Genomic DNA, 57,671 nt, shown 5'->3' on the forward strand with positions numbered 1-57,671 from the left:
GCGAAGGCACGCGCCTCGCCAAGCGTCTTGTTCATCTTCCAGCTCGTGCCGATCCAGACGTGGGGCATCTCAGTCATCGTTCCTTCGGTGACAGCGAGCGGGATGCGAGTGGGTGCGGCATGGCCATCAATCGCCGATACCGTCACGGATGGCCGAGAAATAGCGATCGGTCCCGACCTGCCCGCCCTTCAGCGCCACCTCCAGCCCGTCGATCGCGGTAATGCTCGAATGGGCGACGCATAGCGGCGAGCCGGGCGATGCCGGCAGCGGCATTCTCACCGTCAGCGCGTCGACGCCCATCTGGCCGAGCGCGTGGCTGGAGGTGTCGCCGCCGGCGATGATCACACGCTTCAGCTTCTGGTCCACGGTCAGCGCGCGAAGCAGTTCGCCGAGGGCGCGGCCGAGCTTGTGGCGGGCGCCTTGCTGGCGATCGATCTCGGCGCCTCGGTCGGCGGCGGGGCCAAGTGCGGTGTAAAGGATCACGCTGCGCCCGGCCTCGAGGCTGGCCTTGCCGGCCGCCGCCGCGCGCGCGATTGCAGTGTCGGAATGCTCCGATACCAGCTCGACCGGGTCTACCTCCACGCCGTCGAAACCGTCGCTCATCGCATGGCGGATCTGCCGTTCCGTCGTCGGCGAGCAACTGCCCGATACCACCGCGATGCGGTCGGCCGCTCCAGGCGGCGGGAAGCTCGTGCTTGCCCCCGTATTCTCATGCAATTCGGACAGCAGCGCATATTCGATGCCGGAGGAACCGACGACGAAATATCCGCCCGGCTTGCGGGCGCGCCAGATCTCCTTGCCGGTCAGCGCCTGGCTTTCGGGGCTGTCGACGTCGATCAGCAGGATCGCTGAACCGGCAGCCAGCCTGTCGAAGGCGGCGGCCCGGCCGGGCGAGCGCAGCGTCGCCAGATCGAGCAGTCCGGAGGCAAGCTCGGTCTGCCGCGACAGATGGACCAGCAGGTCGGATTCATCCATCGGCGTCGCCGGGTGGCGGCTCATCACCGGGTGGCGGTCGATGCGGTAGTATCTGTCGCGATAGGCCGCGAAGAGGTGGCCGAATGCGGTGTAACGCTTGAGCTGCGGCGCGCCGACGACCAGCGGCACGCAGGCTTGCGCGAAAACCGCGCGACCGATCTCGATCGCCCGGCCGATGCTGCCGATCGTCGGGCTGGAATCGAAGGTGGAGCAGACCTTGTAGTGGCAGATCTCGGCTTGAAGCGTCTTCAGCCAGGTGAAAGCATCTTTCAAATGCGTGTCCATCCATTGCGGGGACTCGCTGCGGCTGGTGCCGGCGAGCCCGACGGCACGGCAATGCGCGAAGCGCGCCATCAGCCCGGCATCCGGCTTGCGCATGAAAAGGACGGTCGGCACGCCGCCGAGCTCCAGAGCTTCCATGACGTCGGTCGAGCCGGTCAGGTCGTCGCCGTAATAGCTGAGGAGCAGGTTCTGCATGCTCAGGCCGCCTTGCCGTCGGCGAATTTCTCGATCGAACGCGCCAGCTCGACGTGGCTCTTGGCGAAGTCCTCGAGCGGGACGCCTTCGACCGCTGCCTGCCAGGCCTGCCGCACGGCGCGCACGCCGGCGCCCGGCCCGTCGGGATGGCTGACGATGCCGCCGCCGCAGAGATAGAGGAGATCGACCGTACGCCCGGTACGTGCGTAGGTCTCGGGCGCCTGTCCGCCCCATTGGCCGGAGCCGGCCACCGGCAGGGCGCAGTCATCAGGCGAGAACAGCGGCGTCGTCACCGCTTCGAAGGAGCGGATGAAGGAGTCGTCCGGTTCCCAGTATTTCGAGGCGATGCCGTTGATCTGGAACTGGTCGACGCCGAGCAGCCGCCAGAACTGCTGCCAGACCCTGAAATCCATGCCGAGGCCCGGATGACGGGTGAGGATGTCCCAGCCGTTGCGGTGCGCGTGCAGCACCAGGCCGGATCGCTTCCTGAGGAAGGCCATGCCGCCGAAGCCGATGGAGTTTATGTTGAGGACGGCGCAATTGCCGCCGGCTGCGAGCACCAGGTCGTGGTTGCGCATCATCTGGTCGGGATCGGCGTGCGAGATGCCGAAGGCGTACATCACCTTCTTGCCGGTCTTCTGCTCATGATCGAGGATCAGCGGCATGATCGCCTTCACCCGCTCCGGCAGCGGCGAATAAGCCGGGCTCATCAGCTTCTCGTCGTCCTTGATGAAGTCGACACCGGCCTCGATCAGCTCGCCAACCATCTCGGCCGTCTCATGCGGTCGCAAACCGAGCGCCGGCTTGACGATAGTGCCGATGATCGGACGGCCCTCGACGCCGGTCAGCCTGCGGCTGCCGGCGACGCCGAATTGCGGACCGGGATGGGCGCCCCTGAATTCCTCCGGCAGCTTCATATCGACGACGCGGATGCCCGACAGGCCCCTGATCGAATAGGTGCCGCCGATGGCAATCGTCATCAGCGCCGCTAGATCGGTTCCGATCGCGTCGAAAGGAAAGGTGATGTCGACATCGGCGCGCTTGAAGGGACCGCTGCCGGCCTCGGGTATCGAAGGTTGCGCCGCGTCCGGCAAATTCCGGATCGCCAACACGCGCGCCGCTACACGTGCCTTCAGCTCCTCGGTCTCGCCGGGCAAGGCGACGAAGGTGCCGGTCGACTGGTCACTGGCGATCTTGCCCGCCAGCGCCTCGATGCTGCCCGAGGTCTCGATGCGATAGGTGAGGGTGATCATGGCCGGCAATACCCAGTCGAGAAGGCAGGAAAAGAATTTTCTGCTCTTGAAATCTGGTATAATGAGTACATAAGCATTGCAAGCAATATCCTGCCCGGCGGGGCGGTCTGCGAATGACGGGCATTCCGGAAATTGCGGCTACGGTGTTAGATTGGGACTCGATCAAGGGAGTGATTCTCGGCGATGAACCGTTCGGAACCGATCGTCCGGCGCAAGCTTTCCGATGAAGTCTTTGCCAGGCTGAAGCGGCTGATCACCAGTGGCGAATTGCTGCCGGGCGACGACATGCCGTCGGAGCGCGAATTGATGGAGCGCTTCGAGGTCGGCCGGCCGGCAATCCGCGAAGCCATGCAGGCCCTGAGCAACATGGGGCTCGTCGCCATCTCGCATGGCGAGCGCGCCAAGGTGCTGCAGCTCACCGCCAAGTCGATCATCAAGCAGGTCGACGGCGCGGCCAAGATCATCCTGTCGTCGTCGAAGGACACGCTGGAGCATCTGAAGAACGCGCGCATCTTCTTCGAGCGCGGCATGGTGAGAGAGGCCGCCGAGAAGGCGACGCCCGAAGATGTGCAAAGGCTCAAGGCAACCGTTGCCGAGCAGCGCGCCGCCCGTGGCGACGCCGAGGCGTTCATCTCCGCCGACATGCGTTTCCACACCCAGATCGCGGCGATTTCGGGCAATCCGATCTATGTCGCCGTCAGCGAGGCGATGCTCGGCTGGCTGAAGGAATATCACACCGAGATGCTGATCTGGACCGGCAAGGAAAAGTTCACGCTGACCGAGCACGAAGAGATCATCGGCCGCATCGAGAAGAAGGACGCCGAGGGTGCCGAGAAGGCGATGATCAAGCATCTCGAGCGCTCGCGCGCTCTCTATGTGATGAGCTCGGAGAAATAGCTTCGTTCAGCCGATCCTTGCTATGGCGTAAGCCGGCATGGTGAAACGCCCTGAAGCCGCACTCCGGTCAAGAACGCGTTTACTTTCTACGTCCCAGATCGTAACCGCTCCTGCCGCTTGGCCGACAGCCGAGGCGTCGACCGGGACGTCGTCCGACGTGAGGTTTGCCAGCAAGGTTGTGATGGCGCCAGTCGGTGAACGTCCTGCAAGCACCGCCACGCGGTTCTCATCAGTTGAGCGCGCGGCGATATGCGTGTAGCCAGCCAGAGCGGCGAGGCCCCGCACTGCGTGGAAGATCGGTTGCGGTGTTCCTTCGCCAGCGGGTTCGTCTGCCGCCAGCACGCCGAATGACCCCGTGAAGCTGGAGAGCGTCAGCATCTCAAGCCCGGCCGGCGCCACGCGCGCGGCATAGCCGATCGTCCAGGCGGCCGCGAACAAGCCGGCATGGCGCGGATCGCGGTTGGCCATGGCGATGCGCTGGCCGTCACAATTGTCCTTGGTTGCGCCGCCATAAGGGTTCTGCCGCATGGCGATGGTCGAAGGGCCGATACGGTAGGGCTTCGTGCCGTAGATCGCCCGTACCGACTGGGTGATGAAAGGGAGCGCCTCCAAGGATTGCATGACGCTGAGATCGTCGGCGGCGTGCACGATCGGGCAGGTGCAATGGGTGACGAAGTCGAGCGCGCCCGCCGGAACGCGCTTGCGGTTGAGCTCGGTGAAATAGCTGAACATGCCGCCGCCGAGACAGATGTCCGGAAAGGCGCGGCGGGCCGCTGCATAGACATCCTCGAGCGGCGGGCAGGCCGGCCAGACGCTGCCGGGCGGCGTCGATTGCCGGTCGACCGAAGGCGAGACCGCGACGGCATCGAGCCGCAGGCCTGTCCTGCGCACCATCTCGGCGACATCGGAGAGTTCGCTGTCGAGATCGCCGGCGCAGGCGACGACGCATTCAAGCGTCGTCTTGGCAGGGAATGCGGCGGCGAGCTTGGCATGAGCCTGTAAGGCGTCCAGGCCATGGCCGTGCGTCGGATCGTAATGGAGGAGAAGCTGCTGCGGGCCAAGCGTATTGAGCAGCGACAGTTTGCCCAACGCCGCTTCGATATCTTCCGGATAGATCACCACGCCGACATCGGGCAGCTTCGCCCCGGCCTCGCCGGGCTCGATGCGGACCGGTGCGGCTCCGGTTGCCGCGTCAGTCACTTTGGGGCCGCCCGTTACGCGCAGGGTGATCGTCTGCCGATTGGTTTGTCCGGCTGGCAGCACGTAGGGCCATGGCAGAGCCAGCGGCCGGACGTAGGTCTTGTAGGAGGCGTCCGACCAGTTGCGCTGGTCTTCCATCTCGAATGTGTCGCCCTCCATCCGGCATTCCGCCGTGGCGCCCGGCCGGACCTGATGCGTGATGGCACGCATGTCCTTGAAAGGCTGCCAGGGATCGATCAGCAATGGCAGGTTGGTGTCCACCACGCTGCCGTCGGTGTGCTCGACCTTGACCGGGCTGCCGGCGAGGCCAGCGATCGGATGCAGGATGCAGAAGCCGCAGCGGTTGGTCTCGAAATCGCGTTCGGGCAGCGCGCTCACATCGAAGCTGAGACGGCCGTCGGCATGGCCCTCGATCTTGGCGTCAAAGCTGAGCCGGCTTCCGCCCGGCCCAGCGCAGCTTGCCGAATAGCGCACCGAGAAGCTGTCATCGCTCTTTTCGATGATCAGATCCTCAAGCGCCGGTTCGTAGGTGCCCCAGTCGCGATCGCGCACGATATAGGCGATGGCGCGCAGCACCTCGATGCCGCCGTGCCGGATGGTGCGTAGATTGCCGTTGACGAAATCGGCGCTGAGCGGTCCGGCGCTAAGCCGAACCGGTTCGACCTCGACCGCGCGCGTGCCGTAGAGGAGAAAGGGATCCTTGGTCATTTGAGCAGGTCGTCGATCCGCACCGGCTGCCGGCTGGCAGCGCCGGCATAGGCGGCCTCGACCAGCGCGAATGTCTTGAGATTGTCGGCGCCGGAGGTCGCCGGCTCCCTGGCCATTGTCAGGCAGTCCACCCAGTGCTTCTGGATCGCCAGGACGCTTTCCTGGATGTTGTGCCATGGCCGCGAGGCCCAGGAGAGCTGCGGCGGCGACACGTCAGTGACCTTGGTGCCGCTCTTGCCGGTGACCGTGAGTTGGTAGCCCTGCGCCAGCCGGATCGTGCCGTCTGAGCCGTCGAGCTCGATCAGCGTCTCGGGAAACGGTTCGGTGGTAAGCCTCGTCGCATAGCTGCAATCGACCACCGACGTTGCGCCGCCTTCATGGTCCATCAGCATCGTCGCCACGTCCTCGCCGGCGATGGCGGGATTGATGCGCGCGCTGCGGGCGGTGAGGCTCGACACGTCGCCGAGCAGGAAGCGGGCGATGTCGAGGATATGGATGCCGAGATCCTCGATGATGAAGCGCTTGCCGGTCGCCAGGTAAGGCTGGCCGGAAAACACGTCATAAGCGGAGCGGAAGGAGATGCGGCCGAAGAACGGCTTGCCGATCTCGCCGCTGTCGAGCACGGCGCGCACCGCCTGGATCGGCGACTGCCAGCGGAAATTTTCATGCACCATCAGCGGCACGCCGGCCCCAGCGCAAGCCTTCACCATGGCCTTGGCGTCGGAAAGCGTCGGCGCGAACGGCTTTTGGCAGATTACCGGAATACGGTTGGCGGCGGCCAGTTCGACCAGCGGCCGATGGCTGCCGACAGTGGTGGCGATATCGACGAAGTCGAGTGTCTCACCGGCAAACATCAGGGCCGCGTCGCTGTAGCGCCGCGCGATGCCGAACTGGTCGCCGACGATCCTCAGCCGCTCCGGATCGCGGTCGCAGATGGCGACGATCGAGGCGCCGTCGATGTCGCGCCAGCCATGCATCTGGTTGACGGCGAAGAAGCCGCAGCCGATCAGCGCTCCGCGCAACTTGGCCATGGTCAGCCCACCTTCGCCATCTGCATCAGCGTCACCCGGCTCTGCAGCCGGCGCTGCGCCTGGTCGACGACGACCGCGACGATGATGACGAGGCCCTTGATCACCATTTGCCAGAACGAGCTCACCCCCATCATCACCAGCCCGTCGGAGAGGATGCCGATGACGAAGGCGCCGACGATGGTGCCGCCGATCGTGCCCCGCCCGCCCGACATCGAGGTGCCGCCGAGCACCGCGGCCGCAATCGCATTCAGCTCGAAGCTTTCGCCTGTTGCCGGATGCGAGGCCATCAGCTCGGACGAGATGATGAGGCCGACGATCGCCGCGCAAAAGCCGGAGAACATGTAGACAAACATCTTGACCATGTTGACGCGCACGCCCGAGATGCGCGCCGCGCGCTCGTTGCCGCCGACCGCGAAGATGTGACGGCCGAGCGGCGTGTAACGCGCGAGATAGGCCGCGCCCAGCGCCACCACGAGGAGGATCCAGATCGAGACCGGGAGGCCGAGCAGCTTGCCGGCGCCGAGATAGCCGAAGCCGGTGGTGCCGAGGTCCGGCTTGCCGACAAGGTTGGGGAAGGTGCGGCCGTCCGACGACAACAGCGCCAGGCCGCGCGCGACATAGAGCGTGCCGAGCGTGGCGATGAAAGGCGCGACGTTCAGCCTCGTAATGAGCAACCCGTTGACGGCGCCGATCAGAATGCCGACGACAAGCGTGATCAGCGCGATCTCGACGACATTGAAATAGACGGTGTAGCCGATCTGCAGGTCGATGCCATTGAGCACCAGGTAGCCGGCGACCATGCCGCATAAGCCGACGATCGAGCCGACCGACAGGTCGATGCCGCCGGTGATGATGACGAAGGTCATGCCCATGGCGAGGAAGGCATTGAGCGCCACATGCTTGGCCATCAGGATCAGGTTGGCGGCGGAAAGGAAATTCGGCGCCGCGACCGAGAAGAACACCAGCACGGCGATCAGTGCGATGAAGGTCCTGAGCTTCATCAGCGTCAACAGAACGGATCCGCTGGATGCGGATGGCGCGGCAACCTTGGCTGGAATGTCGGTCATCGGCGTTGCTCTCCATGCACAGGTCCGTGGCCAAGCGCCGACGCGGCAACGATCGCCTCCTCCGTCGCCTCGGCGCGATCGAACATGCCCGTCAGTTTTCCGTTGCTCATCACCGCGATCCGGTCGGACAGCGCCATCACCTCGTCGAGGTCGGAGGTGGCGAACAGGATGCCGAGCCCATCGCGGGACAACTTGCGCATGGTGCGGAAGACGTCGGCCTTGGCGCCGACATCGATGCCGCGGCTGGGCTCGTCCATCAGAAGCACTTTCGGCCCAGTGAGCAGCGCCTTGCCGATCACCACCTTCTGCTGGTTGCCGCCCGACAGCGACGACACCTCCTGCGCCGGATCAGCGACCTTGATCGCCAGCTCGCGCACCATCTGCGTGACGGCCTGCCGCTCAGCGGCGCCGCGGATATGGAACAGGCTGACGAAGCGCGACAGGCTCGCCAGCGTCAGATTGCTGGCGACGGATAGGATCGACACCAGGCCCTCGCGCTGGCGGTCTTCCGGGATAAGCGCCAGACCCCGCTGGATGCGCCGCGTCGTGTCGCGCTCCCTGACCTGTTTTCCGTCGATGAAGATCCTGCCGCTCGCCTGGCCGTGGCGGCCCATGATGCAGTCGAACAGCTCGCTGCGTCCGGCGCCCATCAGCCCGTAGATGCCAAGGATCTCGCCGGCGCGCAGCGACAGCGACACATGGTCGACCGCAAGCCCGCCGGTGACGCGCGGCAGGCAGATCTCCTCGGCGCGGAACACCTCGTCGCCTGGCTGATGGCCGTCGGCCTTGGCGAAATCCTTGGCGTCGGAGCCGATCATCTGCCGCACGATCCACTGGGTGTCTACTCGTCTCATCTCCTCCTGGCCGGTGATGCGGCCGTCGCGCAGCACGGTGATGTAGTCGCCGATGCGGATCAGCTCTTCCAGCCGGTGCGAGATGTAGACGATGGCGACGCCGCGCGCCTTGAGGTCGGCAATCACCTTGAACAGGATCTCGACTTCCGCCGCGCTCAGCGCCGAGGTCGGCTCGTCCATGATCAGGATGCGCGCGTCCAGCGCCACCGCCTTGGCGATCTCGACCAACTGCTGCTGGCCGATGCGCAGGTCCTCGACCAGCATGTCCGGCCTGATACCGGCTTCGAGCTGTTCGAGGAATTCGGCGGCGCGCCGCTCCTGCTCCTTGTGGTCGATCTTGCGGAAGGCGTTGGTCAGCTCGCGCGTGGCAAAAATGTTCTCGGCGACCGAGAGATTGCCGAACAGGTTGAGCTCCTGGAACACCATGCCGATTCCGCGGCTGACGGCGTCTCCGGAAGACGAGAAGGAAACCTCGTTGCCGTCGAGCAGGATGCGGCCGGCCGTCGGCTGCTCGACGCCGGCGATGATCTTCATCAGCGTCGACTTGCCGGCGCCGTTCTCGCCGACCAGCACATTGACCGCGCCCTTGCGCACCTCGAAATTCGCGTGCTTGACCGCCACCGTGCCGGCATAGACCTTGGAGATGTCTTCCAGCTTTAGGATGACGTCATGACCGGACGAGGAACTCATGGCTTCGGCCCGATCTCGGCCTCCGCCGGCGTCACCAGCGGCAGGTCCTGGCCGCTCTCGATCGTGTAAGCGCCCAGCACCTTCGCGGCCCGGCCCTCGAGCGTATCGCGCGGCAGCTTGGACAGCACCGTCTTGTCAGCATGGGCGTTGAAGGCCTTGCCGAACTGGGCGAAGTCGATCTGGTTGGTGAAGTCGTTGAACTGCACGAAATCCAGGCTGTCGCGCAGCGCGGTGCCGCGCATCGCCGGCCCGATCTGCACCCGCGCGTCCGCCTTGCCGTCGCCGTCGACGTCGACATCGACGGTTGCCGCGCGCGACTGTGTGTTGGCGGCGACGATCTTGCCTTCGACGCGCACCGCGAAGGTCCATGACGAGTTCGCCTGCTTCTTCGGATTGCCGTATTTAGCGCCTGCGCCTGCGGGATCGGTCTGGGCCAGCGCATGGACTTCAGCGAACGGCCCCGCCTTCTGTTGCAGATAGGGAATGACTTTCGTGGCCCAGATCTCCTCGACTTTCTTGTCGGGACTGAAGGCCGAGCTGTTGGCGCTGTCGCCGCCCTGCGCCGACGGCGTCGGCAGGATCTTGCAGGCGCTGAGGCCGGGACCTGCCACCACGGCAAGGAGCAGCCCAAGGATCAGCCGGGTCAACTTATTCGGCATCGCGGTCAAAGGCACTCGGATGGTGAAATGGAGGCGAGGGACGAACGCGCGTTCGCCCCCCGCTGTTACAACCGCGCCGGCTCAATTCTTGAGCGCGAAGGTCTCCAGCTTGGGAGCATTGTCGGCGTTGATCAGCACGCAGTCCATCAGCTGCTTTTCCTTCTCAGGCGACTTTTTGTTCTTGATGAATTCGCTGGCCTGCTCGACGGCCATCTGCGCCTGGGCGTAGGCCGGCTGCAGCACCGTCGCCTTGATGCCGCCCGACGTGATTGAGTCGCGCACGTCGTTGGAGCCGTCGAAGCCGACGACGATGACGTCCTTGCGGCCGGCGGCGGCCAGCGCCGCGTAGGCGCCCATTGCCATCGTGTCATTGCCCGAGATCACGCCCTTGATGTCGGGATTCGCCTGCAGGATCGACTCCATCTTGGAATAGGCTTCGGTCTGGCTCCAATTTGCCGACTGCTGAGCGACCTTCTTAAGATCCGGATAGTCGTCGATGACATCGTGATAGCCCTTGGAGCGGATGCCTGCATTGGTGTCGGACTCCTTCCCGACCAGCTCGACATAGTTGCCCTTCTCGCCCATCAGCGTGACGAATTCCTGCGCGCCGAGCTGGGCGCCCTGGTAGTTGTTAGAGACGATCTGCGCCACGGCGACTCCTGTGGCGTTGATCTCGCGGTCGATCATGAAGGAGGGGACGCCCGCGTCCTTGGCCTTCTGCACGGCGGCCACAGTGGCGTCGGCGCCGGCATTGTCGAGAATGATCGCCTTGGCGCCGCGCCCGATCGCGGTATCGATCAGTTCCGACTGTTTGTTGGCGTCGTCGTCATGCACCATCACCAGCGTGTCATAGCCGAGCTCCTTGGCCTTGGCTTCGGCGCCGACGGCTTCCGCCTTGAAGAACGGATTGTCGTGCGAAGGCGTGATGATGGCGATGAGGTCCGCCGCATAGGCCGGCATGGCGGTGCCAAGCGCCAGCACGCCGGCGAAGGCCGCAAGCGTCATTCTGCGAGTGAGTTTCATGAAGTCCTCCCTTGAAAAACCGGCCTCGGACAGCCGAGCCGATGTCTGAATTCCTCAGGCGGTGGAGGTCGCGCCACCCGGATCTTGAAAAGCCTGCACAGCCTTTCATCCGAACCCGAGCCTCGCCGCTATTCCCCGCCTTCCTCCGCTTGTCCATCCCGGATCACAGCAAATCCGAGCCGGAACAGCTAAAGCTAACTGGTATGATGAGTCAACCACTAATTCAGGTGATATGTACCTGATGACGGCACTTCCATCAGCATGCCTTCAAAAGCAAGCGGGTCGACGCCTCAGGTGATGCGCTGGATGCTGGCGGCAATCTCTTCCGGCTCGAAGACGCGCTTCCAATCGTCGCGCATAAGCACCGGCTTGCCGAATTCGATCGCCTTGTTGCAGGCGTCCGAGAACACGCCCTTGGTTTCGCCGAATATGACGGCGCCGAGCACGTTCATGTGGCCGAGCAGGAAGTCGAGCGCCGCCTGCCGGTCGACACCGCGCGCCACGACCTCGTCGAGAGCTTCCTTCATGACGACGAGCAGCGAGGCGCAGACCGTCTCGGAGAGCCCGGGCTCGAGTAGCGCCATCTGTTCGACGGTGACGCGGTGCGAGCGCATGACCGGTGCCCAGATGATCTGGGCGATCTTCTCGCCTTTTGCGTAGTCTTCCTCCGGTCCCTGCATCAGCGCGCTGACGAAATGCTGCTTGGCCTTGACGCCGCCGAAGAAGTCCTTCTTGGCCGCCATGTCCGTCTCGTCGTTGAAGATGGGCGGATGGCAGGGGTGCGTGACGAAGTAGGTGAGGTCGGGACGCTTGGGCAGATGGCCGGCAAACGGCGCCGCGGCGTCGAGCACGATGACCATCGTGCCGGGCGCCAGCTTGCTTTCGATGCCGGCCGCGACCTTGCCGATATGCGTGTCGGGAACCGCCAGGATAACCACTTCGGCGCCCTGCAGCGCTTCATCGACGCTCAGAGTGTCGATGCCGAGCCCTGTTTTCAGCCGCTCCTTGCCTGCCTCGCTGATCTCAACGTGGCGTATCGTGTAGGGCGACCCGCGAAAATTGGTCGACAGACGGTAGCCCATTTTGCCACCGGCACCGAACAGCGCAATCGTTGTCATCTAACCTGCTCCTGATCTTCAGACGACGGTCCACGCCAATCGCCATCTTCTGTACTGGTATGATCACTCTACCACTATTTGGCAAGAGGGGATCGCTTGTCGTCCGTCAGTCATTTCGAATGGGCCGCCGTTGCGTTCGCTTCCGTTTTCGCTACCGAGTCCTTGTCGTCGTCCGCAAGATCCACAGACGCACGCCGAGCCAATGCCTGGCGTCCGGCTAGCGCGAGGACGAAGATCACGACGATGCCCTGCACGATGTCCTGCGCGCCCGGAGGCAGGCCGACGATCTGCATGGTGGTGACGATGAGGATGAGCAGGATGCTGGCAAAGAGTGTGCCGAGCGCCGTCGCGGAGCCGCCGAAGATCAGCGTCCCGCCAAGCACCACGGCGGCAATCGACTGCAACAGATAGGGCTGTCCCATTTCGAGGAAGGCGCCGCCGATATAGGCACCGAGCAGCAACCCGTCGAGCGAGGCCAGCACCGAGGAGATGACGAAGGCGGACGCGATCATCCGGCCGTTGCGGATGCCGGCGAGCCGCGCCGCGGCGCGGTTCTGGCCGACCGCCGACAGCAATTGTCCGAACACGGTATAGCGCAGCACGAAGGACGTCGCCGCGACGCCGATGATGACGATGACGGCCATGATCGGCACGCCGAAAATGCGGCCCGTCGCCAACTCCTTCAGCGCCGGGCTGACGGCAAAGCCCGGGATCGCCTTGTTCGAAAGAAGTGTCGCGGTCGCCAGCACATAGCCGGTCGCCAACGTCGCGATGATGGCCGGAATGCCGAGGCCGACGACGAGCAGCGAATTGAGCGCCCCGACAGCGAGGCCGAGCAGGATGGCGGCGATCACGCCGATGGCGAGGTTCGCGTCCTGACCCTTGATAGTCAGCAACGCGACGAAGGCGTTGAGCGTGATCACCGAGGCGACCGACAGATCGATGTTGCCGCGTCCGGTCGTGACTACGAACATCTGGCCGATGCCGACGACCGTCAGGAAGGATGCCGACAGAATGACGCCGGACAGGCTGGAGAGGCTGAAGCGGCTGGTGACGACGGAGAGCACCAGCCACAAAAGCAGCACGCCGATCGCCGCCCAGATCCAGCGGTTGCGCTGCGCCCAGATGCTGAAGCCCGCGAGTGCGTTCATGGCTCGCTCCTGCGGTCGGCGGTCAGGCTGCGCAGCGTGAGCAGCGCGATCAGGATCAGTCCTTGCGTGGCGGCGTTGTAGTCGCTGCTGACGCTGAGCGTGCCGAGCAGCGCACCGATCAAAGACAGCGTCACCGCGCCGGCGACGGCGCCGACCGGCGAGATGATGCCGCCGAGCAGCGAGCAGCCGCCCATCACCACGGCGGCAACGCTGAGCAGCGTGAAAGAATTGCCGGAGTTGATGTCGCTCGCCGTGTTGATGGCCGTCAGCGAAAGACCGGCGGCGCCTGCAAACAAGCCGGCAATAAGATAGCGCACCAAAGCATAGCGTGTCGGCGACCATCCCGAGCGGATCATCGCGGCGGGATTGTTGCCGAAGCCGCGCAGCACCACGCCGAGCGGCAGCCAGTCGATGACAAACACGATCAGCGCCACGGCTACGATCATGATGATCGAGGTGGGCATGAAGCCGATCGACCAGCCGAAGAGGGTCGACAACCACTCGGGGCTGGCGCCGCCCGGCGTCGGCTGCAGAGCATAGCCGATGCCGACCCAGATGAAGGACGCGCCCAGCGTGACGACGATGGCCGGGATCTTGCGCGCCTGGATGATGCCGCCGAGTCCAGTATAGGCAGCGAGCGCGGCTAGCAGCGCCAGCGCCCCGAGCCATGGCTGGTCGTAGAGCAGCGTCGCGCTGAGCACGCTGACCAGGCCGGCGAAAGCGCCGACGCCGAGATCGATCTCGCTGCCGCCGACGATGAACATCTGCGCCGCCGTCACCAGCACCAGCGACAGTGCCGGCATCAACAAAAGGTCGAGCCCGAAAGTCGAGGCAACCGCCGGGTTGATTGCGATCATGATGGCGAGCACGGCGGCAAGTCCGATGAAAGGCGCGGCATTGACCAGCTTGCGCCCGAGCCCGGCCATGGCGCTCTGCCTACGGGCAGTGCTTGTCAGGCTATCCGCCGGCTGCGCGAAGGAGGCGCCGACGATCGCCTGCTCGGTGATCGCCTCGCCCGCCAGCTCCTTCACGATCCGGCCGCTGGAAAAGACCAGCACGCGGTCGCAGGCGAGCAATTCCGCGTCCTCGGTCGTGTGCCAGACCAGCGCCCGGCCGCCGCGCGCGACCTCGTTGCAGAGCCGGTAGAAATCCTGCTTGGTGGCGATGTCGACGCCGCGCGTCGGGTCGTCGAGCAGGATGACAGGCGTGTCGGCGACCAGCGCCCGCGCCACGAGCGCCTTCTGCTGGTTGCCGCCGCTGAGGTCGGTGATGTTGGACTGGAAACGCTTGTCGTCGAGCCGCAGCTTGCCGGCGGCGCCGGTTGCCGTGTCGCGATTGGCGCGATCGGAAACCAGCCCGAGCGCCGAGCGGCGGGCAAGCGCGCCGATGCTGATGTTGGAAAGCACGCTCCAGAGCGGGAACACGCCTTCCTTCTGTCGGTCGCCGGCGATGAAGCCTGCCTCCGCCCGCCTCGAAACGCCCGCATGCTCGTTTCGGCCGGGGCTGAAGATGGAGTGCAGCAGTTCCTTCTGCCCGCTGCCTTCGAGACCGGCCAGCCCGACGATCTCGCCGCGCACGATGTCGATGTCACGGCCGAGCGCGGCTGTCAGCGGCCCTGAGAGCCGCACCAGCACGTCCTGGGAGGACGCCGCCGCCACGGCATGCTGATGGACCGGATTGGCGTCGCCGCCCATCAGTTGCACCAGCTTGCCGATCGAAGCATCCGCGGCATGGCCCTGCCAGGCGCTGCGGCCGTTGCGCAGCACCACCACCTCCGTCGCGATGTCGATGATCTCTTGCAGCTTGTGGCTGATGAAGATGAAGGCGAGCCCCGCCTTCGCCCGTTCGCGGATGAAGGCCCTGAGCTGTTTCGAGCGGTCGAGATCGAGCGACGATGTCGGCTCGTCGAGTACGATGAGCTTGACGCCGGGTGTGGCCGCGGCGCGCGCGATCTCCACCATCTGCCGCTCCGCGATGGTCAGGTGCCCGACCTCGGCGTCGGCGTCGATGCCGTTGCCGGGAAAGACGGCGTCAAGTGCCGCGCGGGCGCGGGCGCGGTAGAGCGCGCGCCAGCCCGGCCGGCTTGCCGAGTCGGCGGGGGTCTCCAGGAAGAAGTTCTCGGCGACCGACAGGTTGGCGCAGAGCGACAGCTCCTGATGCACCATGCGGATGCCGCGTCGCTGTGCCTCGCCGGTATCGTAGGCTGCGAACGCCACGTCTTCGCCGGCAAAGGAGATCGCGCCGAGCGTCGGCCACATCGCGCCGCACAGGATGCGCATCAGCGTCGACTTGCCGGCGCCGTTGCCGCCGACAAGCCCGATCACGTCGCCGGCGCCGACGGAAAGATCGATCCCCGCATTGGCTAGCGTCGGCCCAAAACTCTTGGTGATCCCGCTCAGCGAAACGACGCTCGGCCCGGCAGGAGCTGCGGCGGCAGCGGTGCCCTGTACGGCGACGGCGATGTGGGACATTCGTCCTCCGATTCTGCGCGGGCGAAGATCGGGCGCGGCCGCGCGGGCGGCGCCCGGTCCCTTAGCTGGTTGCCTTACTTGCTGACCAGGTTCTGCTTGACCCAATCCAGCGAATAGCTTGGGCTGATGATCTGGCCGCCGGGCAGCTTAGCGTATTCCTTGAGGTTGCTGGCATCGACCGTAGCAACCGGCATGATCATCAGCTTCGGCGCCTTGGCGCCCTTGAGCAGCGACAGCCCGAGCCAGAAGGCGGCGCCGCCGATGCCCGGCGTGGTGTTCATCGACACGGTCTGGTAGCCGTTCTTGGCATTCTCCTCGGCCCACCATTTGACGAAATCGGTGCCGCCGCCGCCTTCGATGACCGGCATCTTGTCCTTGTAGTCGCCGCCATACTGGACGAAGGCCTGGGCGATGCCGACATCGTCGCTGCCGCCCTGGCCGAGCACGGCGTCGACATGAGGCAGCGAGGGCAGCACGTTGGCGATCGCCGATTGCGCGACCGATGCAGTCGCCTGGCCGTAGACAGTCGCGACCACTTTGATGTCGGGATATTTGGCCAGCACAGACTGCTGCGCGTTGAACATGTCGTTGTCGGGCGCCGAGCCCTTCACGCCGCGCACCTGAATGACGTTGCCCTTGCCGCCGAGCATCTTGAACACGGCTTCCGCCTGGGCGGCCTTGTAGCCCTTGAAGTCGAAATTGAGCTGGTAGTTGCAGGGCGCCGAAGCGACCGAATCGAAGGAGATGACGATGATGCCAGCCTTGCACGCCTTCTCGATGACGCCGTTGACGGCAGTCTCCGAGGCGGCGTCGACGGCGAGCACATCGACCTTCTTCAGGATCAGTTCGGCGATCTGGCTGTTCTGCTGCGCGACCGAGCCGTCGCCGTTCATGACGATATAGTCGGCGATCTGTCCGGCGGCCTTCGCTTCCTTGGCCGAAGCCTCGAAGGCTTCCACCATCTGATGGCGCCACGTATTGCCGTAATAGGCATTGGCGAGTGCGATGACCGGCGCGTCCGGCGACGCCATCGCCGGCAACGTCGCAACACCCACCAGCGCGGCGCTGGCAAGCGCCGCCACGATTGAAAGTTTCATTGTTGTCCTCCCAGAAAGATCATAGGACGCAGCGCGTTCGCTTAGGATGACGCTATGTCAGGTACACATTATACCAGTATACCAACTTTCGACAAGAGGCTTTTTGTTGTGATCCAGGCGGCACTGCCGATGTACTGGCTTCTATGTGCTTGCGTCCACCGTGCCGGAATGGGGAGCACTCAGCGCGTTCCGCGCGTCTTTTCACTTATCTTGTCGATGTAGCAACTGCTAATCCAAGAGAAAGGCATCTGTGCAATCGCGGCAAACTATAGGTTCGCTCGGCTCCTTGGCATCGGTGCCGGCCCAGCTGGCGGTTTCGTCAGGAGCCGGTCGACTTCCGGAGCTAGGCTGAGGAAACCTTCGACAACGTCCAGCGCTTGACAGCTATCACGATCAGCAGGATCGCGCCCCAGGCGGTAAGCGCCAGTTGAGGGCTCAGGCCCAAAATGTTGAATCCGCTGGCGACAACCTGCAGGATGAGAAGCGCCAGGAAGAGGCCGGCGATCCTGCCAAAACCGCCGTAAGGATCGATTCCTCCAAGGATCGCGGCGAGCACGGTGATCAACAGATAGGATTGCGCAATGTCGGCACCGGCTGAATTGAACCTGGCCATCATGATCACGGCCGCCAGCCAGCATAGCACGCTCGAAAGCAGATAGACCCAAATCAGAACGCGGTCCGTGTCCACACCCGAGTAGCGGGTCCCCTCGAGGTTGGAGCCAATCATGTGGATTCTTATCCCGAGCGGCGTGCGGGTCATCAGCACATGCACTGCCGCTGCAACCATCGCGAACAGGATGAAGGAAAAAGGGATGCCGAAAAATGTTTCGTTTGCGATTGAAATCAACGCCTCCGGAAAGCCGGAAAGGGTCCGTCCGCGCGTCAGGTAGATGCTGGTCCCGTGCAACAGTGTCATCGTGCCGAGAGTGACAAGAATCGGGTGGACACCCACCGACGCGACCAGGAAGCCAGTGACCAAGCCGACGAGGCTGCAAAGGATCAGTCCGGCGCAAAGAGCCCCAGCAATCCAAAACGCCAAGCTTGCGCCCTGCAGTGGGCTCAGCTCTCCTGAAAATGGTCATTGCAAGTGGCCAGGGGAGGCCAATCGTGATCGATTCGGTTCGTTAGGCCGTGCGGCTGAAGCGGTCCACTCTGAAATCGTCCAGCGGCGTTTCGCATCGGTCGGTCATGATGAGCTCGGCCATGGTGTCGCCGACGCCCGGACCGAGCTGGAAGCCGTGCCCGCAAAAACCGAAGGCATGGAACAGGCCTGGCGTCGTCGCCGAGCGTCCCATGACCGGCAGCATGTCCCGCACATAGCCCTCGCAGCCGGACCATGTGCGGATGACCGCGACCTTTGCGATCGCCGGCAACAGCCGCGCGACGGCGCGCAATTGCAACGGAAGGCGCGCAGGATCGGCGGCCGCGTGGCCGGGATCGAGGTCTACCGATACCCGTTCGGCCGCCCCGCCGAATACGATGTTGCCACGCTCGACCTGACGCAGATAGGCGCCATAGTCCTTGTCGCGCGTCCAGATGCCGACCACCGGCAGGATTCGGTGCGGCACCGGCTCGGTCACGCCCATCTGCGGGCCGCGGGCATCGAGCGGAACCGTTTCGCCGAATTGCGCCGCGACGCGCGCGCCCCAGGCGCCGGCGGTGTTGAGCAGGCATTCAGCGGCGAACGAGCCTTTCGAAGTTGTGACAATGAAACCCGAACCCGCGTGCTTGATCGTCTCGACATCGACATCCTCGACGATTTCCACGCCGAGCTTGCGGGCCGCCTCGGCAAAGGCCGGCGCGATCAGCCGCGGATTGCCGCTGCCGTCATGCGGCGAGAACGACGCGGCGATCGCTTCAGGACCGAGGCCGGGAAAGCGGGACCGGATTTCGCGGGGGCCAAGTTCTTCCAACTCGAGCCCCCAGGGTCGTGCCGCTTGAGCATAGGCCCGCATGTCGGCAAGACTTCCCTCATCGAAGATCAGTCGGATGTGGCCGGTGGCGCGGAATTCGACGTCGCGGCCGAGCATTTTTTCGACCTCGCCCCAGAGCTTGAGCGAGCGATGGGCAAGCGGCAGCTGGGACAAATGGCGGCCCGTGCGCCGGATGTTGCCGAACGAAGCGACGGTCGCACCTGCGCCGATCCGGTTCCGCTCAATCAGCGTCACGCGCGCGCCCCGCCGGGCGAGGAAATAGGCCGAAGCCGTCCCCATCAGGCCGCCGCCCAGCACGATCACATCCATAGTCGTTCCTTGATCCTTGGATGCATCTTGTCGGCGCCGCGGCATTGCGTCAAAGATGGGTTTGGGCAAGACCCATAAGCTTTACCTATGGAGTGGCAATGCGGGCCCGGCAGCTCGAAGTGTTCATCGCCGTCATGCGCGCCGGCACCGTGACCGCCGCGGCGCGGATGCTGAACATCTCCCAGCCCGCGCTCAGCCAGATCCTGCTCCACACCGAGGACGAACTCGGCTTCACCCTGTTCGAGCGGGTTAAGGGCAGGCTGCGGCCGACGCCGGAGGCGCTCGAGCTCTTTGCCGATGCCGAGCGGCTGTCGGCGGGCCTCGACGGCCTGCGCCGCAAGACCACGGACCTGCGTCTCGGCCGGACCGGGCTGGTGCGCGTCGCGGCCTCGCCGCCGCCCGCCATGGCGATATTGCCGCGCGCCTTCACCGCATTCCGGGCGCAGCATCCCGGCATTTTGCTGCGTTCCCAGATGGCACCGATCGCGGCGATCATTGACATGCTGCGCGCTGGCGATGCCAGTCTCGGCGTGGCCCTTGACGACCGTTTGCCGCCCGATATCGAGGCTGAAGTGATCGGCAGCATCGGCTTCGCCTGCCTGCTGCCTGCCAGGCATGCGTTAGCCAGGAAAACCGAGCTGACGCTGGCCGACCTCGTCGGCGAGGAGCTGATATCCTACCGCGGCAACACCCGTCCCGCTGACGAACTGGCCCACGCTGCCCGCACGCAAGGTGTGGCGCTCTCGCCGTCGCTGGAGATCGATGTCTCTATCTCCGCGGCCGGTTTCGTCGCGGCCGGCCTGGGCATCGGCCTGGTCGATGCGCTGCTGCCTTGGCATCGGTTCGCCGGGCTCACCGTCAGGCCGCTGGCTGCCGGGCCGGAGTTCCCCATCGCATTGCTCACGTCGCGCGCCCGGGCCCTTTCGCGGGCCGACGAGATGATGCGCGACGAAATCCGTACCGCCTGCTCCGATGTGCTTCGGGAGCATCGCGCTAAGGTATAAGCAAGACTTATATTCTTGCCCCTCATCCATCTTGGACCCTGACTACACGCTCGTGCCAGCTTTGGTCGGCAGACAGGAAGGGACGCATTATGGACAGGGCCATCAGGGTGGATGAGGCGCGCAGCGAGGCCGATTGGAAGGTCGGCGTCGACATTGGCGGGACCTTCATCGATTTCTGTGCGCTAGAGGCAAACTCCGGACGCGTCGCTTCGCTGAAGGTGCTGACGACACCAGATGATCCGGGCGCCGAGCTGATGACGGGCCTCAAGCTTCTCGCTGAACGGGAGGGCTTCGATCCCACGCACATGACGCGCTTCGTGCACGGCACGACCGTCGGCATCAACACCATCATTCAACGCAAGGGCGCGCCGTTGGCGCTGTTCACCAATGCCGGCTTCGAGGACGTGATCGAACTGGCGCGGCTGCGCATGCCGGACATGTATTCGCTGTTCTGCTCACGCTCGGATCCGCTGATCCCGCGCGACATGGTGTTCGGTATTCCGGCCCGGATGCGCGCCGATGGCAGCGAGTCGCAGGCGCCTGATATGGCGGCGGTGGAAAGGTCGGTGGCAGCGGCGAAAGCCAACGGCGCGCAAGGAATCATCGTTTCCTTCCTCCACGCCTGGCGCAACGGCGCGCAGGAAGCCTCAGTGAAGTCGGCGATCGCTCGCCTTGCGCCCGAGCTCTTCGTCTTCACCTCGGCTGAGGTCTGGCCGGTCATCCGCGAATATGAGCGCAGCTCGACCGCCATTCTCAACGGCTATGTCCATCCGCGCGTCTCGGGCTATCTGACGGCGCTGGAGGAGCGGTTGACAAGCCGCGGCGTGTCGGCCCGGCCGATGCTGACGAAATCGAATGGCGGGCTGATGAACGCCGCCGAAGGCAAGCGCGCTTGCGTCAACATGCTGTTGTCCGGAACGGCTTCCGGCGTCATCGGCGCTTCCTGGTTGGCGCGCCAGGCCGGCGAGGACAGGATCCTCACTCTCGACATCGGCGGCACGTCCGCCGATTTCGCACTGATCATCGGCGGCGAGGCGCAGTTCGGCACCGGCGAGCTGATCGGAGAGTTTCCGCTGCATATTCCTTCCGTGTCGGTGAGCTCGATCGGTGTCGGTGGCGGCTCGATCGCCAGCGTCGATGCGCAAGGGGTGCTGCGCGTCGGACCGGAATCGGCCGGCTCGACGCCAGGACCCGCCTGCTACGGCCGCGGCGGCATGCGGGCGACGGTCACGGATGCCATGGTGGTGTGCGGATGGCTTGGTCACAGCGAGATGGCCTATGGCCAGCTCAGCATCGATACCGGATTGGCGCATCGCGCGGTCGGCGACCTTGCCGCCCGGCTGGGTCGCCCGGTCGAGCAGACCGCGCAGGCGATCCTCGACATCGCGGTGTCGGAAATGTTCGTCGAGGTCGAGAAACTCGCCTCGAGGGCCGGCGTCGACCTGCGCGATTTCACGCTGATGCCCTTTGGCGGCGGCGGCCCGATGCTCGGCGCCTTCCTTGCCCGCGAACTCGGCATGAAGCGCGTCATGGCGCCGCGCCGCCCTGGCGTGGTGTCGGCGCTGGGAGGACTGGTTGCGGATCTGCGCGGCGACTTCATCCGCACCATCTTCAGCCCGCTATCAGCCGCCTCGCTCCCCGCGATTCGCGCGGCTTTCGAGGCACTGGCGCAGGAGGGGCGCGACTGGCTTGCGGCGCAGGGGCATCATGCGGCCACTGAACTCAATCTCTCCTGCGACATGCGCTACATCGGGCAGAGCTATGAGATCGAAGTCGTCCTTTCGCCGAAATGGCTAGCAGAGAGCGATGCGGAGGCAATCGCGCAAGCCTTCCACCGAACCCATGAACAGCTCTACGATTTCCACGACCCGGACGGCGCAATCGAGCTTGTGAATGTCCGGCTGTCGGCAATCGGCTCAGGGCCGGCCCTCTCCTTCCCGGAGGCAGACGAGATAGAGGCCCTGGTCAGCCCAGCGCGCCGGATTCCGATCTACGCCGGCCTGAGCGTCGAGACTGTCGACCTCTACGACCGGCAGGCGCTCGAACCCGGCAGCACGTTCCAGGGTCCCGCCGTGGTGGTGCAGGAAGACACCACCTTCGCCATCCCCGCCGGAACGCAGGCTCGGGTCGACCGCCACCTCAACCTTCTTCTGACCTTTGCGGAGTGACGCCGTTGTTCGACCGCACAAACCTTCAGGTTCTGGCCAACCATGCCCGCGCGGCGGCCGAGAACATGGCCCACACGCTGCACCGCACCGCGCACTCGGCCTTCGTCAAGGAAACGCAGGATTTCACGGTGATGCTGATGGACCGCTCGGGCGCGACCTTCGCCGTCCCGATGGAACTCGGCGCCACCTGGTACCCCGGCCTTTCCTATCACCGCGCGATCGCGATGGTGGATGATTATCGGCCGGGCGATGTCGCCTTCACCAACGATCCCTATTCAGGCCATGTCGCCACGCACGCGCCCGATACGCATCTGTGGAAGCCGGTCTTCGTCGAAGGCGAGATCGTCGCCTGGACCGGTGGCCACATCCACAACACCGACATGGGCGGCGCGGTGCCGGCATCCCTTAGCCGCGCGCTGACCGAGATCCATCAGGAAGGCATCCGCTTTCCGCCGATGAAGCTGGTGCGCGAGGGCGTCTTCGACGAGACGATCCTGCGGATAATGAGCACCAATGTGCGCAAGCCCGACCTCAATATCGGCGACATCAAGGCGCTGGTCGGCGCGCTCAATACCGGCGAGCGCAAGATCCAGGCGATGGTCAAAAAGTTCGGCACGGCCGGCTTCGTCGAAGGGGTCGCCGCGCTTCTCGATCACGCGGAGGCGCAGGCGCGGGACGTGCTGCGCGCCATGCCCGACGGCACCTGGGAATTCGCCGACTATGCCGACGAGGATTCAGTCGAAGCCAATCCCTGCCGGCTGAAACTGAGGCTGACGATCAAGGGCGACGAGGCGGTGCTCGACTTCACCGGCTCCGATCCGCAGCTAGGTTCCTCGCTCAACGTGCCTTCGGGCGGCGATCCGCGACACACCATGCTGCTCGTCGGCGTCTACTACGTGCTCTACACGCTCAATCCGAAGATCCTGCTCAACACCGGGCTTACCCGGCCGTTCACCTGCATCACGCCGCAAGGTTCGGTGCTAAACCCGGTCCATCCCGCCGCCGTCGGCATGCGTTCGTTGACCTGCGCCCGGCTGCGCTCGGTCATCTTCGGCGCCTTTTCGCAAGCGGTGCCGGAACGCCTGCCCGCGGCGCCGGCCGGCAACAATTGCATCGTCAACGTCATGACCACGGACGAGCGCACCAGCCGCAGCGTCATCGCGGCGGTGAACCCGGTTGTGGGCGGCGGCGGCGCGATGCCGCATCGCGATGGCACCAACGGGTCGGGCGCCGATGCAGCCTATCTGAAGAACACGCCTATCGAGATCACCGAGACCGAGACGCCGGTGGAGTTTGTGAAATACGGGCTCGCCCGGGACAGCGGCGGTGCCGGCCGCTGGCGCGGTGGGCTGGCGACCGAGATGGCGTTTCGCGTCTTCGCGCCGGACTCCAGGATCACGGCGCGCAATCGCGATCGCAGTTTCTTCCGGCCGTGGGGCGTGCTGGGCGGCAAGGCGGCCGGCCTGTCGGACATGGTCGTCAATCCGGGAACCAGTCACGAGCGGCGGCTTGGCAACATCGACACCGCGGTGCTGCAGCCCGGCGATGTGCTCGAGATCCGCTCCGCCGGCGGCGGCGGGCGCGGCGATCCGAATCAGCGCGAGCCCTGGCGGGTCGCTGAGGATGTACGGCGCGGCTATCTCTCGGCGGCAGCCGCCGCGCGCGACTATGGCGTCGTCCTTCGCGACGGCGAGGTCGACGAGCAGGCAACCGATCAATTACGCACGCAGCAAAAGCCATCCGCCGGCCATTTCCATTTCGGCTCGGAGCGCGACGGCTTTGAGGCACAGTGGACTCCGGCCGCCTACGACCGGCTCCACGCCATATTGGACGCCTTGCCGATTCATTGGCGGTTCTTCGCCAAGACGGAGATTTTTCGGCGCATGAAAGGTCGCTCGGGGGCGGATGGCGTCCAAGCGGCCTTTGATGCGGTCTGCGAACGCTTCCCCGAATTGCCTCGTCCGCGTCCAGTGCGAGAGGCCGCGGAATGAATACCGGCCGGATCGTCCGGCTGGCTGAGCGCAACCGGGCGGAGGTGCATTTCCTTCTCGATGGTGAGACGTGCAGCGCGCTTGCAGGCGACACCGTGCTGACCGCCATGCTTGCTTCAGGACACGCGTTGCGGAGCTCCGAATTCGGGCCCGAGCCGCGCGCCGGCTTCTGCCTGATGGGAGCCTGCCAGGATTGCTGGATTTGGCAGGAGGAGGGTGCGCGCCTGCGGGCATGCTCGACGCCTGTCGCGGAAGGCATGCGGTTACGCACGACGCCGCCGGAGAGCTGGCCGTGAGCGAGGCCTCGTCGTCGAGGATCGTCATCGTCGGTGCCGGTCCCGCCGGCATAAGGGCGGCGGCAACACTGGTCGCGGCCGGGCTCCATCCGATTGTGATCGACGAAGGCCATCGCGCGGGCGGGCAGATCTATCGCCGCCCACCGGACGGGTTTGTCCGCACGCCGGAACAGCTCTACGGATCGGAGGCGGCGAAGGCGCGCGCCCTGCATATGCTCTTCGACCGGCAGGCGGCAGAGGGGCGGCTTACCCATCACGCGGGCAACTCCGTCATCGCCGTGCATGACGGGCGGCTGCATGTGCTGGGGGAAGGTGGGGTTCAGGTGATCGGCTACGACCGCCTGATCCTTGCCACCGGCGCGTCCGATCGCGTCGCTCCGATCCCCGGCTGGCAGAGCGCCGGCGTCTACAGCCTCGGCGCGGCGCAGATCGCGCTCAAGGCGCAGGGCGTGGCGCTCGGACGGCGCATCGTTCTCATCGGATCCGGGCCTTTGCTGACGCTGGTCGGCACGCAACTCCTCAAGGCTGGAGCCGATGTGGCGGCCGTGCTGGAGACGTCCTCATGGCGCCAGCAGATGCGCGGGCTCGGGGGGCTCGCCGCCCGGCCAATCGTTGCGCTGCGTGGTCTCGCCCTAAGGGCGCGGCTCGGCGGGCGCTATCATGCGGGCGTGACGCTGGAGCGGATCGAAGCGAACGCGTCAGGCGTCACGGCGATGCGCTGGCGCGACGCTGGCGGTCGGCAGCGCATCACCCCATGCGACATGGTCGGCATGGGCTGGCACCTGCGGGCGGAGACGCATCTGGCCGACCTGACTGGATGCGCCTTCGACTATGACGAGCAGTGGCGGCAATGGCTGCCGAAGACCGATGCGATGGGGCGGGCCGGCAACGGCATCTACCTTGCAGGCGACGGGACTCGTCTACTCGGCGCCGACGGGGCGGAGATCGCGGGGCGTCTCGCGGCGGCGGCATGCCTCACGGATCTCGGGCATGTGGCGCCTCCCATCCAAGCCGATCTGCGCAAGCTGGCGCGGCTCGAGCGCTTTGCCCGCGGTCTGGCTCGTGCCTTTCCCTGGCCGGCCGAGATGGTGCGAACACTGCCCGACGAGACTGTCGCCTGCCGCTGCGAGAACGTGACGGCCGCGGCGGTACGCGAGGGCGTGGATTTCGGCGGCGGCGAGGCCAACCGGGTGAAGTCGCTGTCACGCTCCGGCATGGGACGTTGCCAAGGCCGCTATTGTCAGTTGGCAGTCACCGAACTTGTGGCGGCGCGGAACGGCTGCTCGCCCAACGCCGTCGGCCGATTCCGAGGGCAGGCGCCTGTCCGACCAGCGCCCGTCGGCGCCTTTCTGCGGGACGAATGATGCGACTCTCAAAGTCACGGCCAGCCCTAGAAGTCGGCGACCTTGCCCCAGGACGAAGCGTCGAAACGCCGCGGATCATAGGAAGCCGGATCGACGATCGGCTCCGCCCCGGTCACCAGATCTGCGACGAGGTGCCCGGCGCCGGGTCCGATGCCGAAACCATGTCCGGAAAATCCGGCGGCCAGGAAAAAGCCTGGAACGGAATGGATCGAGCCGATGGCCGGCACGCCGTCCGGCGTGCTGTCGATGTAGCCGGCCCAGGCAGCACTTATCCTGGTCTTTCTGAGGTCGGGCAGAAGTTCGAGCGCGCGGGCATGCGTCAAACGGATCGTCGATTGATCCGGAGCTGGATCGAGGATGCGCATGCGCTCCATCGGCGTCGGCCGGTCGAGCTGCCAGCGTTTCAGCGTCTCGTGGCCCGAACGCACGCCCTGCAGGCCACCAGGTCCGAGGCTTCGCCAGCGCTTCAGGAACATCGGCACGAACTGCGAGGAGAAGCGCAGCTGTTGCGGCGTCACATCGACGCGTCCGCGTCCGCTGATGGCGAGCGTATAGCCACCGTCGCTGCGACGCGTCGCCGAAATCCTTGCCGTGTGCAGGGCATCCGGCAGGCGCTCCGCGCCGGGCGAGACCGACAGGATGGAGGAGCGGACCGACGCCTGCGGGAAGCGGAAGCCGAACTGGTTGCAAAACGAAGAGGCCCAGGCGCCGCCGGCCATCACCGCGATCTTCGTGCGGATCATTCCGCTTTCCGTGACCACGCCGCTCAAACGCCCGCCTTCGGTCTCGATGCCGCGCGCGGCGCAATTCTGGCGCACGCTGCCGCCAAGCTTGAGGATGGCGCGGGCGACCGCGGGTGCCGCCCGCGATGGATCGGCGGTGCCGTCACTCGGCGAGAAGACGCCGCCCTTCCAGGTCCGGCCGGTGGCGCGGCCTTGCCCGCTGGCCGCGGCGCTATCGAGCATATGCGTGGTGACGCCGGCGGTTCTGGCGAAGTCGCGCCAGCGCGCCCAGCCGGCCAGCTCCGCCTCGTCATTGCTGAGATAGAGCAGGCCGCAGCGGCGGAAGCCGGTGTCCTCGCCGGTCTCCGTCGCAAAGCGATCCCACAGATCGAGGCTGTGGGTTGCCATCGGCAGCTCGCGGGCATCGCGGTTCTGCTGCCGGCACCACCCCCAGTTCCTGCTGGACTGCTCGGCGCCGATGCGCCCCTTTTCGACAAGCGCGACCTTCATGCCGCGCCGCGCCAGGTAGTAAGCCGCGAAGACGCCGACGATGCCGCCGCCAATGACCACCGCGTCCGCGGATTGCGGCAGTTCGCTGGATGTCTCGATTTGCTGCAGTGGCGCGCGCATGATCCTCTCTGCCTTGAAACGCCAGTTTATCGCGTTGCGCAGGCAGCCGCTGCCGCAGTTGAGGCACAAGCAGAATTTTGTTCCGACAATCCCATTGAAATCGCGAGTCCCTGCGTTTCAAAGCGGTGTCGGCTCGGATGGACAGGCCGGCGGGCTGTGGTAGTCTCGGCGGTCACCTGCATGGCAGCATTTTGTGCTGTAGCACTCTTCCTCGGAGACAGCTCATGAAACTGGATCGGATCGACATCAAGATTCTGCACGAACTGCAGAAGAACGGCCGCATCACAAATGTCGAACTGGCCGAGCTGGTGCATCTGTCGCCGAGCCCGTGCCTGATGCGGGTCAAGAAGCTGCAGTCCGAGGGCTACATCGAGGGTTATTCGGCGCAGGTCAATATCGGCAAGCTCGGCCAGACGCTGACCGTGTTCACCGAGATCACCTTGAAGAACCATCGCCAGGTCGACTTCGCACGCTTCCTCGCCGTCGTGGAAAAGATCGATCAGGTCATCGAATGCCACCTCGTCTCGGGCGGCTACGACTATCTGATGAAATTCGTCACCGCCGGAATCGGCGAGTATCAGTCGATCATGGAGCGGCTGACCGACATGGATATCGGCATCGACAAGTATTTCAGCTTCGTCGTGTTGAAGTCGCCCATCGTCAAGGCGCACATGCCGCTGCCCAGCCTGTTCCCGATGTGAGAGCCCGTTGGCCCTCTGACTGTTTGTCCTCACGCAATTGCGGACGGAAGACCGCTGCGGACTTTGCTCTACCGGTGGCCGTACTGGCTGACGAGCTCCGGATCGCGGACGAGGCCGTCCAGCCAGGTCGGGTCGAGCTTCGGCACTGAAGAGAACAGAAGCTTGGAATAGGGGTGGGTGGCCGCGTTGACCTTGTCGGGCGTGATCTGCTCCACCCGTTGGCCATTATACATGACCATGATCTCGTCGCAGATGGCCTCGACGACGGAGAGGTCGTGGCTGATGAAGATGTAAGACAGACCCAGCTCGCGCTGCAGCTCCTTGAGCAGCTCGATCACGGCGGACGCCACCACCGTGTCGAGCGCCGAGGTTATTTCGTCGCAGATGATAAGTTTGGGGTTGGCGGCGAGAGCGCGTGCAAAATTCACGCGCTGTTTCTGACCGCCCGAGAGCTCCGAGGGATGGCGATAGCGCAGCGCCTTCGGCAGGCGCACCATGTCGAGCAGTTCATCGACGCGCTTGGAGCGCTTCCGCTTGTCGAGCCCGTGGTAGAAGGCCAAAGGGCGCGCAATGATGTCTTCGACGGGCTTGGCCGGATTGAGCGCGGTATCGGCGTATTGGAACACGATCTGCATCTCGCGCAATTGATCCTGGCTGCGTTTCCCGGCAGCCCGCCGCAGTGGCTTGCCGTCGAAGACGATGTCGCCGGCCGCCGCCGGATGGATGCCGGCGATGACGCGCGCCAGCGTCGACTTTCCGCAGCCGGATTCGCCGATGACACCGAGGTTGCGGCCCTTCTCTACGATCAGGCTGACGGAATCGACGGCGCGGATCAGCGGCAGTCCGTTGTCCCGTACCGCCCCGTAGCCGGCCGTCACATTGTCGATGCGCAGCAGCTGGTTGGTTGCGGGTTCCGCATCTGCGTGCGCTTGCCGCCGCTTCGGTTCGAAGGCGGCCAGCAGCTCGCGTGTGTAAGGGTGCTTGGCGGCTGAAAGGAGTTCAGCCGTAGTGCCGGTCTCCTGAACTTCGCCGCCCTTCAGCACCACGATGCGATCGGCAATCTGGGCGACGACGGCGAGGTCGTGGGACACATAGACACCCGCAATCCCGCCCGCCCGCATCACCGACTTGAAGGCCTTCAGCACGTCGATCTGCGTCGTCACGTCGAGAGCCGTCGTCGGCTCGTCGAAGATGACCAGCTTGGGATCGCCGATGAGCCCCATGGCCGCCGCAAGCCGCTGCAATTGTCCGCCCGAAACCTGGTGCGGATAGCGGCCGCCGATCCGTTCCGGGTCCGGCAGCGACAAGGACCTGAACAACTCGACCGCCCGTTTGCGGGCCTGCTCGGGCGGCATCAGCCTGTGGATGCGCGTGACCTCGATCACCTGCTCCATGATGGTGGACGCGGGATTGAACGATGCGGCCGCACTTTGCGGCACATAGGCGATGTCGGTCCCGCGCAGCTTTGCCCTTTCCTTCTCGGAGAGCGCCGCCATGTTCTTGCCGTTGACGTTGATCTCGCCGCCGGTGATCTGGCATCCGGGCCGCGCGTGGCCCATGAGCGAGAGCGCCACTGTCGTCTTGCCGGAGCCGCTCTCGCCGATCAGCGCGATGATCTCGCCATCGGCGATATCGAGGCTGACGCCCTTGATGATTTCGACGACACGTCCGGCGTCGGTCGTCGCCTTGATCATTAGGTTCCTGACCTCGACGAGATTGGTCATGTGTCACGGTCCCTGATCTTCTGCGGCAGGTTGTCGATCAGCAGGTTGACGCTGATGGTGAGGCTGGCGATCGCCAACGAGGGCACGACGACCGCTGGGGCCGCGAAGGGCAGGCCGCCAATGTTCTCACGCACCAGCGCGCCCCAGTCGGCCAAAGGCGGCTGCAAGCCGAGCCCGAGGAAGGACAGGCCTGAGAGCAGGAGCACGATGAAGACGAAACGCAGGCCGAAGTCGGCGAGCACCGGGCGAATGATGTTGGGCAGGATTTCGGACCCGATGAGATAGGCCGTGCTTTCGCCACGGACACGGGCGACGGTCATGAAATCCATAGTGTTGATGTTGACTGCGAGCGCCCGAGCGAAGCGGTAGGCGCCGGGGATGTAAATCACCGCGAGCGTCAGGATCAGCACAGGGATCGACGAGCCGACCGCAGCGACGACCACGAGGCCGAACAGCTTGCTTGGGATGGAGTTCATCGCGTCGAGGAAGCGGCTGAGGCAGGTGTCGAACCAGCCGCCGGTCACGGCCGCGAGCATGCCGAGCACGACACCCGAAAAGCAGGCTATGGAAACGGCGGCGAGCGATATGCCGACAGTGTAGCGTGCGCCCATCAGAACGCGCGAGAGCATATCGCGCCCAAGATAGTCCGAGCCAAGCCATAGCCCCTGGCGCATCGGGCCGAAATAATCGTCGTCGACGATGTCGCCGATCGGATGCGGAATGATGTAGGGCGCGAAGATCGCGACCAGTGTCCACGCCAGGATGACCAGCGAAGCCACGACGCCGACAAGGTTATAACTGTGGCCCAGGAAGGAGCGTCGGGAGGCTACTGCGCGCGCCATCGTTATCTCAGCCTCGGGTTGGACATGATGGCGACGATATCGGCGGCCGTGATGAGGAGGAGATATCCCAGGCAGAAGATCATCGCGCAGCTTTGGATCAGCGGCAGGTCGCGGGTGGCGACTGCATCGACCATCAGCTTGGCGATGCCGGGATAGTTGAAGATCGTCTCGACTATGATGACGCCGCCGACCAGATAGGACAAAGACAGCGCGACCGCGTTGACGATCGGTCCGAGCGCGTTGGGAAGCGCGTGCCGCAGGACCATGCGGCTGCGCGACGCGCCTTTGAGGAGCGCCATCTCGACATAGGGCGTGGACAGCGTCTCGATTACCGCGGCGCGGGTCATGCGGATCATCTGGGCGGAGATGACGAAGGTGAGCGTGATAACGGGCATCGCGTATATGCGCACCAAGTCGGTCAGCGAATGCGCCTCGTTGACCGAGGACAGCGCCGGCAGCCATTTGAGATAGACGGCGAAGAGCAGCACCGCGAGCGTCGCGACCATGAACTCCGGCACGGAGATGACGCCGATGGAAAGTACGGTGACGGCGCGGTCATAGAGGGAACCGCGCAGCATCGCGGCGTAGATGCCGAGCGTCAGCGCCAGCGGCACCGAGATGAGCGTAGTGACGCCGGCGAGCTTCATCGTGTTGACCAGGCGCCCGCCGATCAGCGCCGCGACGGGCATGTCGTTGGCATAGGAAGTGCCGAGGTCGCCATGGAGCAGCCCGAAAAGCCAGCGCAGGAAGCGCAGGATCGCCGGGTCGTTGAGATGCATGGCTTCGCGCAGGCCGGCGACAGCTTCAGGAGTCGCCGCCTGGCCGAGAAGGATCGACGCGGTATCGCCCGGCAGCATGCTGGTGGCGAAAAACACGGCGAACAACACGATCAGAAGCGTGACGACCGCGATCCCCAGCCGCTTGACCACGAGGTTGAGAACCCCAGATTTCATAGAAGCGCTCCCTGCTGTTGCGTTCGGTCAAACAATCCTGCGCAATGCAGTGCCGGGGCCGGCCGACCGGCCCCGGCGGGCGCCTCTCAGGCTTCGAGCCAGAGATATTCCGCCATTGCGTAGCCCATCATGCCACCGAGCGGGTTGGCTTCCAAACCCTTCACCTTGCTGGAGAGGGCATCGACGTTGGAAATATAGGCCGGGATGATGGTGCCGGCCTCTTCGGACACCATGGTCTGCATCTGGCCGTAGATCTCCTTGCGTTTGGCCTGGTCGAGCGATCCGCGCGCCTCGACCAGCAGCTTGTCGAACTTCTCGGACTTGTACTGGCTCTCGTTCCAGGGCGCGTTGGAAGCGTAGAGGAGGGAGAACAGGATGTCCGGCGTCGGGCGCGGATTGATGTTGCCGAAATGGATCGGCGCCTTCAGCCAGTAATTGTCCCAGTAGCCGTCGGACGGAACGCGCTGTACGTCGAGCTTCATGCCGATGTCGGCGCCCGCGGCCTGGATGATCACTGCCATGTCGATCGACGAGGTGGCGGCTTCGGAGGCGATCACAGGGATGGACTGGCCGAGCAGGCCTGACTTCTGGAAGTGGAACTTCGCCTTGTCGGGGTCGAACGCCTTCGGCTTGAGGTCGGCGTTGTGGAAGATGTTCGCCGGCGAGACGGGCTGGTCGTTGCCGATTTCGCCGAGGCCACGCAGGGCCGATTTGACGATCTGCTCGCGGTTGACGAGATATTTCATGCCGGCGACGAAATCGGCCTTCTTGCCCGGATCCATGTCGAGCCGGATGTTGAGGTCGGTGTAGTTGCCCGCGGTCGTCTTGGAGAGTTCAAAGCCCTGCTGGCCGCTGATGAGCTTCATCGCACGCGGGTTGATCGAGGCCGCGAAATTGATGTCGCCGGAAAGCAGCGCATTGACCCGCGCGCTGTCGTCGCTGATGGCGATGAACTCGAAGGAGTCGAGATAGGGCTTGCCCGATTTCCAGTAGTTCTTGTTCTTGGTGACCACCGAACGCACGCCAGGCTCGAAGGTCTCGAGCACGAAGGCGCCGGTGCCGTTGCCTTTTGAGAAATCAGTCGTGCCGTCCTGGACGATCATGAAATGATGCAGCGCCAGTATGGTCGGCAGGTCTGCATTCGGGTCGGCAAGCTCGATTTCCACGGTCGACTTGTCTACCGCCTTGAAGCCGGTCATCTGTGCGGCGATCTTGGCCACCTTGGAGCCGACCGCTTTATCGAGATGACGCTTCAGCGAGAAGACGACGTCGTCGGCGGTGAGGTCCTTCCCGTCGTGGAAGGTGACGCCCTTGCGCAGCTTCACGGTCCAGGTCTTGGCGTCCTTGCTGTCGAAGCTCTCGGCCAGCTCCATCTGCGTCTTGCCATCCTTGTCGAGGAAGGTCAGGCGGTTGTAGAGCGAGCAGCAGCGCACATAGTCGGTAGAGAGCGACGCCTTCGCGGGATCGAGCGTGTCGGCGGTCGAGGACGACCAGCCGGCCGCCTTGAAGGTTCCGCCCGAGACCGGCGTCGCGGCAACGGCCTGTGTCGCACGGCCAAGCACTACGCCGCCCGCGGCAATCGCGGCGCCGCCGGCCAGCAGCATCTTGAGAAGCTCGCGGCGGCTCGCGCCACGCCGGATGGCGTTTTCGACCATGGCATCGTCTGCGCTGGTCCAGTTGGTGATCTTGTCGGTCATATCATTCCCCTTTCTGTTGATTGGTCGGTATGCTCGTCTTGCTGCGGCTTTCCGGGCTTGGGTTCAGGTTCGCTCCTTCAGGCTTTCGCGCACGGCCGTCGCAAGCGCGGCCATCGAGTTGAAGTGATAGTCCGGCACGGTGAAGCGCTCGGGCTCGATCGTGCCGCCATAGCCCTTCTGGGCGTGCCGGCGCTCGATCCAGCAATTGGTCATGCCGAGCGCCCTGGAGATGCCGATGTCGTGGTATTGGCTTTGCGCGACATGCAGGATGTCGTCCTTGCTGTCCCCCCGACCCGCTACGAAATCGAAAACCTTTTGGAGGAAGGCCGGGTCGGGTTTTTCCGTACCGGTGTCGTCGGCGGTGAAGGTGGCGAAGAAGGGCGATCCGAGCTGCTTCTCGAAATGGTCGAGCGCCCAGCGCCGTGCATTGGTCATGGCGATCAGCTTGTGGGATTTCGCGAGATCGGCCAAGGCCGCTGCGCTGTCGGGAAAGCCTTTCCAAACGCTGGCTGAATCGCGCAGGCGGACACCGTATTTCTCCTCGGCCGGCAGGCCGAGCCATGGGGCGATGATCATGTAGACGCGCACGAGATCGTCCGGAAACAACCCCACGCCAGGCATGTAACGGGCCTGCCGATAGAGCGCCAGCGCCTGCTCGCCATCGATGGCGATGCCGGCCTCGATGGCAATGCCTGCCAGGCAGGTCGTGATGCCGCCTTCGAAGTCGATCAGCGTGCCGACCACATCGAAGGTCATGTATTTGAATTCGCTAAAGCCCCTGGCCAAATCTGGCTCTCCTCTGCGCGCGGCCGAATTGCATCATGCTGAACAGAACAAAATTCCGTGCTGTCCGGGGCGTCGGCCTTTTCAAAGCCCGATAATTCCGGGCTTTGTGGCCTTGTCTTAAGAGCAGTCTGGCACTTCCCCCGCGCTGGATTCGCCGAAAAGGCGCGGGGCTTCGGCACAAAATTGCGAAATCGTCCGCCCCGGCGATATTTCGCGACGCGAAAAATCCGCAGTTGTTCATGCGAGCGCCTTACGGACATCGGGATCCGCCAGCGTCTGGTCGAGAGTGAGACGCGTGCGCTCGACGATCGCATCGATATCGCCATCGGTGCAGCAGAGCGGCGGCGCGTAGCCGAGAACGCCATGCGCAAAGGCACGGATGATAAGACCGTTATCCCAGGCCCTGTCGAAGACCCGCCGCGCCGGCATCGCCGAAGCGGGAAGCGGCGTCTTCTTCTGCTTGTCAGTCACCAGCTCGACCGCCGCAAGCATGCCGCGGCCGCGCACATCACCGACAAGCGGATGGTCCCTCAGCCCGTCCAATCCTGCCATTAGCCGGGCGCCGGCCTTGATACCGTTTTCCAGGAGGCCGCCGTCTTCGTAAAGCTTCAGCACCTCGAGCGCGACGGCGGCGCTGACCGGATGAGCGGAATAGGTGTAGCCGTGGCCGACCGCAGCGTTGCCCGCGCCATCGGCGATGACCTGGTAGACATGGTCGGCCATGAGCACCGCGCCCATCGGCACATAGCCCGAAGTCAGGCCCTTGGCGGTCGTCATGAAATCGGGAACGATGTCCTCTTCCGTGCAGGCGAACAGCGGTCCTGTGCGGCCGAAGCCGGTGATCACCTCGTCGGCGATGAACAGGATGCCGTATTCACGGCAGATATCGCGTATCGCCTTGATCCAACCCTTTGGCGGTACGATGACGCCGCCCGAGCCCTGGATCGGCTCGGCATAGAAGGCGGCGACCCGCTCCGCTCCGATCGCCTCGATCTTGGCCTTCAGCGCGGCGAGCGATGCGGCGATGATCGCGGTGCCGTCCTCCCCGACCGGGTTACGATACGGATAGGGCGACGGGATCTTGTGCTGCCATTCGAAGGGAATGCCGAAGCCGGCGTGGAAGGCGGGCAGGGCCGTCAGGCCGGCACCGACCACCGACGATCCGTGATAGCCCTGCTCGATCGAAATGAACTGGTCGCGCTGCGGCTCGCCCTTTGCATTCCAGTAGTAGCGGATGAAGCGGATGGTGCTGTCGACCGCGTCTGATCCGCCAAGCGTGAAATAGACGTGGTTGAGGTCGCCCGGTGCGCGGTCAGCCAGTTCCGAAGCGAGCCGGATGGCCGGCTCCGAGCCGAGATCGAAATAGGCGGTGGCGTAAGGAAGCTCGCGCATTTGCCGGGCAGCCGCCTCGACGATGCTGTCATGGCCATAGCCGGCATTGACGCACCAAAGCCCGGCGAATCCGTCGACCAACTGCTTGCCGGACGCGTCGGTGACAGTTGCGCCCTTCGCCGACTTCAGCACGCGCACGCCAAGTGCCTCGTGACCGCGATAGGAGGAGACCGGATGTACGAGATGGGCGCGGTCGAGTTCGATCAGCGAATTGGCGAGCATTGTTTTTCTCCGAACTAGCCGAGCGCCTGGTTGGCGAGGGCATAAACTTTTGGCCGGGCCTGTGCCGCAGCCGTCCGAGATGGGCGATCCATGGCCACGCCGCCGCCGACATGGCCGAGGCCGATTTCCGTGAGCCAGCCGGCTATGCCGGTCCGGCTGTCGGTGTCGACGCGCAGGAAGGCGCCTGGGCGCGACGCGGCAAAGAACCCGATCAGTGCTTTGGCTTCCTCTACGCTGCCCGCGATGATCGGGCCGATCACCTCGCCGCGTCCGAACGGGCGGATCGCCGCGTAGGCCTCAAACGCGCCATTGCGGCGGATGATGGCGAATTGGCCGCGCTCGGCCAGCGCGTCGATCAAGGCTTCGCGGTCGGCGCCATAGGCGTCGCGGTCCAGCCTCTTGATCTCCGGCAGCTCATCGGCGCTTGCCGCTTCCACGCCGTCCGGCGCGCCAAGCTGAGCGACGCTGCCCTGATGTTGCAGGATGGTGCCCGAGGGCGCGAAGCCCAGTTTCTGATAGAGCGGCATGCCCTCCGCCGTCGCGACGAGCCGCAGGGGCCGATCTTCCGCAAGAGCGAAGGCCTGTTCCATAAGCCGACGCCCGAGCCCCATGCCGCGCGCGTTCCGGTCGACGATCACCATGTTGATCATGGCGCAGTCCGCACCATAGGGCGTCACCAGTATGGTTCCGGTGACCCGGCCCTGGTAGTCGAGCGCGACCGCGCCGCTCGAAAGCTGCAGCGCCATCTGCCAGTCCTGCGCGCGATGCGGCCAGTTCTCCTGGCGCGAAAGCGCCACCGCGCCCTCGATATGGTCCGGCCCGAAATCCCGGAGTTCGATCTCGCCCTGTTGCATGAGGCATCCTTCCGTCTCGCCCAAGTCTCGGCCATCGGCGCGCCGCAGATCGTCTGAAGGTTTCGGTCTCTGCGACATCTTTCGCCTTTGCGGGGGGCGCGCGCCGCATCTTCTGCTGGCAGCATCCTCGGTGGTCGCTTCACCCGTCGCGCAATGGCGGGCTTTGTCGACAGGCAGGATGCTACAGCGTGCCAAACCTGACGGCGGATACGGAACTTTCTGCTTTCGGAGAGCCGATTTCGGTCAAGTGGCTCGTCGCCTGCCCGCATATGATGACGTAAATCCCAGAGCGGGTGCGCTTCCACCGGAGATCGACAGACATGGCTTCTTTCAGGCCCAAATACATTACCTTCGACTGCTACGGCACGTTGACCTTTTTCCAGATGGCGGAAGCGGCGCGCGACCTCTATGGCAGCCGGCTTGACGAGCCGCGCATGCAGGAGTTCATCAAGAACTTCGCGGCCTATCGGCTGGACGAGATCCTGGGCGACTGGAAGCCTTATGCCGACGTCGTACACAACGCACTGGAGCGCGCTTGCAAGCGCAACGGCGTTGTCTTCAGCGCTGATGACGCCAAAATGGTCTATGAGCGTGTCCCGACCTGGGGACCGCATGCCGACGTTCCGGCAGGGCTTGCCAAGGTCGCCAAGGAAATCCCGCTGGTGATCCTCTCCAACGCCATGAACGCACAGATCATGTCCAATGTCGAAAAGCTCGGCGCCCCGTTCCATGCCGTCTACACGGCCGAGCAGGCACAGGCCTACAAACCGCGCTTCAAAGCCTTTGAGTATATGCTCGACATGCTGGGCTGTGGACCGGAAGACATCCTTCACTGCTCGTCTTCGTTCCGTTACGACCTGATGTCGGCGCATGATCTCGGCATCAAGAACAAGGTCTGGGTCAACCGCGGCCACGAGCCGGCCAACCCCTATTACGGTTACACTGAGATCGCCAATATTTCCGGTCTCCCGGGCGTGGTCGGTCTCTAAAGCAGGCGGATTGCCGATGAAGCTGATCTCCTACTGGCACGACACCGCCCCGGTCTTTTCCGGCGGGGCGCAAGGCCCGGTCGAGGGGCACTATGATGCCGCCATCGTCGGCGGCGGCTTCACCGGTCTCGCCGCCGCGCGCCAACTGGCGAAAGCCGGCGCCAAGGTGGTGGTGCTGGAAGCGGAGCGGGTCGGCTGGGGGGCGTCCGGGCGCAATGGGGGGCATCTTAACAATGGTCTCGCCCACAGCTACCTGTCGGCCAAGGCGGAACTCGGCAAGGAACGCGCGATTGCGCTCTACCGGGCGCTGGACGATTCCGTCGACACCATCGAGGCGCTGATCGCCGAGGAAGGCATCGACTGCAATTTCCGCCGCGCCGGCAAGCTGAAGCTCGCCTGCAAGCCGCAGCATTTCGAGGCGATCGCGCGCAACTTCGAAGCGGTCCAAGCCGAGGTCGATCCCGATACGGCGCTGCTGTCGGCCGCCGATCTCAAATCCGAGATCGGCTCGCCCTTCCATGGCGCGATGCTGTCGAAGAAGAGCGCCATGATGCATATGGGCCGCTATGTGACCGGCCTTGCCACGGCCGCCGCCCGCCACGGCGCGGTTATCCATGAGAACACCCGGGTGACGAACCGCAAGCAGGCCGGCGCCAGGCATGAGCTGACAACGTCCCGCGGTAAGATCAGCGCCGACAATGTGCTGGTGGCGACGGGTGCCTACACGACGCCGAATTTCGATTACTTCCGCCGCAGGCTCATCTCGGTCGGCAGCTTCATCATCGCCACGCGGCCGCTGAGCGACGCCGAGATCACTGCCACCATGCCGGGCAACCGGACCTGTGTGACCTCGATGAACATCGGCAACTACTTCCGGCTCGCACCCGACAAGCGTCTGATATTCGGCGGCCGCGCGCGCTTCTCGGCGACGTCGGACCAGCGCTCGGATGCCAAAAGCGGGCAGATATTGCGGGCGAGCCTCGCGGCGATTTTTCCGCAGCTCGCCAAGGTCGAGATCGACTATTGCTGGGGCGGTCTCGTCGACATGACCAAGGACCGCTTCCCGCGCGCCGGCTACTATGAGGGGGTCTGGTACGCGATGGGCTATTCCGGCCATGGCGCGCAGCTTTCCACCCATCTCGGCATGATTTTGGCCGATGCGATGCTCGGCCGCGAGGACCGCAATCCGCTGAAGGGGCTCGAGTGGCCTTCCATCCCGGGCTACTCGGGCAAGCCGTGGTTCCTGCCGATGGTCGGCCTCTACTACAAGGCGCTCGACCGGGTGAGTTAGGCAGTAGGGCAGTAGGGCAGTAGGGCAGTAGGGCAGTAGGGCAGTAGGGCAGTAGGGCAGTAGGGCAGTAGGGCAGTAGGTGCCGTCTTCCCTACCGCCCTATTGCCTTACTGCCCTATTCCCATGTGGAAGCTCTTCATCTCGAGATATTCCTCGATGCCGGCCTGCGCGCCCTCACGGCCGAGGCCGGACTGCTTGACGCCGCCGAAGGGGGCTACCTCCATCGAGACCGAGCCGGTGTTCAAGCCCACCATGCCGAACTCCAGCGCCTCGCCGACGCGCCAGGCGCGTTTCAAATTCTCCGTGTAGAAGTAGGAGGCAAGCCCGTAGGGCGTACCGTTGGCCAGCGCGATCGCCTCCTCTTCGGTCTCGAAACGAAAGAGCGGCGCGATCGGACCGAAAGTCTCTTCGCCGGCGAGCTGCATTTCCTTCGTGGCGCCGGCCAGCACCAGCGGCGCGACATATTGCTGACCTTCGGGCAAAGCCGGCTTCTCGGTGATGATCTTCGCACCCTTGGCGAGCGCGTCCTCGACATGGCGGTTGATCTTTTCGACCGCCGCCATGTTGATCATCGGCCCGATGGCGACGCCAGGCTGCGTGCCGGGCCCTACCGTCATGGCGTTGACGCGGGCGCTGAGCTTCGCGGCGAAGGCGTCATGGACACCGGCCTGGACGAGGATGCGGTTGGCGCACACGCAGGTCTGACCGCCATTGCGGAATTTTGAGACGAGCGCGCCCTCGACAGCGAGATCGAGATCGGCGTCGTCGAAGACGATGAAGGGGGCGTTGCCGCCAAGCTCGAGGCTGAGACGCTTCACGCCGTCGGCCGCGCCGCGCATCAGCAGCGAGCCGACGCGCGTCGAGCCGGTGAAGGAGATCTTGCGAACGGTCTCGTTGGCCATGATCTCGTTGCCGATGTCGGTCGGCATGCCGGTGACGATGTTGATGACGCCGGCCGGGATGCCGGCCCGCTCGGCGAGCACGCCGAGCGCCAGCGCCGAATAGGGCGTGAACTCGGACGGTTTGATCACCACCGTGCAGCCGGCGGCCAATGCCGGCGCGACCTTGCGGGTGATCATGGCGTTCGGAAAATTCCATGGCGTGATGATGCCGCAGACGCCGACCGGTTCCTTCAGCACGATGATGCGGCGGTCCTGCGTGGGCGAGGGGATGGTGTGGCCGTTGATGCGGCGTGCTTCCTCCGCGAACCATTTGACGAAGGACGCGCCGTAGCGTATCTCGCCCTTGGCCTCGTCCAGCGGCTTGCCCTGTTCTGTGGTCAGGATCAGTGCCAGATCGTCCAGATTCGCAAGCATCAGACCATGCCAGGCTTCCAGCAGCGCCGCGCGCTCGGCATTGGTCTTCTTCCTCCAGTCCCGATAGGCGGAGGCCGCGGCATCGATGGCAGCGCGGGTCTCCGCATTGGCCATGTCGGGCACTGTGCCGATCGTGGCCTGGGTCGCCGGGTCGATGACGTCGACCGTCTTGCCGGAGCCGGCAGCAACCCATTCACCGCCGATCAGGCCGGCTTCGCGGAAGAGGCTTTTGTCCTTCGGGGTTTTCATCGGAAACGATCTTGCATTCAGCTGAGCGCCGCGACGATGGCGGCTGTGATGGTGTCTGTTTTGTCCTTGCCGGCAGTGGTTCCGATGCCGCGCGCGGTCGTCGCTTCGACCGCCTTCATGATGCGATCTGCGGCGGCGGTTTCGCCGAGATGCTCGAGCATCATCGCACCCGACCAGATAGTGGCGATCGGATTGGCGATGCCGAGATGGGCGATGTCGGGCGCCGAGCCGTGCACCGGCTCGAACATTGACGGCGCCGAGCGGTCGGGATTGACGTTGGCGGAGGCGGCGTAGCCGAGCCCGCCCTGGATCGCCGCGCCGATGTCGGTCAGGATATCGCCGAAGAGATTGGAGGCGACGACGACGTCAAGGCTTTCCGGCTGCAGGATCATGCGGGCGGCGAGCGCGTCGACGTGGTAGCTGGTGACTATGACATCAGGATACTCCGCTGCCAGCTTGCGTGTGATCTCGTCCCAGAACACCATCGAATATTTCTGCGCGTTGGACTTGGTCACGGAGGCGAGCTTGCCGCGCCGTGCACGCGCCTGCTCGAAGCCGAAGCGCAGGATGCGCTCGACGCCGGCGCGGGTGAAGATCGAGGTTTCCACCGCGACTTCGTCCGGCGTGCCCTGGTGCACGCGACCGCCGGCGCCGGAATATTCGCCCTCAGTGTTCTCGCGGATGCACAGGATATCAAAACCTTCCGCTCGCAGCGGTCCGGTGACTCCCGGCAGCAGGCGATGCGGCCGGATGTTGGCGTATTGAACGAAGGCCTTGCGGATCGGCAGCAGCAAGCCATGCAGCGAGACTGAATCCGGTACCTCCGCCGGCCAGCCGACCGCGCCGAGCAGGATGGCGTCGAAGCCGCGCAGGGTCTTGATGCCGTCCTCCGGCATCATGCGGCCGGTATCCTTGTAGAATTTGCAGGACCAGCGAAATTCGGTTCCGGTCAAGGAAAAGCACGACTGTTTGGCCGCGGTTTCCAACACCGTCCAGGCGGCGGCGGTTACGTCGCGGCCAATGCCGTCACCGGGGATCAGGGCGATAGAATAGGACTTCATCGGCATCTCTTCACAGGCTGACCAGGACGCTCTTGGTCCTGCGGTTGGCGAGATAGGCCTCGCGGCCAAGGTCCTTGCCGATGCCGGAGCGCTTGTAGCCGCCGGTCGGCAGGATGTGGTCACGCGAGCGGCTGTAGCGGTTGACCCAGACCGTACCCGCCTCGAGCTTGCGCGCGATACGGATGGTGCGCGACAGGTCGGCGGTGAACAGGCCGGAAGCCAGCCCGTAGGTCGGGTGGCTGGACAGCGCCAGCGCCTCTTCCTCGGTCTCGAAGGTCTGGACGGTCAGGACCGGACCGAAGATTTCCTCGACAATTGCTGGATTGGCCTGGTCGACATTGGCGATCAGCGTCGGCGCGTAGAAATAGCCGGGCTCGTCCATGGCAGCGCCGCCGGTCAGGCATTCGCCGCCAGCCTCGACCGCGGTCCGTACGATGCCGTCGACGCGCGCGCGCTGCCGTTCCGAGATGAGCGGCGAATAGTGCGTCGCCTCGTCCCAGGTCGCGCCGGGCCGCACCGCTTTCACATTTTCCAGGATCGCCGTCGTCAGCCTGTCGGCAATGCTTTTTTCGACGACAAGGCGCGTGCCGGCCACGCAGGCCTGGCCGGCGTTGAAGGCGACGCTGCCGGCAATTGCCGTCGCCGCCTTGTCCAGATCGGCATCGGCAAAGACGAGCTGCGGACTCTTGCCGCCGAGCTCCAGCGTCATCGGCTTGACGCCGGTACGCGCGACATTTTCCATGATCGCCGAGCCGGCACGGGTCGAGCCGGTAAAGCTGACCTTGGCGATCTCTGGATGGCCGGTCAGCGCCGTGCCGGTCGTCGGACCGTCGCCAAGCACTACGTTGATCAGTCCGGCGGGCAGACCGGCTCTAAGGGCGAGTTGCGCCAGATAGACAGCCGAGAACGGCGTCATCTCGGAGGGTTTCAAGACGACCGCATTGCCCGCCGCCAGTGCCGGGCCGAGTTTCCAACCGGCCATCGAGATCGGAAAATTCCACGGCGTGATCGCGCCGACGACGCCATAGGGCTCGCTCATGATCATGCCGAGACTGGTGTCGTCGGTGGGGGCGAGCTCACTGCCTTCCTTGTCGGCGAATTCGGCGAAGAAGCGGATCTGCTCGGCGGTCACCGCGATGTCGCCGGCGACAAGCTGGCCGACGGGGCGAGTGGAGCACAGCGCCTCGATCCTGGCTAGCGTTGCGGCTTCCGCCTCGATCAGGTCGGCCCAGGCCTGCAGCGCCTTGGTGCGCTCGCGCGGCCGGACCCCGCCCCAATTGCTCGACTTCAGTGCCGCCTTGGCGGCTTCCACCGCACGGTCGACCACGTCGGCGCCGGCCACCGGGCAGGCGGTATATGCCTTGCCGTCCGACGGGCGGCGCATCTCGATCGCGCCATCGGCCACGATCAGCTCGCCGCCGATGAAATGGCCGACGGGAAGGGAGACGGTATCCGGGTCGAAGCTCAGGCTCATGGGCGCCTACTCTCAGCTATTCCGGGGAAGCCTAGCGCGGGCAGGCAAGCAGCATGCATCGTTCGCCGAACCGCTGCGGACGAATGTTGCGCTCGAGGCGGGCGGAACGGCAAAATCTGTTGCGGTGGCTGGAGGCCGGGCGCCGTCAACCGACCGTCACGTAGATCTTGCGCACCGTCTCGATGGTCTTCCAGACACCAGTGAAGCCCGGCTTCATCACGAAGCTGTCGCCGGCGCGATAGGTCACCGCCTCACCGGAGTCGGGCGTGATTTCGACCACGCCGGTGAGGATGTGGCAGAACTCGAAGGTCTCCCCCTTGATCGAGCGCGTCTCGCCCGGCGTCGCCTCCCATACGCCGGTATGGACGAGGTCGTCCTTGGCGACGTCCTGCGCCCAGGTCTTGAAGGCCGGGTCGCCGGCAATCAGCCGCTCGGGCAGCGCCTTGGATTCGCGCGGTGAAAAGCTCGGGTTGGTATCGACGGATTTGAGCAGGGACAAAGGTTGACCTTTCGGTTTGGACTTCAATAACCGCTCGAGCGGTCGACGAGCCCGATGGGATCGAGACCGGCGCGGTGGCGTCTGATGTTTTCGATGACGGCGCGCGCGGCGGTCGCGGGCTGGGTGACACTGGCGACATGCGGGGTCAGGATGATCTTGGGATGCGACCAGAACGGATGGCCAGCGGGCAGCGGTTCGGGGTCGGTCACATCGACCATCGCCGCCGACAGATGGCCGCTGTCGAGCGCGGCAATAAGCGCTTCGTGGTCGAGTTGCGGGCCACGGCCGGTGTGGACGAGAGTTGCGCCCTCGGGCAGTTTCGCGAGCAGCTTGGCGTTGAGGAACCCTCGTGTTTCCTCAGTCAGCGGCAGCAGGCAGATCAGTATGTCGCTGGCTGCGAGCATCTCCTCAAGGCCGAGTTGACCATGATGGCAGGTCACGCCCTCGATACGCCGCGGCGAGCGGCTCCAACCGGCAAGCGGAAAGCCGAACGGCTTCAACCGGTCGAGGACGGCCTGGCCAAGCTGCCCAAGACCAAGCACCCCGATCCGGCGCGACCCGGCCTGTGGCTGCGGGATATCGCGCCATTCGCCGGCACGCTGCTGCACCAGATAGGCTGGCAGGTTGCGGTGCAGCGCGAGCACGGCCAGCGTCACATATTCCTGCATCATGCGCACGATGCCTTCCTCGATCATGCGCACGACCTTCACCCTCGCGGGCACCGCATCGAAACGGAACTGATCGACGCCGGCGCCGATGGAGAACAGGATTTCCAGATCGCGGTAGCGATCGAGGTTTTCCGGCACCGTCCAGGTGATGAGAAAGCGCACCGCGTCTAGATCGACCGTCGCGGCGTCTGTGGCGAAGGGAAGGTCAGGCAATTCCTTCGCGAAGACCTCGGCGAAGATTGCGCCGCGCCGCGCATCGGAGTTGAACAGGAAGGTCATTCCGGTTGCTCCTTCAGCTCGCGCAACGCGCGCCAAGCGCCTCGATCATCCGCTGGCAGGCGGTGAGTTCGCTGGCCAGGATATATTCGTCCGGCTTGTGGGCGCGGGAGATGTCGCCAGGGCCGCAGATGATCGCATCGAAGCCAGCCGCCTGGTAAAGCCCGGCCTCGGTGCCATAGCTGACGGCGGCCAAAGGCGTCTCGCCGGTCAACGTGCCCAACAGTGCGGCCAATGTCGCATCCTGCGGCAGTGACAGCGCCGGATAGGCGCTGATTGGCGTCCATTCGACTTGGAAGCTCTTGGCGGCGAGAGCCTCGGCCCGCGCCTTGACCGGCGCGAGCAGGCTGGTCGGGTCGACGCCGGGTATGGCGCGGGCCTCCAGGTCCAGCGCGCAGCTGTCGGGGATGATGTTGACTGACTGTCCGCCTGTGATCACGCCAGCCTGTAGCGAGGAATAGGCAGGTTCGAAGGTCGCGTCGAACGGACCTTGCGTCAGCCGCCCGGCTTCGCTCACTGCTGCGGTCAGGACAGCGGCCATGGCATGGATGGCGTTAAGCCCAAGATCGGGCCGCGAGGAGTGACCAGAGCGCCCCCCTATGGTCACGCGGGCGGCCGCCTTGCCCTTGTGGCCGCGCACGGCGCGCATGCCGCTCGGTTCGCCGACGATCACGCCGAGCGGCTTGGCGCAAAGTTCGGGAAGCCGGGCAATCAGATGCGGCACGCCGCGGCACCCGATCTCCTCGTCATAGGAGAACGCGAGATGGACCGGTTTGGTAAGCCGAAACCCGGCCAACGTGGACACGGCCGCAAGCGCGGCGGCGAGAAACCCCTTCATGTCCGTTGTGCCGCGTCCATATAGCCGTTCGCCCTCGCGGCGCAACGCGAAAGGGGACGAGCTCCATTGCGGCTCACCGGCGGGGACGACGTCCATGTGGCCGGACAGGATATAGCCCGGAACATCGGCGGGACCGATCGTAGCGAAAAGATTGGAGCGGTCGCCTTCCGGCCCGGGAAGCAGGGTGACCTTTGCGCTATGTTGGCGGAGATAGGCGTCGACCCAACCAGCAATATCGCTGTTCGGCTTGCCGGCGACCGACGGAAAGGCGACGAGACGGTCGAGGATATCGAAGACGTCCATTTCAGTCCTCAACGCACTTTCGGGTTTGCGAATCCGGTCCCGCTGGTCATAACTGCAGGAATTGCGGAACAGCATGGGCGTGTTCTTTCGCGATTGCGTGCCGAAAGCGGAAGTGTTTCAGTCGAATCTTGCGTTGGCGCGCGGCATTCGAGCAAATCGTATCGGTCTGGTTGTTTAGCGTTGGCAGGGCAGGGGCGTTGTGTGTCACCTGTTACGCAATCTTTCAGAGGCAAGGAATTGAAGCCGTCCGAAAGCTTGAAAATCGATGCTTTCTCGATACGGATCGCCGACATCGCAGCCGTCGAGCTGGACCGCTTGCATGCGCTCTCATTGTCGGTGGGGTGGCCGCATCGTGCCGAGGACTGGCAATTCCTGCGCGAAACGGGACAAGGCTTCGTGGCGCTCGATGAGATTGGTCGGGTTCTGGGTTCTGCCATGTGGTTCGCTCACGGCGCCGGTTTGGCTACGGTCGGCATGGTCATCACCTCGCCACGACTTCAAACGCTGGGAGCGGCGCAATGGCTGATGAAGCGGGTCTTCGACAAGATCCCCAGCCGCGACTTGCGCCTCAATGCGACCCGCGCCGCGCGGCGGCTTTATCTTTCGCTGGACTTCCAGCCGGAGAAGACCGTCTATCAATGCCAGGGCATCGCCCGCGTGCCTGCGACAGGCGGCCTGACGGAGGCGCGCGGCGATATCCGTGGCTTGGATGCTAGCGACATTCGGGCGGCGACCGCGCTCGACTCGGCGGGCTTTGGCGTGAGGCGGACGGCGCTCGTTGAAAAGCTCTTCGCGCATTCGGCTGGCTATGGGCTTTTCGACGGGAAGAAGCTGACAGCATTTGCGCTCTGCCGCCCGTTTGGGCGTGGCCATGTCGTGGGGCCGGTCGTGGCCGAAAGCGATGCCGACGCCGTGGCGGTCGTGCGGCCGCACGTCGCCGATCATTCGGGATCCTTCCTTCGGATCGACACCCACATGGACGATGGCGAGTTCGCCGCCTTTTTGTCGCACGCCGGAATGCCGGTCTTCGACACGGTGCTGACCATGTCGTTAGGCAAACGCCTCGCCGATTTCGCTGACGGCGCCTCGGCTAGGCCGAAGACCTATGCTCTGGCAAGCCAAACTCTCGGGTAGTTCGGTGTTCCTATTAGGTCGACCAAAAAGCCGGCCAACGTTCACCATTGCACCGTTTGTATCCCGCGCATCTCCAAATCTGGACCGGACGTAGTCCTGAAACCTTGCGATCTGAACGTCCCGACACGGACATCTCGCGCCCGAACCCGACAGTCCTCTTTCGGCCCGAACCCGCCGCGCTCATACTCATTGATCCCTTTTTGTGAGATACGAAAGAAACACCGCTTGCATTGAAACTAGTCCTTCTGGTCCTTGGGTTCGCCAGACCATACGAGAGAATACGAGGGAAATGGGGTGGCGAACCACCCGCTAAGATATTGATTTCCGGTAGAAAACGACGACCCTCCGGGCCCACCATTCAGTCCGCCAGTTTTGGCGTTCTTTCGACCGTCTCAGAATAGTGTCGACATTTCCGTAGGTTAGCGACGCCATCGCGGCAACGCTTGGCGGAGACGCCGCCTTCGCTGCCCAGCCTGCCCGGAATTCGAGGCCTCGTCTCTCTAGGCCCATTTCCGTAGCCAACTGTTTGGAAAAGCGATGCTCGGGTGATGGTCGGAATCAGAGGCCGAGCAAGGCAGCCTGATCGGTCCAGGCGAGGGGAAGGCCGGACAGGCGCGACAGCCTATGGGCTGTGAGTTCGATCGGCTGGTTGCCGGTGATGATCTTCGACACGATCTTCGGCGAGAGAAACGCCAGCGGCAGGAGCCTGCTCACCTCGGAGACTGTCGTCGCGTTCAAGCTAGCGATCTCCGTCAGGCTTCGGCTAGAGCCATCTGTGAGTTGATGGAGATATCGCTGGGAGCGTTGCACTACGTCGATCAATCCGGCGTCCGGCTCGGCGGCGTTGGATGAGCGATCCGTTAAAACAATGCGCATCTCAACACCGCGTCGCTTGATGTCGAACGGGCAAGAGATAGAAATGGTTTCGGTATCGCCGCCATCAGATGGCAACGCTCTATCGTGCAGGTGTTCGGACAGTGCCCGGCCGTCGATGTCGATTGCCAGTGTCGTCTGACCAAGCGTGATGCGACGGACCAGTTTCTGCAGTAGTGATCGCTTATGGTCTGCAGTGTCGGAGGTCCAGGCAGTCTTGATCTCAGCCGCGCGACGCATCGCGTTTTGAATTTCGGCTGCGCTTCCCCATCGCTGAATCAAATCAGCGATTTGGCTGTGCTCGCTGAGAATACGATTCAGCAGATGTTCAACGACTGATTCAACTGCATCGGCGGGAAGGCGCCATCCGTCGGAGCTGCCGCGTCGCTGATCAACGAACTGTTTTGAAACGTAGTAGTGATAGCGGACGCCGCGCTTGTTGGCATGCACTGATCGAAGCTTCTCGCCGTGTTCGTCAAAGAGCAGCCCGGTGAGAAGATGCTGCTGAGTGACGTTTGATGTGCTCCTACGTCGCGGCGCCTGGGATGCCAAGAGCGCCTGCGCCTCATCGAACACCGGACCTGCGATGATCGGCTCGTGCTCGCCGTCGTGGACCTGATCCTTGTGCTTGGTCTTGCCGATGTAGATTGGGTTCGAAAGCAGGTGGTAGAGGTTGCCACGGCCGAATGGCATCGTGACGGAAATGGTTCCATCCTGGCGTTCTCGGGTTCGAGTGACGAGGCCATCCCGCGCGGCCTCGTCAGCGAGGTCACGCACGGACTTCAGCACAAGGTGGCGATCGAAGAGGTGTCGGACGATCTTCGCTTCAGCTTCATCGATCACAAGCTTTCGGTGCTCCACGCGATACCCGAGCGGCACCACACCACCCATCCACATGCCCTTCTTCTTGGAGGCTGCGATCTTGTCACGGATGCGCTCGGCCGTGACCTCGCGCTCGAACTGCGCGAAGGAGAGAAGCACATTGAGCGTCAGCCGGCCCATCGATGTGGTGGTGTTGAACTGCTGGGTGACGGAGACGAAGGACACCGAACTGGCGTCGAAGATCTCGACGATCTTGGAGAAGTCCATCAGCGAGCGGGTGAGGCGGTCGATCTTGTAGACGACCACGACATCCACCCTCTTGTCGCGGATGTCCTGGAGCAGTCGCTGCAGGGCAGGGCGCTCCATCGTCCCGCCAGAGATGCCGCCGTCGTCATAGCGATCAGGGACGAGCTTCCAGCCAAGCCCAATCTGCGACGCGATGAAGGCAACGCACGCCTCGCGCTGGGCGTCGAGGGAGTTGAATTCCTGATCGAGACCTTCCTCGCTCGATTTACGCGTGTAGACGGCGCAGCGCAGGCGCGGTGTGGAGTTGCCGCTCATAGGCCGAAGAACCTCGGACCGGACCAATGCGCGCCGGTGATCTTGCGCGCGATCGAGGATAGCGATGGATAGACTTTGGCCTCGAAGACGAAGCCATCTTCGATCACGTCGACGATGTGGGTCTTGCCGTTCCAGTCACGCACCAACCGGGCGCCTGGCAGAACTTGTTTGCGCTTTTGGGCGATCGTCACCTTGATGTCGTCGACAACGACGTTAGCTTTGTCGTCGCGGTTGGCGATCTTCTTTTCGACCCGGTCTATGGCGGACCTGAGCATGCGACGCGTCTCGGCGGAAAATCCACCTAGACGCTTTGCTTGAAGATGCCAGGCCGCTGCCCTGATCAGAAGTTCACGCCGGACACCTTTTGGTGGAGCACACCTGTAGATCTTCTCCCATTGGGCTGTGAGTTCCTCGCGGGAGAGGTCGCCCAGGGCGGCGACCTCTGCTTCGATATCGATCTTGGCTCGCATGACCATCAAGCGCCGCCCTTAGCGCTTTCATCGATGCGATATCGCCGAACCCCATCCTTGCCGACGTCGCTGACCAAGTTGAGGCCGAGCTTCTTCTTGACCACTGCCGACATGAAGCCGCGTACCGAGTGGGCCTGCCAGCCGGTCGTTTCCATCATCATCTCAATAGTGGCGCCCTTGGCCAGGCGGAGCTTCTTCAGCACCAGATCCGCCTTGCTCTGCTTGATGTCGGTGCGGGGCGTGGCCTTCGGTGGCTTTGCCTGTGCCGGCTCGACAGCGCCTTTTGCATCACAAGTTTTCTTTTCGGGCGGCTTCGGCTTCTTCGCCCGCTTAGACGCGGCAGGCGGTGCATCCCAAATATGCTCATGCGGTTCCGGCGGGATTTGAAGCTTGTCGTTGTCCGATACAGTGCCTTGATCGGTGCCGAGTGTCGCCATGGTCGTTCTCCTCAGTTTGAGGCGTCGGCCAATCCGGCGCCTGTACTGACTTGAGCCCGCTTGGCGGGCTGGAGACCTGGTCCTGGCGAAGGCGAAAACCGCCGCGTTGTTACCTAGAGAAATGCTTGCGTGCGCAACCAAGTCCAGTGGAATGTGCCTCGACGGCTAGTTATTTCAAAGGTATCGGGCAACAGGGATATTGCCGAGCCCGATAATATGCAGGTCTTGTAAGACTTTGGCCTTCGATCCGGGATCGACAGGCGGGGGCGGCGGTGTTGGCGGCTTCACCGTTTGACCAGGCAAAAGCTTTGTCGCTCGCTTCGGAGCAGGAGGCGCTTTAGGCGCTGCTTTCGCCGCCTTTGGCGCAAATGCGATGCTGATCTTGTTTACGTCTTTCCAAGAACCTTTGAGACCAAACCCGAGATTTGCAGCAGCCGAGTCGAAGGGAATTTTTGCGATCTTGACGCTCCCATCTGCCTTTTGAAGCAAAGTAAATTGAAGCACATAAGAAGCCCCTTCGGGCTTAGTGTGGGTTTCGGCATAGGCATCCTGGAGCTGCGCGAGCCACACGCCGATTCCTAGATCCCCCACCAACCGGGAATTGCGTTTACGACGTCCTTCAACGGCGTCCGTGTCACAGGTGATTTCGTCCTCGCTACCAAGTCCCATGGTGAACTTGTAGCCAACGAGACGATCAGCGGTACCTGTGACGTCGGTAGCGAGCGCCAAGCTCAACGTCTGCGGCACAAAAGGCACATCGTTTCCGGCACTAAAGTTTCCATTTGATTCGGCGACAACGTTCAGCGACAGGTCGACGGTCGCGTTGCCGGACAAGGCATCCGGTCCCGCCGTCACTCGAGCCGGTGATCTCTTCCTGCTTGCCGATCATCGGCTGATCTGCGGCAACGCGCTTTCGGCCGAGGTCTTTGCAGCGCTCATGCAAGGGGAAACGGCGTCAGTGTGTTTTACCGATCCCCCATACAACGTTCCCATCGGTGGACACGTCACCGGTCTCGGCAAGACGCAGCATCGTGAGTTCGCGATGGCTTCCGGCGAAATGTCCGACGACGAGTTCGCTCGTTTTCTCGAGCAATCATTCGCTGAGATAGCCGCCTGTTCTAAACAGGGCGCGATCGCTTTCGTGTGTATGGACTGGCGTCACATCGCGGAGACCGTTGTCGCAGGCAAAGCAGCGTTCGGCGACCTGCTCAATCTGTGCGTCTGGAACAAGACCAATGCCGGCATGGGCAGCCTCTACCGCTCGCAGCATGAGCTGGTCCTGGTGTTCAAGAATGGCAAGGGGCCGCATCGCAACAACGTCGAGCTTGGCAAGCACGGCCGTCACCGCTCCAACGTCTGGACTTATCGCGGTATCACCAGTTTTGGCGCCGACCGGATGGCCGATCTGGCGTCGCACCTCACCGTCAAGCCGATCAATCTGGTTGCCGACGCGCTGCTCGACGTCAGCAAGCGCGGCGATTTGGTTCTCGATCCATTTGGAGGGTCCGGGACCACGCTGCTTGCCGCGCAAAAGACCAGGCGCCGGGCCCGGCTGATCGAGATCGATCCTCATTACTGCGATCTCATCATCCGGCGCTTCGAAAAGCACACCGGGAAGCAGGCGACGTTCGCTGCGACCGGCGAAACTTTTGAGGAGCTGAGCGAACGGCGCGCTAGCGAAATTGTCCCGGCGCCCGAAAACGCGAAGGCATGGGCAACGCAATCTGAAAACGTGGAAGGTGTGCTGTGAGCGGCCGAAAGGGAAATCGAAAAAGATCCGCCGATTACGAGGTCGGCTATGGGAAACCGCCCTCGGAGCACCAGTTCGCAAAGGGCCAGTCGGGCAATCCGAGGGGCCGTCCGAAAGGCAAGAAGAACATTGACACGATGCTTCGAGAGGCGTTGTTCGCGCCGATCCCGATCCAGATGAATGGCAAGACCACGAACGTGTCTGCGCTTGAGGCCATAGTTCTCAAGTTGCGTAACAATGCGATCGCCGGCGACTACCGCTCGGCGGTGCAGGCGATTCAACTCGCAATACGCGCGCTCCAGCCTGAGGAGAGCGAATCCAGCGCCGCCAGCCCTCTCGATCAGACTGTAATGATGGACCTCATGCGCGACTATCTCGAGCATCAGGACCCAGCCGCGAACGACGACGGCGACGTCCCCAAAACCGATGAGGAAGAGGACCAATGAACGCACCCTTTTCCAATCACCAAAGAAGTGGGGCTCGCTCACCCGCAGCCCCTACGGCTTTCCAAATGCTGCTGGAGCTAGCTCGAAACGACCTGGCGACCTTTGTCGGGTTGGCCTTCTCGGCTGTTGATCGTTCGACCTATTTGCCCAATTGGCACATCCGTGCGATCGCCTACCAACTCCAGCGGGTCGCGCATGGCCAGTGCAAGCGACTGATCATCACGATGCCGCCCCGTTCGCTGAAATCAGTCACCACCTCGGTCGCCTTCCCGGCGTGGCTTCTCGGACGCGACCCGTCCAGGAAACTGATCTGCGTGTCCTATTCGCAACCATTGGCCGTCAAGCACGCGAACGATTTTCGAAATGTCGTCGACACTGCTTGGTATCGGTCGATGTTTCCGACCTTCAAGATCAGCTCGCGCAAGAACACCGAGAACGAGCTGCAGACGACGCTTGGCGGTGGCCGATTGACCACCTCCACCGGCGGCCAGCTGACTGGCCGCGGCGGCGATATCATCATCATCGATGATCCCCTGAAGGCAGAGGACGCATATTCCGAAACAGCACGCACCAAATGCGCCGAGTGGGTCCGAACGACTTTGATGTCGCGCTTCGACAACCCGGCTACCGGCGCCGTTATCCTCGTCATGCAGCGTCTCCATGTCGACGATCTGGCGGGTGTCCTTTTGGAGACGGGCGGCTGGGACCACCTCAACCTCTCCGCAATTGCCGACGAGGATGCGCGAATTCCAATGAGCGCAAGTCGTTGGCACGCTCGCAAGATCGGTGACCTGCTCCATCCTGCTCGGCTCGGAATGCCCGAACTTGACAGGCTCAAACGCGACCTCGGGTCGCTCGCCTTTTCAGCGCAATACCAACAGTCCCCTGCCCCGGCGGATGGCAATATCGTCAAGCGCGCCTGGTTTCGCTACTACGACCCCACTCAGCTTGAGCGGCGTTCGATGACGATCGTGCAGAGCTGGGATACTGCACTGAAAGGCGATCCGAGTTCCGACTACTCCGTCGGCACGACTTGGGCAAAAGACGACAACAACTACTACTTGCTCGATCTCGTTCGCGTCCGGGCTGCGTACCCCGACCTCATCCAGACGGTCAAAGGGTCGATCGAGAAACACGAGCCGGACATCGTCCTCATCGAAGACGCCGGCTCGGGATCAAGCTTGATCGCCGACTTGGACTACCAAGGCATCCCGTCAAGGCCCGTGAAAGCTCGGACCAACAAGGAGAGCAGGCTTTCGCGCGTCTCTGCAATGATCGAGAACGGCAACGTGCATCTGCCGAAAGACGCGCACTGGAAGGACGATTTCATGTTGGAGGTGCTTGCCTTTCCGAACGGCAGGCACGACGACCAGGTCGACTCAATGTCTCAGGCGCTGATCTGGATGAAGGACGACAAGCCGACGGGCGGATTCTACGTGGGGAGATTCTGAACTACGCTCAGACACCTACCTAATGTTGCGAAGTTCCTATTTTGCCGATTGATAGACGAGTGCCAGCACCAGCAAGCAAGGCGAGCAGGACGTCCTGGACGCTGCCCCACGTGGTGTTCGTCACCCACAACACCAGCACGCCGACGCTTGCGATCCCGGCAAGCGCGATCAGGTTTGCGATCCAGTCCCAAACGTTTAACTTTTCGGTGAGTTCACCTAACGACGCGCCGGCGGCCGGCTGAAACGTAGTATCGGGCACCGTGAATACCAGGGCACTATCGGCTCCTAGGATCACAGGCACATCGCTCGCGACACTTTCCAGGCCAGAGAGACTTTGAAGGACCTGTGACAGATCCACCGCTCTGGCCAAAACCGCTGTGGTTGGCGGCTGGATCGCCTTCAAATCTGTCAGAACCCTCTGCAGGTCATCCAGCTTGCTCTTTTGCTTGGCCGAGCGCTGCGGCTTGAGGGCGCCCGCGATCTCCCTCTCAATCTTGCCCAGCACCTTCGTCGCGGTCGGCGCCGTTGTCTTCTCCAGCTTGTCGGTTGCGTCGGCGAGCGCCTTGGCCCGGGTGACGGTTTGCACACCGCCGTCCGCGACCCCAGCCATTATCGGCTCAAACGCCGCTTGCCTTAGCCCGAGGGCGTCCTTCCACTCAGCTGTCTCACCGTCAACGCCCAAATAAGCGATTGCCGGCGCAAGGCCGGCGGCAACCTTGTCGTAGCGCTGGGCTGCATCGAACAGCGACTGAAAACCGGAGAGCTCAAAGCTGAGTTTATCTGCGGCAGCGGTAATAGTCTCACCCTTCCATTCCGTAGAGTCGAGTGCCGCAGACAACTGTTGTGTCAACGGGATGAACGTTTTGGCCGCTTCGCCTTTGGCCTGCGCCGCCGTCTCCAGCAACGCATTCGCGCGAGTGAGCAATGTTAACCGTTGCTGATAATCATCTGGCTTGGTCGATGCTTCCTTGCCAGCTACAATCTCAATATCCAGTGCTTTGAGTTCCAGAACGAGTTGCCTTGCCCGCCTCCCGACGGAAAGCTGACCGGTCTCCTGGGCCAGCTTCTGCGCATCTTCCCGCAGACGTGCTAGGTCGATGCGCCGGTTTACCGTCGGCCGCCCCGTTGTGCGCCAGTCGGTTACCAGCGCTCCGAGTGCTACTCCCAATGCGACGACAATGCCGGCCAGCCACGCCGAGGCGCGAATATCGACGCTGACCGTTCGCGCTGACTGTCCGCCGCCCCTGCCCGGCAGCAGCACGTCGACCCAATAACTCCCAGGGGAAAGGCCTCTCGGCAGTTCGACGTCGAAGACGCATGACTGGCCGGCAAGAACTTCGCCGGCGCAGCCATTTCCGACCACCACCGGTGCTTCCGAGGTCGCGGCTTGTGTCTTGGCGTCGGTGCTGCCGGTGAGCATCTGCCCTACCAGCGGCGCGTCGACCTCGACCGTATCGCCGCTCGCATTGCGCCCGGTAAGGCGGACCAAGTAGGGCGAAGACGTTGCAATGTCCGGAAAAGTCAACCCGATGTGCACCAGCTTCGGTTCCAGGAGAAACGCCGCGTCAATCGCTTTTATCGTGCGGGTGATGCGCACCGGATAGCGAAGCCTTCCCGTCTTTCCGGAGACTTCGATGAAGGTCTCGTAGACACCGGGGCGGGCAAACTCTCCGCTGACCTCGAATGTCGCAGTCTCGCCTGCCTTGAGCTTGAATACGCCACTCGGCTCAGCGGCGTGTGGATATTTGATCCATTCCGCCTTGACCGTGACCTCCGTCGTGTCGTGGCGAAACTCGGTGCCAACCGTGACTTCGGCGTCGACATCAGGGTCGTTCTTCAGCGTTATCGAAGCGCGCCCGTTGGCAGTTGTAGTTGTCGCCGTGACCGTATCGCCGGCTGCGTTGTCGACTTTCTCTATAGCTCCGGCCGGAGCGGCCGCCAGCGCTGCAACCGCTGCCAGCGACAGGATCATCCTCCGCCAACTTAATTTCAAGCTCAATTCGCCCTCCCGCAACAGTCAAAGGCGATACATTTTCAGCGAGGTTTTTTGTGATTTTATCTTTGACGCCGCTATGTTATCATCCCGCAGTATTCAGTCAATCTAGACTTGCGCGCAAACTGCCCACTCTGCAGGGGTTGACGCATCGGCTGCGATGGGACGGCGTTCCGCGCCTCCGACCAACCGCGATTGGATGCGGCAAAGCATAACACCGCAAGTTGGCTGACCACGGCGTGCACAATGATATTCTTTCTGATTGAAACCTGCTCTTGACTTAGTCAGTTTTATTGCAGTAGCTTTCTCTAATGGAGAAGTAGGCGACTTGCATGAACAATGTAGGCAAGGGACTGGGCGGTCGTCGCCTAGTGGTTCGCTTTGCTTGGCTTGCGCGTGCCTCTGACCGCATTACTCAACGTTCACTGTATGGCGCCAAGCGGCCTGGAAGTTTGCCAGGACTGCCCAGCCCGGGATGAGCCCTCCGGCCATAGTGGGCACGATTGATCTCACTGGAGCACCAGCTAGAGAGGCAGTTGATGTACGGGTTCGGCTTGAGGACACCACAATGATGGACGGCCCCTCAGAGGTCATCGCCGAGACGCTGGTGCGGCTAGAGCCAGATGCGCCAATGCCGGCGCCTTTCAGGCTCCTTCTTCCCGACGAGCGGCTCGATCCGCGCCGGCAATACACGCTGACTGCTCGCGGCAGGCGCGCTCCAGGCACCGAGTTCCGCGATTGCGGCACGGTTGAGGCCTTTCCTTGGAAGGTTGGCACCAAGACGCGCTATCGCCTCGCCATGAAATGGTTCGACCGGAACTGACAAAATCCAAAAGTCAATCGGTCGAACCGCGACACGAAACGAAGGCTTCGAGAAAGCGGCCACTAGGGAGCAAGAAGAGGAGGCAGGCATGGCTGACGGCGAACAGGGTGGCGGTAAAGAGCTCAAAACGACCTTCATGATGGTGGGCGGCACGCTCCGGCCTGTGCAGTACACGGTGCTTGACGGACTGGCCGTCGTAGAGGGCTGCGTTGTCATAGGTACACCCGAGGAAGCTGAAGCCAACCTGAAGGCTGTGCAAGACCAACCTGGTCTCCTGCGAGCGAATGCGGAGACGCAAGGGGCGGCAATAAAGGGGCAGGGATTCCGCTGGCCGGACGGCAAGCTGATCTACGAGATCGACCCTACGCTTCCCAATCCCGAGCGGATCGATCAGGCGATGGCGCATTGGAAAGAGAAAACGTCGATCAACTTCGAAAAGCGCGACCCGGCCAATCCCGGACACAAGAATTTCGTCCGCTTCGTGCCGGGGACAGGCTGCCGTTCGGCGGTCGGGATGCGGGGCGGCCAGCAGAACATCGTGCTCGGCCCGGAATGCACCAAAGGCAACGTCATACATGAGATCGGTCACGCGCTCGGACTTTTTCACGAGCAGAGTAGGGGCGACCGCGACGCCTTTATCCGCATCCGTTTCGATCGCATCCAGGAAGGCATGGAGCACAATTTCACCCAGCATATCCACGACGGCATTGATGTCGAAGCCTATGACCTCGGCTCCATCATGCATTATCCGCTGACCGCGTTCTCAGTCGATGGGCAGCCAACTATCGAGTTGGTCCACTCCTTTGCCGGTGTGGTTGGCCAGCGCGAGAGCTTGAGTGACGGTGATCGCAAGACGATCAAAAAGCTGTATCCCAAGAAGGTTGACCGATGACGCTGGTTTTCGACCGCACCGACCAACTCGCCGGCCAACCGCAGACACATGCCTTCCTGCTCGGCGTAAGCGAATACAAGCATCTTCCGGGAATGGAGGAGCCGGCGGACGCGGAGAGCTTCGGACTGAAACGGTTGGCCTCTCCGGCGCTGAGTGCCTGGGAAGTCTGCCGTTGGCTCGTCGGGCATGCGGATTCTCTATTCCGCCCGTTGGGGTCGATCCGGCTGCTGATGTCGCCCGCCGTCGACGAGGTGCGCAATTTGACTCCGATCGCTGCCCCGAAAGGCGTCCAGGTGGTAAACCCGCAAGGCATCCAAACTGCCGCCCCAGAAGGAACTCGGATCACGGCAGCAGGTGTTGAGCACGCCGACTGGACAAGTTTCGTCAAGGAAGCGCTTGCTTGGCGGGAAGCGGCCAAATCCGATCGCAATGGGGTAAGTCTTTTCTATTATTCCGGCCACGGTCTCGAACGCTCCGGCCGGCCGTTGATCACGCTTGCGGATTTCACCGACCCGCTCGCTGGGGGCAAACTGCAGCGCTCCTGCGAGGTAATCGCCAATTTTGTGCTTGGCATGGCTCCCTCTCCCGGTTTCGAAAATATCGCCAGGAACCAATTCTATTTTGTCGACGCCTGCCGAGAGCAGGTGCTGGACCCGGTAGGGCTTAGTGCTCAACCAGGAACGGTTTGGGATGTACTGCCGGGGATTGACGACCGCGCCACGCCCACTTTCATGGCCTCTTACCCAGGTTCTCGAGCACTGACGATCCGCGGCCAGCCGACGGATTTCTGCCGGG

At 63.6% G+C, this 57,671-nt stretch carries 49 protein-coding genes (1 of these 49 running past the window's edge); 16 read left to right on the forward strand and 33 right to left on the reverse strand.

The window, feature by feature from the left end:
- Positions 1-126: 126 nt before the first annotated feature.
- Positions 127-1,452: a four-carbon acid sugar kinase family protein gene (locus CK230_RS21705; RefSeq protein ID WP_095819195.1), complete on the reverse strand. Its 1,326-nt coding sequence runs from the start codon at positions 1,450-1,452 to the stop codon at positions 127-129.
- Positions 1,453-1,454: 2 nt separating this feature from the next.
- Positions 1,455-2,705 carry a 3-oxo-isoapionate-4-phosphate decarboxylase OiaX gene (gene oiaX, locus CK230_RS21710; RefSeq protein WP_095819196.1) on the reverse strand — a complete coding sequence of 417 codons (1,251 nt, stop codon included), beginning with the start codon at positions 2,703-2,705 and terminating at the stop codon, positions 1,455-1,457.
- A 183-nt stretch (positions 2,706-2,888) separates the two neighbouring features.
- Here oiaX and CK230_RS21715 point away from each other — a divergent pair, with 183 nt between their 5' ends.
- The gene (locus CK230_RS21715; protein WP_095819197.1) at positions 2,889-3,602 is read left to right on the forward strand and encodes a transcriptional regulator NanR; all 714 of its coding nucleotides are present in this window, start codon (positions 2,889-2,891) and stop codon (positions 3,600-3,602) included.
- Positions 3,603-3,608: 6 nt separating this feature from the next.
- Here CK230_RS21715 and CK230_RS21720 read toward each other — a convergent pair whose 3' ends face one another.
- The 12 genes from CK230_RS21720 to CK230_RS21775 form a co-directional block, all read right to left on the reverse strand.
- Positions 3,609-5,510, reverse strand: coding sequence for a hypothetical protein (locus CK230_RS21720; protein ID WP_095819198.1), 1,902 nt, complete (start codon positions 5,508-5,510; stop codon positions 3,609-3,611).
- Positions 5,507-6,541, reverse strand: coding sequence for a Gfo/Idh/MocA family oxidoreductase (locus CK230_RS21725; protein ID WP_095819199.1), 1,035 nt, complete (start codon positions 6,539-6,541; stop codon positions 5,507-5,509). Before CK230_RS21725 ends, CK230_RS21720 begins: the two co-directional genes overlap by 4 nt.
- Positions 6,542-6,543: 2 nt before the next feature.
- A complete protein-coding gene (locus CK230_RS21730; protein ID WP_095819200.1) occupies positions 6,544-7,608 on the reverse strand; it encodes an ABC transporter permease in 1,065 nt (354 codons plus the stop codon).
- Positions 7,605-9,152, reverse strand: coding sequence for a sugar ABC transporter ATP-binding protein (locus CK230_RS21735; RefSeq protein ID WP_095819201.1), 1,548 nt, complete (start codon positions 9,150-9,152; stop codon positions 7,605-7,607). The genes CK230_RS21730 and CK230_RS21735 overlap by 4 nt, the downstream gene beginning before the upstream one ends.
- Positions 9,149-9,811: a DUF2291 family protein gene (locus tag CK230_RS21740; RefSeq protein WP_095819202.1), complete on the reverse strand. Its 663-nt coding sequence runs from the start codon at positions 9,809-9,811 to the stop codon at positions 9,149-9,151. Before CK230_RS21740 ends, CK230_RS21735 begins: the two co-directional genes overlap by 4 nt.
- Before the next feature lie 81 nt (positions 9,812-9,892).
- Positions 9,893-10,834, reverse strand: coding sequence for a D-ribose ABC transporter substrate-binding protein (locus CK230_RS21745; RefSeq protein WP_095819203.1), 942 nt, complete (start codon positions 10,832-10,834; stop codon positions 9,893-9,895).
- Between the two features lie 290 nt (positions 10,835-11,124).
- Complete coding sequence (locus CK230_RS21750; protein WP_095819204.1) at positions 11,125-11,952, reverse strand: phosphogluconate dehydrogenase C-terminal domain-containing protein; 828 nt, start codon at positions 11,950-11,952, stop codon at positions 11,125-11,127.
- A gap of 110 nt (positions 11,953-12,062) precedes the next feature.
- Positions 12,063-13,103 carry an ABC transporter permease gene (locus CK230_RS21755; RefSeq protein WP_245430009.1) on the reverse strand — a complete coding sequence of 347 codons (1,041 nt, stop codon included), beginning with the start codon at positions 13,101-13,103 and terminating at the stop codon, positions 12,063-12,065.
- On the reverse strand, positions 13,100-15,574 hold the full coding sequence (locus CK230_RS21760) for an ATP-binding cassette domain-containing protein (protein WP_095819205.1): 2,475 nt from the start codon (positions 15,572-15,574) through the stop codon (positions 13,100-13,102). The genes CK230_RS21755 and CK230_RS21760 overlap by 4 nt, the downstream gene beginning before the upstream one ends.
- A gap of 74 nt (positions 15,575-15,648) precedes the next feature.
- The gene (locus tag CK230_RS21765) at positions 15,649-16,671 is read right to left on the reverse strand and encodes an ABC transporter substrate-binding protein (RefSeq protein ID WP_095819206.1); all 1,023 of its coding nucleotides are present in this window, start codon (positions 16,669-16,671) and stop codon (positions 15,649-15,651) included.
- 343 nt (positions 16,672-17,014) lie between these two features.
- Positions 17,015-17,710 carry an ABC transporter permease gene (locus CK230_RS21770; RefSeq protein WP_176480172.1) on the reverse strand — a complete coding sequence of 232 codons (696 nt, stop codon included), beginning with the start codon at positions 17,708-17,710 and terminating at the stop codon, positions 17,015-17,017.
- An 85-nt stretch (positions 17,711-17,795) separates the two neighbouring features.
- Entirely contained in the window at positions 17,796-18,914 is a 1,119-nt protein-coding gene (locus CK230_RS21775) for an FAD-binding oxidoreductase (RefSeq protein ID WP_095819208.1), read from the reverse strand.
- 98 nt (positions 18,915-19,012) lie between these two features.
- On the opposite strand from CK230_RS21775, the gene CK230_RS21780 reads away from it, so the two are divergent.
- From CK230_RS21780 to CK230_RS21800, 5 genes are all read left to right on the forward strand, one after another.
- Complete coding sequence (locus CK230_RS21780; RefSeq protein ID WP_095819209.1) at positions 19,013-19,918, forward strand: LysR family transcriptional regulator; 906 nt, start codon at positions 19,013-19,015, stop codon at positions 19,916-19,918.
- A gap of 89 nt (positions 19,919-20,007) precedes the next feature.
- Positions 20,008-22,086, forward strand: coding sequence for a hydantoinase/oxoprolinase family protein (locus CK230_RS21785; RefSeq protein ID WP_095819210.1), 2,079 nt, complete (start codon positions 20,008-20,010; stop codon positions 22,084-22,086).
- A gap of 5 nt (positions 22,087-22,091) precedes the next feature.
- Complete coding sequence (locus CK230_RS21790; protein ID WP_095819367.1) at positions 22,092-24,077, forward strand: hydantoinase B/oxoprolinase family protein; 1,986 nt, start codon at positions 22,092-22,094, stop codon at positions 24,075-24,077.
- A complete protein-coding gene (locus CK230_RS21795) occupies positions 24,074-24,373 on the forward strand; it encodes a (2Fe-2S)-binding protein (protein WP_095819211.1) in 300 nt (99 codons plus the stop codon). The genes CK230_RS21790 and CK230_RS21795 overlap by 4 nt, the downstream gene beginning before the upstream one ends.
- Positions 24,370-25,737, forward strand: a complete 1,368-nt coding sequence (locus tag CK230_RS21800; RefSeq protein ID WP_245430011.1) for an FAD/NAD(P)-binding oxidoreductase — start codon at positions 24,370-24,372, stop codon at positions 25,735-25,737. Before CK230_RS21795 ends, CK230_RS21800 begins: the two co-directional genes overlap by 4 nt.
- Positions 25,738-25,763: 26 nt before the next feature.
- Here the strand turns inward: CK230_RS21800 and CK230_RS21805 are convergent, their stop codons facing one another.
- On the reverse strand, positions 25,764-27,089 hold the full coding sequence (locus CK230_RS21805; protein WP_095819368.1) for an FAD-binding oxidoreductase: 1,326 nt from the start codon (positions 27,087-27,089) through the stop codon (positions 25,764-25,766).
- A 224-nt stretch (positions 27,090-27,313) separates the two neighbouring features.
- On the opposite strand from CK230_RS21805, the gene CK230_RS21810 reads away from it, so the two are divergent.
- A complete protein-coding gene (locus tag CK230_RS21810; protein WP_095819213.1) occupies positions 27,314-27,790 on the forward strand; it encodes an Lrp/AsnC family transcriptional regulator in 477 nt (158 codons plus the stop codon).
- A gap of 68 nt (positions 27,791-27,858) precedes the next feature.
- On the opposite strand, the gene CK230_RS21815 is transcribed toward CK230_RS21810, so the two are convergent.
- The 7 genes from CK230_RS21815 to CK230_RS21845 form a co-directional block, all read right to left on the reverse strand.
- Positions 27,859-29,514 (reverse strand): ABC transporter ATP-binding protein, encoded by a 1,656-nt coding sequence (locus CK230_RS21815; protein WP_095819214.1) that lies wholly within the window; start codon positions 29,512-29,514, stop codon positions 27,859-27,861.
- On the reverse strand, positions 29,511-30,356 hold the full coding sequence (locus tag CK230_RS21820; protein ID WP_095819215.1) for an ABC transporter permease: 846 nt from the start codon (positions 30,354-30,356) through the stop codon (positions 29,511-29,513). The genes CK230_RS21815 and CK230_RS21820 overlap by 4 nt, the downstream gene beginning before the upstream one ends.
- 2 nt (positions 30,357-30,358) lie before the next feature.
- Positions 30,359-31,309 (reverse strand): ABC transporter permease, encoded by a 951-nt coding sequence (locus tag CK230_RS21825; protein ID WP_095819216.1) that lies wholly within the window; start codon positions 31,307-31,309, stop codon positions 30,359-30,361.
- Positions 31,310-31,395: 86 nt separating this feature from the next.
- Positions 31,396-33,006 carry an ABC transporter substrate-binding protein gene (locus CK230_RS21830; RefSeq protein WP_095819217.1) on the reverse strand — a complete coding sequence of 537 codons (1,611 nt, stop codon included), beginning with the start codon at positions 33,004-33,006 and terminating at the stop codon, positions 31,396-31,398.
- 63 nt (positions 33,007-33,069) lie between these two features.
- Entirely contained in the window at positions 33,070-33,792 is a 723-nt protein-coding gene (locus CK230_RS21835; protein WP_095819218.1) for an HAD-IA family hydrolase, read from the reverse strand.
- A gap of 237 nt (positions 33,793-34,029) precedes the next feature.
- Complete coding sequence (locus tag CK230_RS21840) at positions 34,030-35,406, reverse strand: aspartate aminotransferase family protein (protein ID WP_095819219.1); 1,377 nt, start codon at positions 35,404-35,406, stop codon at positions 34,030-34,032.
- A 14-nt stretch (positions 35,407-35,420) separates the two neighbouring features.
- Positions 35,421-36,260 (reverse strand): GNAT family N-acetyltransferase, encoded by an 840-nt coding sequence (locus tag CK230_RS21845; protein ID WP_095819220.1) that lies wholly within the window; start codon positions 36,258-36,260, stop codon positions 35,421-35,423.
- Positions 36,261-36,580: 320 nt separating this feature from the next.
- Between CK230_RS21845 and CK230_RS21850 the strand changes: the two genes are divergently transcribed.
- Both CK230_RS21850 and CK230_RS21855 read left to right on the forward strand, forming a co-directional pair.
- Positions 36,581-37,249 (forward strand): haloacid dehalogenase type II, encoded by a 669-nt coding sequence (locus tag CK230_RS21850; RefSeq protein ID WP_095819221.1) that lies wholly within the window; start codon positions 36,581-36,583, stop codon positions 37,247-37,249.
- Between the two features lie 16 nt (positions 37,250-37,265).
- Positions 37,266-38,540 (forward strand): FAD-binding oxidoreductase, encoded by a 1,275-nt coding sequence (locus CK230_RS21855; protein WP_095819222.1) that lies wholly within the window; start codon positions 37,266-37,268, stop codon positions 38,538-38,540.
- A 107-nt stretch (positions 38,541-38,647) separates the two neighbouring features.
- On the opposite strand, the gene CK230_RS21860 is transcribed toward CK230_RS21855, so the two are convergent.
- From CK230_RS21860 to argE, 6 genes are all read right to left on the reverse strand, one after another.
- Complete coding sequence (locus CK230_RS21860) at positions 38,648-40,105, reverse strand: NAD-dependent succinate-semialdehyde dehydrogenase (protein WP_095819223.1); 1,458 nt, start codon at positions 40,103-40,105, stop codon at positions 38,648-38,650.
- Positions 40,106-40,122: 17 nt separating this feature from the next.
- Positions 40,123-41,166: a tartrate dehydrogenase gene (locus tag CK230_RS21865; RefSeq protein WP_095819369.1), complete on the reverse strand. Its 1,044-nt coding sequence runs from the start codon at positions 41,164-41,166 to the stop codon at positions 40,123-40,125.
- Between the two features lie 10 nt (positions 41,167-41,176).
- Positions 41,177-42,640 (reverse strand): aldehyde dehydrogenase family protein, encoded by a 1,464-nt coding sequence (locus CK230_RS21870; protein WP_095819224.1) that lies wholly within the window; start codon positions 42,638-42,640, stop codon positions 41,177-41,179.
- Positions 42,641-42,785: 145 nt separating this feature from the next.
- Positions 42,786-43,139: a cupin domain-containing protein gene (locus CK230_RS21875; protein WP_095819225.1), complete on the reverse strand. Its 354-nt coding sequence runs from the start codon at positions 43,137-43,139 to the stop codon at positions 42,786-42,788.
- Positions 43,140-43,162: 23 nt separating this feature from the next.
- Entirely contained in the window at positions 43,163-44,086 is a 924-nt protein-coding gene (locus tag CK230_RS21880) for a glyoxylate/hydroxypyruvate reductase A (RefSeq protein WP_095819226.1), read from the reverse strand.
- A gap of 13 nt (positions 44,087-44,099) precedes the next feature.
- Positions 44,100-45,224, reverse strand: a complete 1,125-nt coding sequence (gene argE / locus CK230_RS21885; protein ID WP_095819227.1) for an acetylornithine deacetylase — start codon at positions 45,222-45,224, stop codon at positions 44,100-44,102.
- 237 nt (positions 45,225-45,461) lie between these two features.
- Between argE and CK230_RS21890 the strand changes: the two genes are divergently transcribed.
- Complete coding sequence (locus CK230_RS21890; RefSeq protein WP_245430012.1) at positions 45,462-46,358, forward strand: GNAT family N-acetyltransferase; 897 nt, start codon at positions 45,462-45,464, stop codon at positions 46,356-46,358.
- A 558-nt stretch (positions 46,359-46,916) separates the two neighbouring features.
- Here CK230_RS21890 and CK230_RS21895 read toward each other — a convergent pair.
- From CK230_RS21895 to CK230_RS21910, 4 genes are all read right to left on the reverse strand, one after another.
- Positions 46,917-48,614 carry a recombinase family protein gene (locus CK230_RS21895; RefSeq protein WP_095819229.1) on the reverse strand — a complete coding sequence of 566 codons (1,698 nt, stop codon included), beginning with the start codon at positions 48,612-48,614 and terminating at the stop codon, positions 46,917-46,919.
- Complete coding sequence (locus CK230_RS21900; protein ID WP_210201489.1) at positions 48,611-49,090, reverse strand: DUF2924 domain-containing protein; 480 nt, start codon at positions 49,088-49,090, stop codon at positions 48,611-48,613. The genes CK230_RS21895 and CK230_RS21900 overlap by 4 nt, the downstream gene beginning before the upstream one ends.
- The gene (locus CK230_RS21905) at positions 49,090-49,521 is read right to left on the reverse strand and encodes a DUF3489 domain-containing protein (RefSeq protein WP_095819230.1); all 432 of its coding nucleotides are present in this window, start codon (positions 49,519-49,521) and stop codon (positions 49,090-49,092) included. Before CK230_RS21905 ends, CK230_RS21900 begins: the two co-directional genes overlap by 1 nt.
- Positions 49,522-49,695: 174 nt before the next feature.
- Positions 49,696-50,355 carry a hypothetical protein gene (locus CK230_RS21910; RefSeq protein ID WP_245430013.1) on the reverse strand — a complete coding sequence of 220 codons (660 nt, stop codon included), beginning with the start codon at positions 50,353-50,355 and terminating at the stop codon, positions 49,696-49,698.
- Between CK230_RS21910 and CK230_RS21915 the strand changes: the two genes are divergently transcribed.
- From CK230_RS21915 to terL, 3 genes are all read left to right on the forward strand, one after another.
- Positions 50,345-51,271: a site-specific DNA-methyltransferase gene (locus CK230_RS21915; RefSeq protein WP_245430014.1), complete on the forward strand. Its 927-nt coding sequence runs from the start codon at positions 50,345-50,347 to the stop codon at positions 51,269-51,271. The genes CK230_RS21910 and CK230_RS21915 overlap by 11 nt on opposite strands.
- Complete coding sequence (locus CK230_RS21920; RefSeq protein WP_095819233.1) at positions 51,268-51,717, forward strand: DUF5681 domain-containing protein; 450 nt, start codon at positions 51,268-51,270, stop codon at positions 51,715-51,717. Before CK230_RS21915 ends, CK230_RS21920 begins: the two co-directional genes overlap by 4 nt.
- Positions 51,718-51,782: 65 nt before the next feature.
- Positions 51,783-53,168, forward strand: coding sequence for a phage terminase large subunit (terL, locus tag CK230_RS21925; RefSeq protein ID WP_245430015.1), 1,386 nt, complete (start codon positions 51,783-51,785; stop codon positions 53,166-53,168).
- 19 nt (positions 53,169-53,187) lie between these two features.
- On the opposite strand, the gene CK230_RS21930 is transcribed toward terL, so the two are convergent.
- Positions 53,188-55,167: a hypothetical protein gene (locus CK230_RS21930; RefSeq protein WP_210201490.1), complete on the reverse strand. Its 1,980-nt coding sequence runs from the start codon at positions 55,165-55,167 to the stop codon at positions 53,188-53,190.
- 469 nt (positions 55,168-55,636) lie between these two features.
- Between CK230_RS21930 and CK230_RS21935 the strand changes: the two genes are divergently transcribed.
- The 3 genes from CK230_RS21935 to CK230_RS32620 all read left to right on the forward strand — a co-directional run.
- On the forward strand, positions 55,637-55,984 hold the full coding sequence (locus tag CK230_RS21935) for a YbaY family lipoprotein (protein WP_095819236.1): 348 nt from the start codon (positions 55,637-55,639) through the stop codon (positions 55,982-55,984).
- Between the two features lie 88 nt (positions 55,985-56,072).
- On the forward strand, positions 56,073-56,876 hold the full coding sequence (locus tag CK230_RS21940) for a M12 family metallopeptidase (RefSeq protein WP_095819237.1): 804 nt from the start codon (positions 56,073-56,075) through the stop codon (positions 56,874-56,876).
- Positions 56,873-57,671, forward strand: partial view of a hypothetical protein gene (locus CK230_RS32620; RefSeq protein ID WP_141246070.1) — the 5' portion only. The gene runs 440 nt beyond the window's last position; 799 of the gene's 1,239 nt are visible here — the first part of the coding sequence; its start codon is at positions 56,873-56,875; the stop codon falls past the right edge of the window. The genes CK230_RS21940 and CK230_RS32620 overlap by 4 nt, the downstream gene beginning before the upstream one ends.

Origin of the sequence: Mesorhizobium sp. WSM3859, assembly GCF_002295065.1 — a bacterium.
Lineage (GTDB): Bacteria > Pseudomonadota > Alphaproteobacteria > Rhizobiales > Rhizobiaceae > Mesorhizobium.

Coding starts and splice junctions, on each gene's coding strand:
- CK230_RS21840 (WP_095819219.1), bottom strand. CDS start 35,406: ATGCTCGCCAATTCGCTGATCGAACTCGACCGCGCCCATCTCGTACAT.
- CK230_RS21830 (WP_095819217.1), bottom strand. CDS start 33,006: ATGACCGACAAGATCACCAACTGGACCAGCGCAGACGATGCCATGGTC.
- CK230_RS21765 (WP_095819206.1), bottom strand. CDS start 16,671: ATGAAACTTTCAATCGTGGCGGCGCTTGCCAGCGCCGCGCTGGTGGGT.
- CK230_RS21860 (WP_095819223.1), bottom strand. CDS start 40,105: ATGAAAACCCCGAAGGACAAAAGCCTCTTCCGCGAAGCCGGCCTGATC.
- CK230_RS21855 (WP_095819222.1), top strand. CDS start 37,266: ATGAAGCTGATCTCCTACTGGCACGACACCGCCCCGGTCTTTTCCGGC.
- CK230_RS21745 (WP_095819203.1), bottom strand. CDS start 10,834: ATGAAACTCACTCGCAGAATGACGCTTGCGGCCTTCGCCGGCGTGCTG.
- CK230_RS21755 (WP_245430009.1), bottom strand. CDS start 13,103: ATGAACGCACTCGCGGGCTTCAGCATCTGGGCGCAGCGCAACCGCTGG.
- CK230_RS21895 (WP_095819229.1), bottom strand. CDS start 48,614: ATGAGCGGCAACTCCACACCGCGCCTGCGCTGCGCCGTCTACACGCGT.
- CK230_RS21735 (WP_095819201.1), bottom strand. CDS start 9,152: ATGAGTTCCTCGTCCGGTCATGACGTCATCCTAAAGCTGGAAGACATC.
- oiaX (WP_095819196.1), bottom strand. CDS start 2,705: ATGATCACCCTCACCTATCGCATCGAGACCTCGGGCAGCATCGAGGCG.
- CK230_RS21740 (WP_095819202.1), bottom strand. CDS start 9,811: ATGCCGAATAAGTTGACCCGGCTGATCCTTGGGCTGCTCCTTGCCGTG.
- CK230_RS21705 (WP_095819195.1), bottom strand. CDS start 1,452: ATGCAGAACCTGCTCCTCAGCTATTACGGCGACGACCTGACCGGCTCG.
- CK230_RS21935 (WP_095819236.1), top strand. CDS start 55,637: ATGAGCCCTCCGGCCATAGTGGGCACGATTGATCTCACTGGAGCACCA.
- CK230_RS21730 (WP_095819200.1), bottom strand. CDS start 7,608: ATGACCGACATTCCAGCCAAGGTTGCCGCGCCATCCGCATCCAGCGGA.
- CK230_RS21905 (WP_095819230.1), bottom strand. CDS start 49,521: ATGGCGACACTCGGCACCGATCAAGGCACTGTATCGGACAACGACAAG.
- CK230_RS21795 (WP_095819211.1), top strand. CDS start 24,074: ATGAATACCGGCCGGATCGTCCGGCTGGCTGAGCGCAACCGGGCGGAG.
- CK230_RS21870 (WP_095819224.1), bottom strand. CDS start 42,640: ATGAGCCTGAGCTTCGACCCGGATACCGTCTCCCTTCCCGTCGGCCAT.
- CK230_RS21815 (WP_095819214.1), bottom strand. CDS start 29,514: ATGACCAATCTCGTCGAGGTCAGGAACCTAATGATCAAGGCGACGACC.
- CK230_RS21810 (WP_095819213.1), top strand. CDS start 27,314: ATGAAACTGGATCGGATCGACATCAAGATTCTGCACGAACTGCAGAAG.
- CK230_RS21780 (WP_095819209.1), top strand. CDS start 19,013: ATGCGGGCCCGGCAGCTCGAAGTGTTCATCGCCGTCATGCGCGCCGGC.
- CK230_RS21880 (WP_095819226.1), bottom strand. CDS start 44,086: ATGACCTTCCTGTTCAACTCCGATGCGCGGCGCGGCGCAATCTTCGCC.
- CK230_RS21725 (WP_095819199.1), bottom strand. CDS start 6,541: ATGGCCAAGTTGCGCGGAGCGCTGATCGGCTGCGGCTTCTTCGCCGTC.
- terL (WP_245430015.1), top strand. CDS start 51,783: ATGCTGCTGGAGCTAGCTCGAAACGACCTGGCGACCTTTGTCGGGTTG.
- CK230_RS21865 (WP_095819369.1), bottom strand. CDS start 41,166: ATGAAGTCCTATTCTATCGCCCTGATCCCCGGTGACGGCATTGGCCGC.
- CK230_RS21720 (WP_095819198.1), bottom strand. CDS start 5,510: ATGACCAAGGATCCCTTTCTCCTCTACGGCACGCGCGCGGTCGAGGTC.
- CK230_RS21715 (WP_095819197.1), top strand. CDS start 2,889: ATGAACCGTTCGGAACCGATCGTCCGGCGCAAGCTTTCCGATGAAGTC.
- CK230_RS21900 (WP_210201489.1), bottom strand. CDS start 49,090: ATGGTCATGCGAGCCAAGATCGATATCGAAGCAGAGGTCGCCGCCCTG.
- CK230_RS21940 (WP_095819237.1), top strand. CDS start 56,073: ATGGCTGACGGCGAACAGGGTGGCGGTAAAGAGCTCAAAACGACCTTC.
- CK230_RS21820 (WP_095819215.1), bottom strand. CDS start 30,356: ATGGCGCGCGCAGTAGCCTCCCGACGCTCCTTCCTGGGCCACAGTTAT.
- CK230_RS21825 (WP_095819216.1), bottom strand. CDS start 31,309: ATGAAATCTGGGGTTCTCAACCTCGTGGTCAAGCGGCTGGGGATCGCG.
- CK230_RS21775 (WP_095819208.1), bottom strand. CDS start 18,914: ATGGATGTGATCGTGCTGGGCGGCGGCCTGATGGGGACGGCTTCGGCC.
- CK230_RS21760 (WP_095819205.1), bottom strand. CDS start 15,574: ATGTCCCACATCGCCGTCGCCGTACAGGGCACCGCTGCCGCCGCAGCT.
- argE (WP_095819227.1), bottom strand. CDS start 45,224: ATGGACGTCTTCGATATCCTCGACCGTCTCGTCGCCTTTCCGTCGGTC.
- CK230_RS21750 (WP_095819204.1), bottom strand. CDS start 11,952: ATGACAACGATTGCGCTGTTCGGTGCCGGTGGCAAAATGGGCTACCGT.
- CK230_RS21845 (WP_095819220.1), bottom strand. CDS start 36,260: ATGCAACAGGGCGAGATCGAACTCCGGGATTTCGGGCCGGACCATATC.
- CK230_RS21850 (WP_095819221.1), top strand. CDS start 36,581: ATGGCTTCTTTCAGGCCCAAATACATTACCTTCGACTGCTACGGCACG.
- CK230_RS21785 (WP_095819210.1), top strand. CDS start 20,008: ATGGACAGGGCCATCAGGGTGGATGAGGCGCGCAGCGAGGCCGATTGG.
- CK230_RS21805 (WP_095819368.1), bottom strand. CDS start 27,089: ATGCGCGCGCCACTGCAGCAAATCGAGACATCCAGCGAACTGCCGCAA.